The sequence below is a fragment of the Kitasatospora sp. NPDC056446 genome (assembly GCF_042796115.1).
Taxonomy (GTDB): domain Bacteria; phylum Actinomycetota; class Actinomycetes; order Streptomycetales; family Streptomycetaceae; genus Kitasatospora.
Genome location: NZ_JBHTRF010000059.1, coordinates 1 through 51,813, shown reverse-complemented (window position 1 = coordinate 51,813; position 51,813 = coordinate 1). Strand labels below are relative to the sequence as shown.

40 protein-coding genes and 1 pseudogene are annotated in these 51,813 nt (G+C 74.5%); 17 read left to right on the top strand and 24 right to left on the bottom strand.

Going from position 1 to position 51,813, the window contains the following annotated elements; genetic code table 11:
• The first annotated feature begins 680 nt into the window (after nt 1-680).
• Nucleotides 681-1,181 (top strand): thiol peroxidase, encoded by a 501-nt coding sequence (gene tpx / locus ACFQ6N_RS29355; protein WP_380655353.1) that lies wholly within the window; start codon nt 681-683, stop codon nt 1,179-1,181.
• Between the two features lie 396 nt (nt 1,182-1,577).
• Here the strand turns inward: tpx and ACFQ6N_RS29350 are convergent, their stop codons facing one another.
• The 3 genes from ACFQ6N_RS29350 to ACFQ6N_RS29340 are packed head-to-tail and all read right to left on the bottom strand — an operon-like array spanning nt 1,578 to nt 3,606.
• A complete protein-coding gene (locus ACFQ6N_RS29350; RefSeq protein WP_380655351.1) occupies nt 1,578-2,333 on the bottom strand; it encodes an SDR family NAD(P)-dependent oxidoreductase in 756 nt (251 codons plus the stop codon).
• Nucleotides 2,330-3,313 (bottom strand): 3-oxoacyl-ACP synthase III family protein, encoded by a 984-nt coding sequence (locus ACFQ6N_RS29345; RefSeq protein WP_380655348.1) that lies wholly within the window; start codon nt 3,311-3,313, stop codon nt 2,330-2,332. The genes ACFQ6N_RS29350 and ACFQ6N_RS29345 overlap by 4 nt, the downstream gene beginning before the upstream one ends.
• Nucleotides 3,314-3,345: 32 nt before the next feature.
• Nucleotides 3,346-3,606: a hypothetical protein gene (locus tag ACFQ6N_RS29340; protein WP_380655346.1), complete on the bottom strand. Its 261-nt coding sequence runs from the start codon at nt 3,604-3,606 to the stop codon at nt 3,346-3,348.
• Between the two features lie 1,168 nt (nt 3,607-4,774).
• Between ACFQ6N_RS29340 and ACFQ6N_RS29335 the strand changes: the two genes are divergently transcribed.
• The 6 genes from ACFQ6N_RS29335 (at nt 4,775) to ACFQ6N_RS29310 (ending at nt 12,507) form a co-directional block, all read left to right on the top strand.
• Nucleotides 4,775-5,668, top strand: coding sequence for a class I SAM-dependent methyltransferase (locus tag ACFQ6N_RS29335; protein WP_380655343.1), 894 nt, complete (start codon nt 4,775-4,777; stop codon nt 5,666-5,668).
• A 661-nt stretch (nt 5,669-6,329) separates the two neighbouring features.
• Nucleotides 6,330-7,922: a flavin-containing monooxygenase gene (locus ACFQ6N_RS29330; RefSeq protein ID WP_380655341.1), complete on the top strand. Its 1,593-nt coding sequence runs from the start codon at nt 6,330-6,332 to the stop codon at nt 7,920-7,922.
• 514 nt (nt 7,923-8,436) lie between these two features.
• The gene (locus ACFQ6N_RS29325; protein ID WP_380655338.1) at nt 8,437-9,924 is read left to right on the top strand and encodes an FAD-binding protein; all 1,488 of its coding nucleotides are present in this window, start codon (nt 8,437-8,439) and stop codon (nt 9,922-9,924) included.
• Nucleotides 9,925-10,328: 404 nt separating this feature from the next.
• Nucleotides 10,329-10,805, top strand: coding sequence for a hypothetical protein (locus ACFQ6N_RS29320; RefSeq protein ID WP_380655335.1), 477 nt, complete (start codon nt 10,329-10,331; stop codon nt 10,803-10,805).
• A gap of 56 nt (nt 10,806-10,861) precedes the next feature.
• The gene (locus ACFQ6N_RS29315) at nt 10,862-11,758 is read left to right on the top strand and encodes an alpha/beta fold hydrolase (RefSeq protein ID WP_380655333.1); all 897 of its coding nucleotides are present in this window, start codon (nt 10,862-10,864) and stop codon (nt 11,756-11,758) included.
• Between the two features lie 8 nt (nt 11,759-11,766).
• Nucleotides 11,767-12,507, top strand: a complete 741-nt coding sequence (locus ACFQ6N_RS29310) for a 4'-phosphopantetheinyl transferase (protein ID WP_380655330.1) — start codon at nt 11,767-11,769, stop codon at nt 12,505-12,507.
• Nucleotides 12,508-12,573: 66 nt separating this feature from the next.
• Here the strand turns inward: ACFQ6N_RS29310 and ACFQ6N_RS29305 are convergent, their stop codons facing one another.
• The 3 genes from ACFQ6N_RS29305 to ACFQ6N_RS29295 form a co-directional block, all read right to left on the bottom strand.
• A complete protein-coding gene (locus ACFQ6N_RS29305) occupies nt 12,574-13,731 on the bottom strand; it encodes an SGNH/GDSL hydrolase family protein (protein WP_380655327.1) in 1,158 nt (385 codons plus the stop codon).
• A 100-nt stretch (nt 13,732-13,831) separates the two neighbouring features.
• A complete protein-coding gene (locus tag ACFQ6N_RS29300; protein WP_380655324.1) occupies nt 13,832-14,413 on the bottom strand; it encodes a TetR/AcrR family transcriptional regulator in 582 nt (193 codons plus the stop codon).
• Nucleotides 14,414-14,588: 175 nt separating this feature from the next.
• Nucleotides 14,589-15,596 carry an AraC family transcriptional regulator gene (locus ACFQ6N_RS29295; RefSeq protein ID WP_380655321.1) on the bottom strand — a complete coding sequence of 336 codons (1,008 nt, stop codon included), beginning with the start codon at nt 15,594-15,596 and terminating at the stop codon, nt 14,589-14,591.
• Nucleotides 15,597-15,834: 238 nt separating this feature from the next.
• On the opposite strand from ACFQ6N_RS29295, the gene ACFQ6N_RS29290 reads away from it, so the two are divergent.
• Nucleotides 15,835-16,302, top strand: coding sequence for a DUF1772 domain-containing protein (locus ACFQ6N_RS29290; protein WP_380655319.1), 468 nt, complete (start codon nt 15,835-15,837; stop codon nt 16,300-16,302).
• A gap of 132 nt (nt 16,303-16,434) precedes the next feature.
• Here ACFQ6N_RS29290 and ACFQ6N_RS29285 read toward each other — a convergent pair whose 3' ends face one another.
• The 3 genes from ACFQ6N_RS29285 to ACFQ6N_RS29275 all read right to left on the bottom strand — a co-directional run bounded on the left by ACFQ6N_RS29285 (nt 16,435) and on the right by ACFQ6N_RS29275 (nt 19,059).
• The gene (locus ACFQ6N_RS29285) at nt 16,435-17,139 is read right to left on the bottom strand and encodes a polysaccharide deacetylase family protein (protein WP_380655317.1); all 705 of its coding nucleotides are present in this window, start codon (nt 17,137-17,139) and stop codon (nt 16,435-16,437) included.
• A gap of 293 nt (nt 17,140-17,432) precedes the next feature.
• The gene (locus ACFQ6N_RS29280; RefSeq protein ID WP_380655315.1) at nt 17,433-18,032 is read right to left on the bottom strand and encodes a DUF1772 domain-containing protein; all 600 of its coding nucleotides are present in this window, start codon (nt 18,030-18,032) and stop codon (nt 17,433-17,435) included.
• A 190-nt stretch (nt 18,033-18,222) separates the two neighbouring features.
• Nucleotides 18,223-19,059 carry an NmrA family transcriptional regulator gene (locus ACFQ6N_RS29275; protein WP_380655367.1) on the bottom strand — a complete coding sequence of 279 codons (837 nt, stop codon included), beginning with the start codon at nt 19,057-19,059 and terminating at the stop codon, nt 18,223-18,225.
• A gap of 434 nt (nt 19,060-19,493) precedes the next feature.
• Here ACFQ6N_RS29275 and ACFQ6N_RS29270 point away from each other — a divergent pair, with 434 nt between their 5' ends.
• From ACFQ6N_RS29270 to ACFQ6N_RS29260, 3 genes are all read left to right on the top strand, one after another.
• Nucleotides 19,494-20,852 carry a hypothetical protein gene (locus ACFQ6N_RS29270; protein ID WP_380655312.1) on the top strand — a complete coding sequence of 453 codons (1,359 nt, stop codon included), beginning with the start codon at nt 19,494-19,496 and terminating at the stop codon, nt 20,850-20,852.
• 100 nt (nt 20,853-20,952) lie between these two features.
• Nucleotides 20,953-22,254: an AAA family ATPase gene (locus ACFQ6N_RS29265; RefSeq protein WP_380655364.1), complete on the top strand. Its 1,302-nt coding sequence runs from the start codon at nt 20,953-20,955 to the stop codon at nt 22,252-22,254.
• The gene (locus ACFQ6N_RS29260; protein ID WP_380655309.1) at nt 22,251-23,600 is read left to right on the top strand and encodes a VWA-like domain-containing protein; all 1,350 of its coding nucleotides are present in this window, start codon (nt 22,251-22,253) and stop codon (nt 23,598-23,600) included. Before ACFQ6N_RS29265 ends, ACFQ6N_RS29260 begins: the two co-directional genes overlap by 4 nt.
• A 74-nt stretch (nt 23,601-23,674) precedes the next feature.
• On the opposite strand, the gene ACFQ6N_RS29255 is transcribed toward ACFQ6N_RS29260, so the two are convergent.
• From ACFQ6N_RS29255 to ACFQ6N_RS29215, 9 genes are all read right to left on the bottom strand, one after another.
• Nucleotides 23,675-26,593: a condensation domain-containing protein gene (locus ACFQ6N_RS29255; RefSeq protein WP_380655306.1), complete on the bottom strand. Its 2,919-nt coding sequence runs from the start codon at nt 26,591-26,593 to the stop codon at nt 23,675-23,677.
• Nucleotides 26,590-28,419, bottom strand: coding sequence for a non-ribosomal peptide synthetase (locus tag ACFQ6N_RS29250; protein ID WP_380655303.1), 1,830 nt, complete (start codon nt 28,417-28,419; stop codon nt 26,590-26,592). The genes ACFQ6N_RS29255 and ACFQ6N_RS29250 overlap by 4 nt, the downstream gene beginning before the upstream one ends.
• 66 nt (nt 28,420-28,485) lie before the next feature.
• Nucleotides 28,486-30,345 (bottom strand): amino acid adenylation domain-containing protein, encoded by a 1,860-nt coding sequence (locus ACFQ6N_RS29245; protein ID WP_380655300.1) that lies wholly within the window; start codon nt 30,343-30,345, stop codon nt 28,486-28,488.
• A 60-nt stretch (nt 30,346-30,405) separates the two neighbouring features.
• Nucleotides 30,406-31,581, bottom strand: a complete 1,176-nt coding sequence (locus tag ACFQ6N_RS29240; RefSeq protein ID WP_380655297.1) for an acyl-CoA dehydrogenase family protein — start codon at nt 31,579-31,581, stop codon at nt 30,406-30,408.
• A gap of 14 nt (nt 31,582-31,595) precedes the next feature.
• Entirely contained in the window at nt 31,596-34,745 is a 3,150-nt protein-coding gene (locus tag ACFQ6N_RS29235) for an amino acid adenylation domain-containing protein (protein ID WP_380655293.1), read from the bottom strand.
• 372 nt (nt 34,746-35,117) lie between these two features.
• Nucleotides 35,118-36,476: a non-ribosomal peptide synthetase gene (locus tag ACFQ6N_RS29230; RefSeq protein WP_380655290.1), complete on the bottom strand. Its 1,359-nt coding sequence runs from the start codon at nt 36,474-36,476 to the stop codon at nt 35,118-35,120.
• A 45-nt stretch (nt 36,477-36,521) separates the two neighbouring features.
• A complete protein-coding gene (locus ACFQ6N_RS29225; protein ID WP_380655287.1) occupies nt 36,522-37,961 on the bottom strand; it encodes an MFS transporter in 1,440 nt (479 codons plus the stop codon).
• A gap of 410 nt (nt 37,962-38,371) precedes the next feature.
• Complete coding sequence (locus ACFQ6N_RS29220) at nt 38,372-39,472, bottom strand: PP2C family protein-serine/threonine phosphatase (RefSeq protein ID WP_380655284.1); 1,101 nt, start codon at nt 39,470-39,472, stop codon at nt 38,372-38,374.
• A 224-nt stretch (nt 39,473-39,696) separates the two neighbouring features.
• Nucleotides 39,697-40,362: a maleylpyruvate isomerase family mycothiol-dependent enzyme gene (locus ACFQ6N_RS29215; RefSeq protein WP_380655281.1), complete on the bottom strand. Its 666-nt coding sequence runs from the start codon at nt 40,360-40,362 to the stop codon at nt 39,697-39,699.
• 71 nt (nt 40,363-40,433) lie between these two features.
• Here ACFQ6N_RS29215 and ACFQ6N_RS29210 point away from each other — a divergent pair, with 71 nt between their 5' ends.
• Complete coding sequence (locus ACFQ6N_RS29210) at nt 40,434-41,537, top strand: LysR family transcriptional regulator (RefSeq protein WP_380655278.1); 1,104 nt, start codon at nt 40,434-40,436, stop codon at nt 41,535-41,537.
• A gap of 8 nt (nt 41,538-41,545) precedes the next feature.
• Here ACFQ6N_RS29210 and ACFQ6N_RS29205 read toward each other — a convergent pair.
• Nucleotides 41,546-42,649: pseudogene (locus tag ACFQ6N_RS29205) on the bottom strand (erythromycin esterase family protein); the annotation flags it as partial.
• Nucleotides 42,650-42,749: 100 nt separating this feature from the next.
• Between ACFQ6N_RS29205 and ACFQ6N_RS29200 the strand changes: the two are divergent.
• Together ACFQ6N_RS29200 and ACFQ6N_RS29195 are read left to right on the top strand one after the other, a co-directional pair.
• Nucleotides 42,750-43,508: a TioE family transcriptional regulator gene (locus tag ACFQ6N_RS29200; RefSeq protein ID WP_380655275.1), complete on the top strand. Its 759-nt coding sequence runs from the start codon at nt 42,750-42,752 to the stop codon at nt 43,506-43,508.
• Nucleotides 43,509-43,513: 5 nt separating this feature from the next.
• A complete protein-coding gene (locus tag ACFQ6N_RS29195) occupies nt 43,514-43,906 on the top strand; it encodes an SgcJ/EcaC family oxidoreductase (RefSeq protein WP_380655272.1) in 393 nt (130 codons plus the stop codon).
• A 177-nt stretch (nt 43,907-44,083) separates the two neighbouring features.
• Here ACFQ6N_RS29195 and ACFQ6N_RS29190 read toward each other — a convergent pair whose 3' ends face one another.
• Together ACFQ6N_RS29190 and ACFQ6N_RS29185 are read right to left on the bottom strand one after the other, a co-directional pair.
• Nucleotides 44,084-44,938: a BTAD domain-containing putative transcriptional regulator gene (locus ACFQ6N_RS29190; protein WP_380655362.1), complete on the bottom strand. Its 855-nt coding sequence runs from the start codon at nt 44,936-44,938 to the stop codon at nt 44,084-44,086.
• Nucleotides 44,939-45,255: 317 nt separating this feature from the next.
• Entirely contained in the window at nt 45,256-45,969 is a 714-nt protein-coding gene (locus tag ACFQ6N_RS29185) for a ScbR family autoregulator-binding transcription factor (RefSeq protein WP_380655269.1), read from the bottom strand.
• A 462-nt stretch (nt 45,970-46,431) separates the two neighbouring features.
• Between ACFQ6N_RS29185 and ACFQ6N_RS29180 the strand changes: the two genes are divergently transcribed.
• Both ACFQ6N_RS29180 and ACFQ6N_RS29175 read left to right on the top strand, forming a co-directional pair.
• Nucleotides 46,432-47,430, top strand: coding sequence for a ScbA/BarX family gamma-butyrolactone biosynthesis protein (locus ACFQ6N_RS29180; protein ID WP_380655266.1), 999 nt, complete (start codon nt 46,432-46,434; stop codon nt 47,428-47,430).
• Nucleotides 47,431-47,744: 314 nt separating this feature from the next.
• Complete coding sequence (locus ACFQ6N_RS29175) at nt 47,745-48,281, top strand: DUF5959 family protein (protein WP_380655263.1); 537 nt, start codon at nt 47,745-47,747, stop codon at nt 48,279-48,281.
• Between the two features lie 140 nt (nt 48,282-48,421).
• Here ACFQ6N_RS29175 and ACFQ6N_RS29170 read toward each other — a convergent pair whose 3' ends face one another.
• The 3 genes from ACFQ6N_RS29170 to ACFQ6N_RS29160 all read right to left on the bottom strand — a co-directional run bounded on the left by ACFQ6N_RS29170 (nt 48,422) and on the right by ACFQ6N_RS29160 (nt 50,727).
• Nucleotides 48,422-48,745 (bottom strand): hypothetical protein, encoded by a 324-nt coding sequence (locus ACFQ6N_RS29170; RefSeq protein WP_380655260.1) that lies wholly within the window; start codon nt 48,743-48,745, stop codon nt 48,422-48,424.
• A gap of 102 nt (nt 48,746-48,847) precedes the next feature.
• Entirely contained in the window at nt 48,848-50,335 is a 1,488-nt protein-coding gene (locus tag ACFQ6N_RS29165; RefSeq protein ID WP_380655257.1) for an MFS transporter, read from the bottom strand.
• Entirely contained in the window at nt 50,332-50,727 is a 396-nt protein-coding gene (locus ACFQ6N_RS29160; RefSeq protein WP_380655254.1) for a MarR family transcriptional regulator, read from the bottom strand. The genes ACFQ6N_RS29165 and ACFQ6N_RS29160 overlap by 4 nt, the downstream gene beginning before the upstream one ends.
• A gap of 283 nt (nt 50,728-51,010) precedes the next feature.
• Between ACFQ6N_RS29160 and ACFQ6N_RS29155 the strand changes: the two genes are divergently transcribed.
• Entirely contained in the window at nt 51,011-51,679 is a 669-nt protein-coding gene (locus ACFQ6N_RS29155) for a response regulator (protein ID WP_380655252.1), read from the top strand.
• Nucleotides 51,680-51,813: the final 134 nt, after the last annotated feature.

Here is a 51,813-nt window from a genome sequence, read left to right as displayed (position 1 = left end):
GGACCGGCGGTGGCCGCCCGGCGGGGCTGGCGGGGCGGGGTGAACCGGAGCGGACCGCGCCGGGGCGACGAAGCGTCCCGGGCCGGCCGGGGCCGGACGTCCGACCGGTGGTCACCCGGCGAGCCGGGCAGAGCAGGCAGGGTGGACCGCGGCCGCGGCAAGGCGCCGGCCCGCCCGGGACGGGGACCGGAACCGGGACCGGCGGTGGCCGCCCGGCGGGGCTGGCGGGGCGGGGTGAACCGGAGCGGACCGCGCCGGGGCGACGAAGCGTCCCGGGCCGGCCGGGGCCGGGGGCGTCCGACCGGTGGTCACCCGGCGAGCCGGGCAGAGCGGGCAGGGTGAACCGCGGCCGCGGCAAGGCGCCGGCCCGCCCGGAACGAAGGCGGGGACGGGGACCGGCGGTGGCCGCCCGGCGGGCCGGACGGGCCGGGCAGGGACGGCCGGGTGAACCGCGGCAGGCCGGGCAGGGAGCGGAGAGCCGGAGCAGGCCACGCCGGGCCGGGGGCGGACGGGGCGGGGCGGGGGCGGACGGGGCGGGGCGGGGCGTCCCAGGCCCGGGGCCCGCACGGAACCGGGGCGGGGCGTCCCAGCCGGTGGCCGCCCGGCGGGGCGGGCGGGGGCGGGCAGTAGGATCGGCGGCGTTGCACACCCGTACACCCACCGCTGGTAGGAGGCTTTTCATGGCTCAGGTCACCCTGAAGGGGAACCCGGTCGAGGTCGGCGGCGCACTGCCCGCCTCCGGGACCCAGGCCCCCGCGTTCACCCTGGTCGGCGCGGGACTGGCGGACACCTCGCTGAAGGACTTCGCGGGCACCCGCAAGGTCCTCAACATCTTCCCCAGCATCGACACCCCCACCTGCGCGACGTCGGTGCGCACCTTCAACGCCCAGGCCGGCGCCCTCGACAACACCGTCGTGCTGTGCATCTCCGCCGACCTGCCGTTCGCCCAGGCCCGCTTCTGCGGCGCCGAGGGCCTGGACAACGTCAAGACCCTGTCCACCCTGCGCGGACGCGACTTCCACGACACCTACGGCGTGGCCATCAACTCCGGCCCGCTGGCCGGCCTGACCGCCCGCGCCGTCGTCGTCCTCGACGAGAACGACACCGTCCTGCACACCGAGCTCGTCGCGGAGATCGCCGACGAGCCGAACTACGAGGCCGCCCTCGCCGTCCTCGCCTGACCCACCCGCACACGGGACACCCCCACGGGACACACCCCCCACGGGACCCCCGCGCGCACACGGCGGCCCGCCCCCACCCCCCTCACCGGGACCACGGGAACGGGCCGCCGACCCCTTTCCCCGCACCCGCACCCCCCAGGGGGCACCCGCGGGGAACACCCCGGCGAAACGCCCCCGGGAACGCCCGTGCCCCCGGCCCCGGCAGCGGGCCGGGGACGGGGGCACGGACAGCCCCGAGGGGACGGGGACAGTCCCGAGGGACGGGAGCGGGGACAGCCCCGAGGGGACGGGGACACCGGGCCCGGACAGGCCCGGACGGGCACCGGCCGCCGGGGCACCGGCCGCCGGGGGGACGGCCCCGGCCCGCCGAACAGCCCCGGGCGGACCCGGGCGGCCTCAGGTGATCGAGGCCCCGGAGTCGATGCTGATGACCTGCCCGGTCATGCAGTCCTGGTCCAGGAACAGCCCGATCGAACGGGCCACCTCCCGCGGCGTGACGAACCGCGGCACCGGGACCTTCTCCAGCATCCCCGCCACCACGTGCTCGGGCAGCGTGTCCGTCATCCCGGTGATCATGAACCCCGGCGACAGCGCGTTGACCGTCACCCCCCGCCGCCCGCACTCCGCGGCCAGCGTCCGGGTCATCCCGATCAGCCCCGCCTTGGACGCCGAGTACGCGGTCTGCCCCGCCGTGGCGATCAGCGCCGACGGCGACACGATGTTCACCACCCGCCCCCACCGCGCCCGCAGCATCGCCGGCACACACGCCCGCGCGGTGTGGAACGAACCGACCAGGTTCGTGTCGATCACCCGGCGCCAGTCCGCCGGACTCTGCATCGCCATCAGCGCGTCCTTGCGGACCGCGCCGTTGTTCACCAGCACGTCCACCGGACCCAGCGCCTGGCGCACCTGCTCGTACATCGCGGTCACCGCGTCCCAGTGCGCGACGTCGCCCGTCACCACCACGTGGTCGTTGACCAGCTGCGCCGCGGTCTTCTCCGCGCCCTCGCGGGAGCTGTTGTAGTGCACCGCGACCCGGCAGCCCGCCGCGTCCAGCGCCAGCGCCAGCTCGCTGCCCAGACCGCCCGACGCACCCGTGACCAGCGCCACCGGCGCCACCGGACGCGACCCGAACGCCTCCTTGCCGCTCACCGCACGCCTCCCCACGTCAGCAGGATCGAACCCCACGTCATGCCCGCGCCGAAACCCGCCAGCAGGACCGTGTCACCGTCCTTGATCCGGCCGGCGTCCAGCGCCTCCGCCAACGCGATCGGGATCGAGCCCGACGCCGTGTTGCCGTAGCGCTCCAGGTTCGTCACCAGCCGGTCCGCCGGGATCCCCGTGTGCGCCAGCACCGAGTTGATGATCCGGATGTTCGCCTGGTGCGGCACCACGTGGTCCACCTCGGCAGCGGTGATCTTCGCCTGCTCCAGCGTCTCGCGGATCGTACGCACCGTGTACCGCACCGCGTTCAGGTAGATCTCGTTGCCGTTGATCTGCGCGTAGTGCAGCCCCTGCTCCACCGTCCGCGCCGTCGTCGGCATCCGCGAACCGCCCGCCAGGACCTTCAGGCTGTTCTTGCACGAGCCGTCCGCGCCCAGGTTCCACGCCCGGATCCGGTCCACCGGCCCCGGCTGCAGCACCACCGCGCCCGCCCCGTCGCCCACCAGGATCGACAGGTCCCGGTCCGCCGGGTTCGCCGTCAGCGTGTGGGTGTCCGAACCGATCACCAGGATCGGCCGCGGATCCATCCGCAACAGCCCCGCCGCCGTGACCAGCGCGTACACGAACCCCGCACACTCCGAGTTCACGTCGTGCGCGCTGCCCGCGATACCCAGCTCGTCGTGGACGAACGCCGACGTCGCCGGCGAGGGCTGCTCCGGAGTCGCCGTGGCCACGATCAGATGCGCGATGTCCGCACCCGTCAGCCCCGCCCGCTCCAACGCCCGGCGCCCGGCCTCCACGGCCATCGACGCCGTGGTCTGCCCCGGCCCGACCGCCCGCCGCTCACGGATCCCGCACCGCGAGACGATCCAGTGCTCGTCCACACCGAAACGCTCCGCGAGCTGCGCACTGGTCACCACCCGCTCGGGAACCGACATCCCCCAGCCGGTGACGTCGAAACCGCTCATCACCCGACCCCTCTCTCCCCGCGACCGGGGTCTCAGTTGCCCGCGGCCGGAACGAGCGCCAGGATCCGCTCGTGCACCACACGCAGCGTCGTCGTGTCGTCGATGTCCGCGAACAGCGACTCGTCCGCCGGAATGTGCGGGTACTGGTTCTGGAACCCGTACAGCCACTCCATCAGGTCCAGCGAGTCCACATCCGCGATGTGCTGCAACGCGGCGTCCGCGTCGATCTCGTGCGCACCGGACACCGCCTGCAACTGCTGGGCCAGGTCCTCGATGGTGGGGATCTGCGACATCTGTGATCGTTTCCTCTCCTCGCCCCCGCCCCTTTCCTTCCTTCCGGAAAAAAAGGGGGCCGGGCGGCTGTCAACGCGTCGGAAAAGCCATGGGAAAGCACCAGGACGAACCCGGGACAACACCCGGAGACCACCCCCCGGCCCGCCACACCCGCCGGCCGGCCCCGGCCCCAGGGCCCGGACACCGCCCGCCCGTCCCCGGCACACCGCCGCACCCGGACACCGCCCGGACACCACGAGGAGACGAACAGCGCACGACCGCGCACAAGAACCCGGACCACCGCCCCGGACACCCCGAAAGGCACCGGCACGGACCCCGACGGACACCCCCGGCCACACCGGGAGCACGGACACTCTGGGAGACGACCCGGCCGTGGGGGCCGCGTGTCTTGTCGAACCGCATGAAACCCGCCCCCACGCAACCGCCCCGCAACCCCCCGCGCCCGCACCCCCTTGCGCACCGCTTGCGAGACACGCGCTTACCTGACCCACAACACACCGCACCCGCACGCCCGGCCCACCCCACACCGACACCACGACACCAGACGCCGGCGCCACGACGCCGACAGGCCCACACGGCAACGGCCCCACAGCCCGAACCCGAACCCGAACCACCGCGCCAACGGCCAACGGCCAACGGCCAGGCACCGCAACGGCCCTACAGCCGGGAACCGGCACCACCGCGCCAACGGATCCGCACGGCAACGGCCTTACGGTCTGGAACCGGTGCCACCGCGCCAACGGCCCGGCAGCGAAAGGGCCTTACGGCCGAGAGGCGGCGGCACGAGGTCAACGGCCGGGCACCGCAGCGGTCCTACGGTCCGCCGCACGCCACGCACGGCACGGACACGGACTGCGGGACCCGGACCGACCGCACGATCCTCACCACCCGTACGGACCGCCCGGACCACGCGCCGCCGGCGGACCCGCCCGGCCCGCACCACCGCACCACCCGCAAGCCCTGCACGGCCCGTACGGCCACAGCACGTGGCACCGCAAGGCCCGCACGGACCGCAAGGCCCGCAAGCCCTGCAAGGCCCGTACGGACCGTACGGCCACGGCACGCGCCACCGCACCACCCGCAAGGCCCGCGAGACCCGTACGGCCACGGCCCGTACGGCCGCCCGGCCTTCCCCATCCGTCACACCGATTCGAGGGGCCCCATCCCATGACCACCGTCGAAGCCCGCTCCATCAACCCCGACGTCGAGGCCATCCGCCACCACTACGAGGTCCCCAACGAGCTCTACCGCCTCATCCTGGGCCCCACCATGATGTACTCCGGCGGCTACTGGGAGGACGGCGAAGACCTCGTCGCCGTCCTCGACGAAGCCCAGGAACGCAAGCTCGACGCCTTCACCGACCTCGCCCAGGCCGCCGGCACCGCCAAGGTCCTCGACATCGGCTGCGGCTGGGGCACCATGCTCAACCGCCTCACCACCGTCCACGGCGTCAAGCGCGCCGTCGGCGTCACCCTCTCCCGCACCCAGTCCGACTTCGTCCACGCCCTGGGCAACCCCGCCATCGAAGCCCGCGTCGAAAGCTGGGAAGACCACCGCCTCGCCGAAGGCGAGGACCCCTACGACGCCGCGTTCTGCATCAACGCCCTCGAACACTTCGTCCTGTCCTCCCTCACCCCCAAGGAGCGCACCCAGCGCTACCGCGTCTTCTTCAAGCAGGTCCACTCCCTGCTCAAGCCCGGCGCCCGCTTCGTCCTGCACACCATGACCGTCGAGAACCCCCCGCTGCGCCGCCAGCTCCTCGACGACCTCAAGTTCCTCCAGCGCGAGGAGTTCGAAGGCTGCCACATCCCGCGCCTGCCCGAACTCGCCGCCGGCCTCGACGGCCTCTTCGAGGTCACCGAGATCCGCAACGAGCCCGAGTCCTTCGCCCGCGCCTGCCGCGCCTGGCTCCGCCTCCTCGCCGACCGCCGCGACGAAGCCGTCACCATGACCGACGAGACCACCGTCGCCCGCTTCGAGCGCTACCTCGACATCTTCGCCTACACCCTCGAAGACCACATCTTCAACAACTTCCGCGTCACCCTCACCCGCCGCGCCTGACACCCCGCCACACCACGGCACGCCCGGGAACCCGGACCGGACCCGCACCCGCGACCCGGCCGGACTCCCGGGCCCCCACCCCCGACACCCCACCGCACCCGCCGCACCCCGCCCGCCCCCCGACCGGACAGAACCGGACCGGACCACCCGGCCCGGACAGACGGACCCCGGCCCCTGACCGGACCTGACCGGACGGATGGACCGGACGGACGGACGGACCTGACGGACCTGACGGACCTGACGGACGGAACCGAACCGGACGGACGGACCCCGGCCCCGACCGGCCCAGCCCCCTGACCGGACCTGACGGACCTGACGGACGGAACCGGACCCAGGCCCGACCGGCCCTGTCCCCGACCGGACCTGACGGCCCGGACGGACGGAACCGGACGGACGGACAGAGCGGAGCGGAACGGAACGCACAGACCTGCCGGACCAGGCGGACCAGGCGGGCCGGGCCCGCGCGCCACGACGACCCGCACCCGCCACCGCCACCGCCACCGCCACCGCCACCGCACGGCCCCACCGCACACGACGGACCACCCGGCCCCCGGACCACCCGGACCCTACGGAGCCCCCGGAGCCCCCGCCGGCACCGCCACCACCACACCCCCGGCACCCCGCGGCTCCCGCAGCCCCCGGAGAAGAGGACACCGACGCCATGACCACCACACCCGCCCCCGACCGCACCACCACCGCGGCCACACCCGCCACCGCCGGCGGTGACACCACCCCCGCCGCCACCCCCGAACACACCACCACCGGCGACCTCGCCGTACGCCACCTCAAAGTCGCCGTCATCGGCGCCGGCATCTCCGGCCTGGGCACCGCCATCGGCCTCCTCAAAGCAGGCGTCGACGACTTCCTCGTCTTCGAACGCGCCCGCGACCTCGGCGGCACCTGGCGCGACAACACCTACCCCGGCTGCGCCTGCGACGTCCAGGCCCACCTCTACTCCTTCTCCTTCGCCCGCAACCCCGAGTGGAAGTCCACCTTCGCCACCCAGGCCGAAGTCCACGCCTACCTCAAGACCTGCGCCACCCGCTACGGCGTCGACCCCCACCTGCGCTACGACCACGAACTCCTCGAAGCCCGCTGGGACGACACCCACCACCACTGGAACCTGCGCACCAGCCACGGCCGCTACACCGCCCAGGCCCTGGTCACCGGCACCGGCTACCTCTCCGACCCCGCCGTCCCCGACCTGCCCGGCCTCGACACCTTCACCGGCACCGTCTTCCACTCCTCCCGCTGGCGCCACGACCACGACCTCACCGGCCGCAACGTCGCCGTCATCGGCACCGGCGCCTCCGCCATCCAGTTCGTCCCCAAGATCCAGCCCCAGGTCGCCCACCTCGACCTCTACCAGCGCACACCCCCCTGGGTCGCCGCCAAACCCGACAAGCCCAACACCACCCGCCACACCTGGATGCTGCGCCACCTCCCCGGCTACCAGCGCTTCCGCCGCGCCTTCAACAAACACGGCCGCGAAGTCGTCGCGTTCTTCATGTCCCGCCCCTCCCGCACCACCGGCATGAAGAACATGGCCGCCGGCCACCTCAAGAAATCCGTCAAAGACCCCGCCCTGCGCCAGCGCCTCACCCCCGACTACACCGTCGGCTGCAAACGCCTCCTCTTCTCCAACACCTGGTACCCCGCCATCCAGCAGCCCAACGTCGACATCGTCTCCGACACCGTCACCGCCGTCGGCCCCACCCACATCACCACCGCCGACGGACGACGCCGCGACGTCGACACCATCATCCTCGCCACCGGCTTCACCGCCACCGACCGCCCCATCGCCCACCGCATCCACGGCAGGAACGGCACCACCCTCCACACCACCTGGACCACCCACGGCATGACCGCCCACCGCGGCACCACCATCCACGGCTTCCCCAACCTCTTCATGATCCTGGGCCCCAACACCACCCTGGGCCACTCCTCCCAGACCGTCATGATCGAAGCCCAGATCACCTACATCCTCGACGCCCTCCACACCCTCGACAAACACCACCTCACCAGCATCGAAGTCCGCCAGGAAGCCCAGAACACCTACAACAAGACCATCCGCACCCGCCTCGAGAACACCGTCTGGAACAGCGGCGGCTGCAACAGCTGGTACACCGACAACCACGGCAACAACCCCTCGATCTGGCCCACCTACACCTGGCGCTTCCGCCGCCAGACCCGCCACATCGACATCACCAACTACCAGACCGCCACCCACACCGACCACACCACCACCCCCTGACACACCCCGCACACCCGCACCCCCGCACACTCAGGCGCACACCCCCGCACCCCGCACCACCGCACACCCGGCACCACGCACCACCCGGCCCGCCGCCCGACACCGGGCGGCCGGCCCGCCGGACACCACAGACCACGAACCGGGAACACGGGAACGGGAACGCCGCAGACGGCAGACAGCGGGCCTCAGGCGTCAAGTGCCAGGCACCAGGCACCAGGCATCAGGCGTCAGGCGTCAGGCGTCAGGCCTCAACTGCCGGACACCACAACCGACATGCCGCCCCGCCCTACCCCCGCCGGCCCCAGCCGACCGACCCCGCCGACCACCGGCCACCACAACTCCACACCGGCCCACCCCCCACCCCCACCAACCCGACCCACACCCCGGCCGGACCACCCAGGACGCCCGCCCCCGACCCCACGGGACCCGCGGGCCACCCCCACACCCCCACACAACCACACCCGCACACACACCAACACCCACCACACCCACAACCCCGAGGAGACCCCACCCCATGAACCACCCACACCCCACCAGGCGCACCCTGCTCACCGCAGCAGCCGCCACCGTCATCGGCTACAACACCACCACCCGCTCCTGGGCCACCACCAACGACCCCGCCACCAACAGCCGCCACCTCATCCCCATCCCCACCCTCCAAGGCACCCTCACCACCAACCCCACCACCCGCGCCAGCCACGCCCACGACTTCGGCCGCCTCACCACCACCACCCCCTACGCCGTCCTCAACCCCACCGGCCCCCAAGACATCGCCACCATCATCAACTTCGCCCGCCGCCTCCACCTCAAAGTCGCCATGAACGGCCAAAGCGGCACCGGCACCGACCTCGAATCACACTCCAACTACGGCCAAGCCGGCGCCCCCGGCGGCATCAGCATCAACGCCCGCGCCCTCAACCGCATCCACACCATCACCCCCACCAACGCCACCGTCGACACCGGCGTCACCTGGGCCCAACTCACCCAAGCCACCCTCACCCACGGCCTCACCCCCCCATGCCTCACCGACTACCTCCACCTCTCCATCGGCGGCACCATCAGCATCGGCGGCATCGGCTCCACCGTCCACAAACACGGCCTCCAAGCCGACACCGTCGAAGCCATCGAAATCGTCACCGGCAACGGCCGCATCCTCACCGCCACCCCCACCCACAACCCCGACCTCTTCCACACCGCCCTCGCCGGCGCCGGCCAAATCGGCATCATCACCCGCGCCACCCTCAAACTCGTCCCCGCCCCCGAAAACGCCCGCGTCTTCACCCTCTACTACGACAACCTCACCACCTTCCTCACCGACCAACAAACCATCCTCAACGACGGCCGCTTCCCCTCCCAAGTCGGCGAAATCCTCATCCAACCCAACGGACAACCCCCCCGCTACAAAATCGAAGCCGTCGCCCACTACAACGGCCCCACACCCCCCAACCCCACCCCCCTCCTCACCGACCTCAACCCCAACCCCACCCAAACCACCATCACCGACACCACCTACCACGACTACACCTACCGCGCCGACACCTTCGCCGACACCATCAAAAACCTCGGCTACTGGAACGCCCCCAAACCCTGGCTCTCCCTCTTCCTCCCCGCCACCCAAACCCCCACCTTCCTCACCGAAGCCCTCCCCCAACTCACCCCCGACGACATCGGCCAAGGCCTCCTCCTCTGCTACCCCTTCCACACCAACAAACTCACCCACCCCCTCGCCATCACCCCAAACGAACCCACCACCTACCTCTTCGACCTCCTCGCCTTCCCCCACCCCGACACCAACCCCACCCCCGCCCTCACCCGCAACCGCAACCTCTACAACCGCGCCACCCAACTCGGCGCAAAACGCTACCTCGTCGGCGCCATCCCCAACATGACCCCCACCGACTGGCAAACCCACTACGGCCCCCACTGGACCACCCTCACCACCGCCAAAAACCAACACGACCCCACCCACACCCTCACCCCCGGCCAAAACATCTTCCCCTAACCACCACACACAGACACACACCCAGACACCAACCCACCCCAGAAAACCCAGAACAACAACCCCAGAAAACCCCCCGCCAAACCCCTCCCCACCCCCGAAACACCCCCAGAAAACCCAAAACCGGCCCACCACAAACCCCAAGACCGGCACCCCGACACCCACCACAAACCCCAAGGCCGGCACCCGAAAACCCCCCGAAAACACGAAAACCGGAACCCCCCACACACAGGGAACCGGACAACACACACCGAACCGAAACCGCCGGCACACAAAAACCCCGACACCCGACACACCGAAACCCCGACACCGGACACACCGAAAACCGGATACGGGACACCCATAACACATCAAAAACGATAAACGCCAATCACAAACACAAAACCCCAACCCACCAAAGGAACCCCATGCACGCCATCCACCACACCGACCAAACCCTCCTCCCCCACCCCACCCACACCGTCTGGAACGCCATCCTCACCGAACTCAACGGCACCACCACCTGGTGGCACCCCCACAACACCCACCAACCCGGCCCCACCCCACCCCACACCACCAACGGCACCACCCACACCACCATCCACCCCAACACCATCGGAAAACCCGGCCCCAAACTCCACCTCCACTCCACCACCACCCACATCACCCCCCACCACACCCTCACCCAAACCCACACCGGCCACTTCCACGGCACCACCACCTACACCCTCACCCCCCACCACAACAACACCCAAACCCTCCTCACCATCACCTTCACCACCACCCCCCACCACTGGCCCAAACTCCTCCACAAACTCACCAACCTCACCTACAAACACACCACCGCCACCCAACACGCCCTCACCAACCTCCACCACCACCTCACCAACAACAACAACACCTAAAACAAACAGAGCTCGAAAACCGGACGCGCAAAACGAAACACGGAGAAAGGGATCCCATGCAGACCGCCGCCGAATTCCCCGCGCTGCCGGCCGACCAGGCCGTCACCGCCACCGACCACACCGCGACGACTGACGACAACGCGCGTCTGGCGATCACCGTGCACCTTCCGGAGGCGCCCGACCCGAGCCGTCCGCTGGTGGTGCTCGCGCACGGGTGGGCCGCCTCCCGTACCGTCTGGCACGCCACCGCCCAGGAGTTGGCCGCGGCCGGGCACACCGTCGCCACGTACGACCAGCGTGGGCACGGTGCTTCGACGACCGGGCGTGAGCCGATCAGCATCGAGCGGCTCGCCGGGGACCTGGACACCGTCGTCGGTACGTTGACGACGTCGGAGCGGTCGGTCGTGGTGGTCGGGCACTCGGGGGGCGGCTACGCGGCGCTGGCGTGGGCGACTCGGCTCGCGGCGTCCCGGCCGGACGGCGCGGGTGGGCGGCTCGCCGGGCTGGTGCTCGTCTCCACGGCGTCGCACGGGCAGGAGACTCCGGCGAACGAGGTGAAGATGATGGGGTCCGGGCTGTTCAGCCGTGCGCTCCGGACGCCTTGGCTGGGCCGCAAGTTGCTGGGCGGGACGCACGGTCCGCAGGCCACCCTGGCGGCCCGTGAGGCCAACCGCCGGCTGTTCGCCGCCACGCGGCCGCAGGTCCGTGCGGCCTGCTTCGCGTCCTCGCAGGGGATGGACCAGCGCAGCGGGCTCGGTCGGATCGCCGTGCCCGCCGCGGTGATCACCGGCACCGAGGACAAGATCGTCAAGCCGAGCTTCAGCGAGGAGCTCTCCGCCGCGCTCCCGCAGGCCGTGCTGCACCGGATCCCGGGTGTCGGCCACATGGTCCCGCTGGAGAGCCCGGGTCTGATCGCCCGGCACACCCACCAGCTCGTCCTGGCCGACCGCTAGCCACCGCCGTGACCACCGCCGCCTCACCTGCCGAACCCACCGCCGCGCCCGACACCAGGGCCACCAGCGGGGCCACCGCCAGGACCATCGCCAGGGCCACCGCCACCGCGCCGGCCGGCGTCCTGGCTGCCCTGCTCCCGCCCCACGTCCACTGTGCCGAGGCGTTCGGTGCCCCGGTGGCGGGGCCGCTCCACCCGTCGGAGGCGGCCTACATCCGGGACCGTTCCCCGCGCCGGCGGGAGCAGTTCACGACCGCCCGGACGCTGGCCCGTCAGGTCCTCGCCGAGCTGGGGCATCCGCCGGGGCCGCTGTTGCCCGGGCCCGGCGGTGCGCCGCAGTGGCCGGCGGGCGTGGCGGGCAGCATCACGCACACCCACGGCTACACCGCCTGTGCCGTCACCGGCACCGGTCGGTACACCTCGCTGGGCATCGACGCGGAGCCCGCGCGGCCGCTTCCACGGGGGGTGCTGGACCTGGTCGGCACCGAGGGCGAGCGGCGCCGCCTCGCCGCGCTCCCCGAGGGCGCCGCCCCGTGGGACACCGTCCTGTTCAGCGCCAAGGAGGCCGTCTACAAGGCCGTCCACCCGCTCACCCGCGTCTGGACGCCGCTCGCGTCGATCACCGTCACCGTCCGCCCCGACGGCACGTTCACCGCCCGGCATCCGCACCGGCCCGGGGCCCGGACCGGCCGCTGGGGCATCGACCGGGGTGTCCTCCTCACCGTGTTCGCCCTCCCGCCGACGGGCTGACGAGGGCGGCTCGCCACCGGAGCCGGCCACCGGAGCTCGCCACCGGCAGCCCTCGTCCTCGGCGCCTCACGACGGCAGTGGGCCGCCGGGGGTGAGGGCCAGCGCGGCGAAGCGCCCGGCGATGAGGCGGTGGGCTTCCGCGGAGGGGTGGAGGCCGTCGGGGAGCGGGTGGGTGTCGTGGTCGGGGACGCCGTAGAGGGAGAGCCCGTCCAGGTAGTGGAGGTCGTGGTCGCCGTCGGCGCGGCGTTCGTGGACGATGCGGGCCAGCTGCTCGCGGATGACGGTGAGGGTGAGGCGGCCGGCGGCGCGTTCGGCCGGGTCGCCGGTGGCCCGGAAGCGGAGGGTGCCGTCGCCGAAGTCGGGGGCGAGCGGGCCGGGGGTGTCCTCCTGGATGGGGCAGAGCAGCGGGGAGACGACCAGCAGCGGCGTGGTCGGGTGGCCGTCGCGGACGGTGTCCAGGAAGCCGTGGACGGCCGGGGTGAGGGCGCGCAGCCGCATGGCGTCGGCGTTGACCAGGTTGATGCCGAGCTTCAGGCTGATGAGGTCCGCTGGGGTGTCGCGGATCGTGCGCGCGGTGAACTGGTCCAGGAGGGCGCCTCCGCCGAAGCCGAGGTTGGTCAGGTCCAGTCCCGCGCGGTTGGCCACCAGGGCGGGCCATGTGCCGGTCGGGTGGGCCGCGTTGGAGCCGTGGCTGATCGAACTGCCGTGGTGGAGCCAGCGCTTGCGGGTGCCGGCGGGGACGGGTTCCAGCGGGGCGTCCGTGTCGAGGGCGACGAGTTCGGTGGTCTCGGTGTGCGGGAGCCAGATCTCGACGGTCTTGTCCCGGGCCGGCAGGCCGGTGAACCGCGCGGTGCCGGCCGGTCCTTCGGTGAGTTCGAAGCGGCCGGTGGCCAGGTCGACGGTGCGCAGGTTTCCGCCGGGGACGGTGGCCTGCCCGGCGAGGGCGCCGTCGACGAGGAGGTCGTAGACCCCGTCGGGCACGTTCGCCACGCCGGGGTAGGCACGCTTGGTGGGGACGGCGTGCAGGGTGATCGCGGTGGCGCGGGTCCGGAAGGCCAGGCGGACGCCGGAGGGCTGGGACTCGGCCATGGCGAGCTGGTCGTCCGGGACCTGCCGGCGGGCGCGGGCGGGCAGGCGGTGCGGCAGTAGGCCGCGGCGGGTCCGTTCGGCGTCGAGGTGGCCGTGCAGGAGGTCCTCGGTGACGGGGGTGGTGATCGTCGTCATGGTGCGCTTCTTCGGGTCGTCGTACGGGCAGTGGGTCGTCGTACCGGGCGTACCGGGCGTACCGGGCGGCGGGTCGCCGCGGCACCGCCCGTACGGGGGTTCAGGTGGTCGCGCGGGTGGGGCCGCCGGCGCGCAGCAGGGCGTCGAGGGAGTCGATGGTCCACTCCCAGGACTGCTGCGGGTCGACGGCGGTGTGGCTGAAGCCGCCGGCCGCCTCCAGGCTGATGTAGCCGTGGAAGACGCTGCCGAGCATGCGGACCGCGTGGGTCTGCTCCGGCTCGGTGAGGTCGTAGCCGCGCAGGATCGCCCTGGTCATCTGCGCGTGCCGGATGCCCGCGCTGGCGGCGGCGGTCTGGGGGTCGAGGCGCAGGCGGGTGGCGTCGTAGCGGCCGGGGTGGCTCGCGGCGTAGTCGCGGTAGGCGTCGGCGAAGGCGCCGAGTGCGTCGCGGCCGGAGCGGCCGGCGAGGGCGTCGGCGACGAGGTCGGCGAGTTCTTCCAGGGCGAGGAGGGCGATCCGGGTCCTGAGGTCCTGGGAGCTCTTGACGTGGGAGTACAGGCTTGCGGTCTGGACGCCGAGGCGCCGGGCGAGGGCGGCGGCGGTCACCTGGTCGAAGCCGACCTCGTCGGCGAGTTCGGCGCCCGCGACGACCACGCGTTCGACGGTCAGTCCTGCGCGTGCCATCTGCTGTCTCCCCTGCTGTCGACGCCCCAGTGAGCTATGGACAGTATGGGATTGCCTAAAGCCTTTAGGCAAATGGTTTCAGGCGACAGGTTCAGGCGAACGGTGCGGACAAACGGCTGGGCGCGCCCGGATACGGGCGCGCCCAGGAGGAGGCAGCGGAAGAGACGGCGGAGGCTCAGCCGGCCAGGATCACCGTCTCCGCCGGGCCCGAGAAGCCCACCGGCTGCGGCGGGGCGCCGGTCGCGGCGAGCCGGCGGTGCTCCTGCGGGCTGACGCCGCGCACCCGCTTGAACGCCGCCGAGAGGGCGAAGGCGTTGCTGTAGCCGACCTTGCGGGCCGCGAAGGCGACCGTGCACTCGGGCTCGCGCAGCAGGTCGGCGGCGACGGTCAGACGCCAGCCCGCGAGGTACGCCATCGGGGGCTCGCCGACCAGGGCGGTGAAGCGGCGGGCCAGGCCGGCCCGGGAGACCCCGACCCGCTGGGCGAGCTCGGCGACCGTCCAGGCGGTGGCCGGGTCGTCGTGCATCATCCGCAGCACCGGGCCGACCACCTGGTCGTGCTGGGCCCGGTACCAGGCGGGGGCACCGGAGTCGGGGGCGGCGAGCCAGGCGCGCAGGACGGAGACCACCAGCAGGTCGAGGATGCGGTCCAGGACGAGTTCCTGGCCGGGCTCGTTGCGCCCTATCTCGGCGGCCAGCAGGTGCACCAGGGTGTCGTCGGCGCCGGTGCCGGCCGGGCGGACCAGCAGCGCGGGCAGGCAGCCCAGCAGGCGCTGGCCGATCTCGTGCTCGGCCTGGTAGGTGCCGGAGAGGACCACCGAGGAGGCCTGGTCGCCCTCGCGGCCCTGCCCCCAGGTGCGCACGCCGAGCGACATCACCTCGGAGACGTCCACCCCGCCCTTGGTGCAGACCTGGCCGGGGCCGACGATCACGTCGACGGGCGTGTCCGGGTCGTCCGCCACGGTGTACGGCTCCGGACCGCGCACGATCGCCACGTCCCCCGGGTGCAGCAGCAGCGGGGTGCCGCGTTCGGGCAGGATCCAGGCCTCGCCGCGGACCATCGTCACGACCGAGAGCGGGGCCCGGTCCTCGATCCGCAGCGACCACGGCGGGGTGAGGATCGACCGCAGCAGGAACGCGCCGCGGGCCTTGGGGCCGTCGAGGAGTCCTGTCAGAGTGTCCATGCCGCCAAGTGTAGACGGCAGGACATCATTTGACGTCTCGTCATTTGAGAGACTCTTGAGCGATCGAGGTGGCCCGCGGGCCGGAAATGCCGGATGATCTGCCCACGGGGGATCGGACCGGCATGCGCGACGGCCGCACCGCGACGGCCGCGCCGCGGCAGCGGTCCGGCGACACCGACAGCGAGAAGCGAGAAGTGAGGGGCTCACGACGATGGAAACGGCACGCACACTCGTCCTGGTGGCGGCCACTGTCACCTGTGGACTGACCGCCGGACTGTTCTACGCCTACGCGTGCTCGGTCATGCCCGCGCTCGCGCGGGTCGAGGACCGGACCTTCATCGAGGTCATGCAGCGCGTCAACACCGCGATCCTGAACGGCTGGTTCGTCCTCGGCTTCGTCGGCGCGCTCCTGGCCACGGCGGCTGCGGTCGCCCTGCACCTGCCCTCGGACGGCCACGACGTGCTGCCGGCGACCATCGCCGCACTCGTGCTGTACGTGGCGATGATCGGGGTCACCCGCTCGGTCAACATCCCGCTGAACGACGAGCTGGCCTCCGCCGGGACCCCGCAGCGGATCGCCGACCCGGCCGCCGTGCGCGGCCGGTTCGAGGCCCGCTGGGTGCGCTTCAACGTGCTGCGCGCCCTGCTCTCGACCGGCGCCCTCGGCTGCCTCGCCTGGGCGCTGGTCCTCAACGGCCAGAGCTGACAGCGGCACACCACGGTGCCGGGACCCGCGACGGGCGGGGACCGGCACCCGGCGGTTCCGGGCCCGGAACCGGACCCGGCCGGACCCGGCCCGCGCCGTTCGCGCCCCCGCCCGACGCCACCCTGAGCGGACTCAGCCGCACAGGGTGGCGAAGCCGTACCCGCGCGCCTTGAGCGTGGAGATGATCCCCGGCAGCGCGGCCACGGTCTGACTGCGGTCGCCGCCCCCGTCGTGCAGCAGGATCACCGACCCCGGGCGGACGTTGTCCAGCACCCGCGACCGGATGGCCGCCGTCCCCGGCCGGGACCAGTCCGTCGGGTCCACCGACCAGAGCACGACCTGCTTGCCGAGGGCCGCCGCATGCGAGCGCACCGTGCCGTTGACCGCGCCGTACGGCGGGCGCAGGCACGTCGGGGTGCGGCCGGTCCGGGCCCGGATCGCCCGGTCCGTGCTGCCCACCTGGGAGTCGAGCGCGGCGCCGGACAGCTTGCGCAGGTCCGGGTGCGACCAGGAGTGGTTCTGCACGCTGTGCCCCTGGCGGGCGACCTGCGCGGTGAGCGCCGGGTGGGCGGCGACGTTCTGCCCGATCTCGAAGAAGGTCGCCCGCACCCCGTAGCGGGCGAGGGTGGCGAGCACCCTGGGCGTGTAGGCGGGGCTCGGGCCGTCGTCGAAGGTCAGGTAGACGACCTTGCCGGCCTTGGCGGCCCTCGCGCCGGCCGCCTCCGCCGGTGCGGCGGGCAGCGTGACCGCCGCACCCGCCGCGAGGGCCACGGCGAGCGCGCCGATCGCGGTCCGGAGTCCTCCAACTGCCCTGCGCCTGCCGGGTGGTACGGACATGCTTGCTCCCTGCGGTCGGAACTCCGCTGCCACCGGCCAGTCTGCTCCGCCGACCCGGCCGGCGCGACCCGCCGAGGGGCGGGACAGCGCGGAATCGGCCAGCCGGACGGCGGGTTGACCCCGCCCGGTTGCCGGGCGCACCCGCGCGCGACCCGTCGCCCACGACCTCGCAGGACCCGTCGTGCACACCCCGAAAGCCTCGCCTGACACGCCCCCGCAGGCCTCGTCGGGCACGCCGAAGCGCCCCCGACGGGTCCGTCGGGGGCGCCAACCGGCCCGCGGGGCCGCTCCGTTCAGCGCCCGGAGCGTCCGTGCAGCACCAGGGAGCGGGTCAGCGCGGCCAGGCCGCCCGCACAGAGCGCGGTGCGCAGCATGTTGACCGGGACCCAGGTGTCCGCGAACTGGGCGCGGACGGCGGCGAAGTCGTGGATCTGCGACGGGTCACCGGCCGCGGCCAGCTGGTTGTTGAGCGGGATGTTGACACCCATGGTGACCACCAGCGCCACCACGTACAGCGCCGTCGCGACCGCCGCCCACAGCGCCGCCTGCCGCCGGCCCGCCTTGTGCTGCAGCCAGGCGGCGGCACCGGTCGCGACGAAGGCGCCCACGAAGACCAGGCCGAACATGCCGTTCTCGATGGACTTGTTGATGTGCTGCATCGCCGTCACGTACGTCCGGTCGTCGCCGGCCGCGAGGCCCGGCATGACCGCCACGTCGAAGGCGAAGAACAGCCCCGCCATCAGCCCCATCGCGACGGTGGCGCCGACCAGCAGCGGCCCGGCGGCCTTGCTGCGGGTGCCGGGCAGGGCCGCGGCCGAGCCGCCCGGCGCGGAGCCGGGGAAGGAGTGCGAAGCGGTGTAGGAAGCAGGGGTCGCGGTCTGGTTCGAGCGCATAGGTAGTCCTTCGGTTCTCCCCGGTCCCCGCCCAGCGCGGGGACCCTACCGGTGTCCGGCGCACCGGCCTCCTCACCGCTCCCGGCCGCGGCCGGGGTGGACGGTCAGTCGGCCGGCGCCGACCGGCACCGACGATCATCTGAACTGCCGTACGGACGGCAGGCCTTGCTCTTGCGGAGGGAGGGTCGGGTCACGCGTTCCACACGCCCGTGGCCGCTGCGTCCCGGGCGTAGTCCGCGAAGTCCCGAGGCTCCCGCCCCAACGCCCGCCGCACACCATCACCCAACGACGCGTTACGACCGTCCAGGATCACCGAGAACAACTCCGCGAAGTCACCCGGCAGCCCCGCCTCCTCCAACACCCCCCGGTACACCTCCGCCGACACCGCCTCGAACCGCACCCCACGACCCACCGCCCGCGACAACTCCACCGCCACATCCGCGAACGACAGCAACCGCGGCCCCGTCAACTCGTACACCTCACCCGCATGCCCCGCCTCCGTCAGCGAAGCCACCACCACATCCGCGATGTCGTCCGCATCCACGAACGGCTCCACCGCACCCCCCACCGGCAACGCCAACTCCCCCGCCAGCACCGGCTCCAGGAAGAACGACTCACTGAAGTTCTGGTTGAACCACGCGCACCGCACCACCGTCCACGCCGCCCCCGACTCCATCACCGCCTTCTCCCCGGCCTCCGCCGCCTCCTCACCACGCCCCGACAACAGCACCAGACGCCCCACACCCCGCTGCGCCGCCAACCGCGAGAACGCCCCCACCGCCTCCACCGCACCCGGGAACGCCAGATCCGGGTAGTACGTCAGATACGCCGCACTCACCCCCTCCAGCGACGCCTCCCACGTCCCCGGGTCGTTCCAGTCGAACGGCACCGCACCCGACCGCGACCCCACCCGCACCCCGTACCCACGAGACGCCAGCCGCTCCGCCACCCGCCGACCCGTCTTCCCCGTCCCACCGACCACCAGCACGACACCGGCATCGACAGCGAGATCCACCACACCAGCCATCACGATCACCCTCACTCGGAGTAGAAACCAGTCGGATCGGTCGGACGCGGGCCGGATTCCTCGAACCCGCCGTGTCCGTCCTTGTGTCCACCAGTCAATGTCACTCCGGGCCGGCGAACCATAGCCTCCGCACTCAGCTCCATGCGCGAGCGTCTACGCCCCGGTGACGCCCTCGCGATGCCTTCCGCGGCCCCCGCGCATCCGGGCCCGCGTCTCGTCCGCCGTCCACCAGAACACACCCGTGCCGCCCCGGACCACCGGTCTTGACCTGGCCTCCAGCAACCCTTGAGGCGCCGGGGCGCAGGGCCGGCAACTGCCCGGCGGCGGCCTGGAAAACGGCATGGCGGAGGGGCGCGGGGCCGCGCTATGCTCCCCGCGATGACCACTCACCCTGCTCAGGAAATGGGGGTCCCGTCCGCGAAGAGTGAGTGCTGATGCTCACTTCGACCGCGAACGGGAACGACTCCCGCCTCTCCTTCTGGCGGCGCGTACGCGAGTACGCCGTGCCGCCGTCCATGATCGAAACCGCCACCGCCCGCCGCCTGTCCGGTGACTGGGCCGGGGCCTGCGCCGCCGCCCGGATCGAGGTCGACTTCCGCCTCGGAGAGGTCGCCCGGACCCACGGCCGCGGCCTGGCCGACCGGGTGCGCGCCGATCTCCGCTGCCTCGCACCGGACTTGCTGCGCTGGCACCTGCCGAGATCGGCTCCCGACGGACTGCTGCGCCCCGGGCTCACCATGGCCCTGGCGCGGTACCCGGGGGAACGGCCGGTGTCCCTGGTGGTCCGCACCCCGCCCGCCTGGGCGGAGTACGGCCAGCGGATCGCCCTCGCCCTCTGGGACGGCTCCGGGGGCGACGGCGGGCCGCCGCACCCGCATCCGCACCCCAGCCGCCGGTTCCGCTACGACCTGCACCGGCACCTCTGGGACGCCGGGCGCAGCCGGGAGCTCGCCGTACGGGCCGGATCCGGCAGTCCGATCCCGCTGTCCGGTACGGACCCCGGCGGACCGGACGGGCACTGCGCCGTCGACCGGTGGGCCGCCGAAGCCGCGCTGCTGCTGCGCGCCGAGGGGCGCCCGGACGGGCCCGTCCTGGTCCGGGCCGGGCGCCGCAGGCTGGTCCTCGAGCCAGACGGGCGCACCGCGGACGCCGCCGGGGACACCTCGGAGCTGCCACTGCTGCCCGACGCGGCGACCTGGGTGCCGCCCGACCTCGACCTGCTCCGCGGCGGCGCGATCGGGCCGGAGGGCCTGCATCCGCTGGTGGCGGCCGCGTTGGCGCCCGGGCACCCGCCACGGCCGTCGGCGGGCCCGCCCGTTCCGCCGGCGCCCCACCGGCCGGTGGAGTGCCGGGGGGCGCTGCACCGGATCGGCCTGGTCGACGGGGTGGTCGCCCCGCTCGACCACGATCCGGCCGAACTGCGCCGCGAGGAGCTGCTGGCCGCCTTCTCGGGCTCCCCGCTGCCCTGTCTGCGGGCGATCGACCTGGCGCACCGCCGTCCGAACGAACTGGCCGGTGTACACGAGCGGTTGGACCACGGCGACACCGCCGGGGCGCTGGCCGCCGTCGAGGCCCTGCTCGGCCCGGAGGCGGTGCTGCGCGACGGCCCGCTGCGGGACGAGCTGGCGGCGGCCGCCCGGCGCCGGATCGCCTACGGCCTCTACCGGGCGGGCCTGGCCTACCCGGAGCCCGACGCGTACTCGCTTCGCGACCACATCCGCACCCAGGGGCCGCCGCCGCGCCACGCCGTGGGCGGCCGCCCGCGCAGTCGCCCGCGCCTGCGGCGACGCTGAACACCCCCCGCACGAACTCCCTTTCACGCCAGACCCCTTGAGGTGATCACCCCTGCCCGGCACCATGCCCATGCCCGTACCCGTACCCGGCCCCGTGCCCATGCCCGGCGCCGTGCCCGCGCCCGGAGCCGTCCCCGCACACGCCCCCGGAACCGCCCGGCCCGACGCGAGCCGCCTCGACGTCGCCCGCCGACTGCTCGACCTGCTCGGCGACACCGCCACCGAACCGCGCGCCGACACCCAGTTGGAGGCCCTCACCCTGGCCGTCGCCGCCGACCTGCCCGTCCTGCTCTGGGGCGAGCCCGGCATCGGCAAGACCGCCGCGCTCAACCAGCTCGCCGAGGCCCTGGACCTGCCGCTCACCACCGTGATCGCCAGCGTCCACGAGCCCTCCGACTTCGCCGGCCTGCCCATCGTCGGCGACGACCCGGCGCAGCAGGGCGTCCCGATGGCCCCGCCGGACTGGGCGGTGCGGCTGGTCAGGGCCGGGCGCGGGCTGCTGTTCCTGGACGAGCTGTCCACCGCACCGCCCGCCGTCCAGGCCGCGTTGCTCCGGCTGGTCCTGGAACGGCGCATCGGCGCGCTCCGACTGCCGCCCGGCGTACGGATCGTGGCCGCCGCCAACCCGCGCTCCTCGGCGGCCGACGGCTGGGAGCTGAGCCCCCCGCTGGCCAACCGCTTCGTCCACCTCCAGTGGGTGCACGACCACGAGGTGGTGGTGCGCGGTCTCGGCGGGGTGTGGCCGGTGGCCGCCCTGCCCCGGCTCGACGCGGAGGCGCTGCCGTCGGCCGTCGCGCTCGCCCGGCGCGCGGTGTGCGGGCTGCTGACCGCCCGGCCGGAGCTGGTGCACCGGCTGCCCACCACCGAGACGAAGCGCGGCGGCGCCTGGCCGTCCCCGCGCAGCTGGGACATGACGCTGCGGCTGGTCGCCTTCGCGACCGCCGCCGGCTCCTCCCGCGAGGTGCTGTCGCTGCTGGTCCGGGGCACCGTCGGCGACGGCCCGGGCCTGGAGCTGATGGCGAGCATGGACCGGATGGACCTGCCCGACCCGGAGGACCTGCTCGCCGACCCGGCGGGCGCGGTGCTGCCCGAGCGCGGGGACCTGCGCCAGGCCGTGCTGGACGGCGTGGTGGCGGCGGTCCGCAACCGCCCGGACCGGCGGCGCTGGGACGCCGCCTGGGCGCTGCTGGCCCGCGCGCTGGAGACCGGCGCGCCGGACCTGCTGGTCGTCCCGGCCACCACGCTGGCCTCGCTGCGCCGGGAGGACTGGGACGTCCCGGCCGCGATCGAGCGGCTCGCCCCGGCCCTGGCGGTCTCCCGCCGGGCCGACCGGGCCGCCGACCGGGTGGCCGACCGGGTGGCCTCGGGGGCGGGCCGGGTGGCGGCGGGGGCGGGCCGATGAGCGGCACCGCGCCGCCGCCGGCCGCCGACCGGCCCGAGGCCGACCAACCGGAGGCCGACCAAGCGGACGCCGACGGGCCCGGCGCCGATCGGCCCGAGGTCGACCAACCGGACGCCGACGGGCCCGACGCCGACGGGCTGGACGTCGGGAAGCTCTACGCCGCCCGCTTGCAGGCCGCCCGGGCCCGGCCGTACCTGGCGACCGCCCTGTTCGCGCTCCACCTGGTGGGCTCCCGGCAGGTACCGACCATGGCCGTGGACCGCTACTGGCGGTGCTACGCCTCGCCGGCCTTCGTCGACCGCACGCCGGTCGAGGAACTCGCCGGCGTGTGGGTGCACGAGGTCTCGCACCTCCTGCGCGACCACCACGGCCGCAGCGTCCGGATCGCCCGCGCGCTCGGCCTGGAGGGCGCCGCCGCCCAGCTGCGCACCAACATCGCCGCCGACTGCGAGATCAACGACGACGTGTACGGCGACGGGCTGGTCCGCCCCGCCGGGGCCGTCCTCCCCGGCACCCTGCAGCTGCCGTCCGGGCTGCTCATGGAGGAGTACCTGCGCCGGTTCGCCTTTCACCCGCGCGACCTGGACGCGGCCTGGCTGGACTGCGGGAGCGGCGCCGACGGCACCGACCGCCCGTGGGAGCTGGGCCCCGACGGCGCCCACGGGCTGACCGCGCAGGAGCACGACGCCGTCCGCTTCCGGGTCGCCGAGGGGATCCGGGGCCGCCCCGGGACCAGCCCGGCGGGCTGGCAGCGCTGGGCCGAGGAGGCCTTCCACCCGCCGCAGCCGTGGCGGCAGCTGCTGGGCGCGGCGATGCGCTCGGCGCTCTCCGGCGCGGGCGTGGGCGAGGACTACAGCTACGGCCGCCCCGCCCGCCGCTCGGCCGGGGTGCCGGGCGTGCTGATGCCGAGCCTGCGGCGGCGCCCGCCCCGGGTCTCGGTGGTCATCGACACCTCCGGGTCCGTCTCGGACGAGGAGCTGGGCAGCGCGCTGCTGGAGGTCGCGGCCATCGGCCGGGCGGTCGGGGGCCGCCGGGACCAGGTCACCGTGGTCCCGTGCGACGCGGCCGCCCACGGCGTCCACGCGCTGTGCCGGTCGGAGGGCATCCCGCTGCTCGGCGGCGGCGGCACGGACCTGCGCACCGGGTTCCGCGCCGCCCTGCGCACCACCCCCCGGCCGGACGTGGTGGTGGTCCTGACCGACGGCCAGACCAGGTGGCCGTCGGCCGCGCCGTCCTGCCGCACCGTCGTCGGGCTCTTCCCCCGCCCCAGCCGCTACGACGAGGAGGACGAGGACTACCGGCCGGAGTCCCCGCCGGAGTGGGCCCGGGTGGTCACCATCGGGTGAGCGCGGCCGGGGGTGAGCGCGGCCGGGCGGAGGGGTCCGGTGCCGGCCGGCCCCCTCCGCCCGTACCGGCCGGTTCAGCGGACCATGGCCGCCAGCACGCTGCGCCAGTCCTCGCCCGGTTCGGGCGTGAGCGGGCCCGCCAGGGCCTCGGCCCGGTAGCGCCAGGGGCGGCGCAGTTCCTCGTCGGCCTCGGGGCCGACCAGGAGCGGGCTGTCGGAGCCGAGCAGCCGTACCAGCTCGGCGGTGAACTCCGTCCAGGAGACGTGTCCGCTCACCGCGTTGACGACCCGCCCGGCGGCCGGGTGGTCCGCTCCGGCGCAGGCCGAGAGCGAGCGGGCCAGCGCGGCGGCGTGCACCCAGGAGGCGCCGTACCAGTCGTCGGTCACCGGCAGGGCGATCGGGCTGCCGGCCAGCGCCGCCTGGAAGAGGGCGCCGGTGGAGCCCCAGCGGAGCTGGTCGCGCAGCCGGTGGTGCGGGCCCCAGACGATCGGGGCGCGGACGGCGGTGGCCGGGCCCCGGCCGGTGGCGGCGGCCTCGAAGAGGATCCGCTCGCAGTCCAGCTTGGCCTGCCCGTACGGGGTGACCTGCTCGCCGCTCGGGCCGCCCTCGGGGACCTCGGTGCCTGCCGGCCGGCCGTACGCGTCGATGCTGCTGACGAACACGAACGGGCCGCCGCGCCAACCGTCGACCAGGGCGCGCATCGCGGCGAGGTCGGTGGCGTGGTCGGTGAAGGTGCAGGCGGAGTGGATGACGGCGTCCGCGCCCTCGACGGCGCGGCGCAGGCTGTCCGGGTCGCCGAGGTCGCCCTCCGCCACCTCCGCGCCGTTGAGGGCGGGCAGGTGGGTGGACTCGGGCCGGACCAGTACGCGGACCGGCCGGCCCTGGGCGATCAGCTCCTGGAGGACCGCCGCCCCGACTCCGCCGGTGGCGCCGGTGAGCAGGATGGTGCCGGCCCGGGGGCGGGTGCCGGTGCGCGGGCGGGGGCCGGCCAGGGCGAGCGCGGCGCGGCGCTCCTCCTCGCGGGTGGCGAGCAGCGTGGCCAGGGCGCCCGGGGTGCGCTGTTCCAGGATGTCGAGGCCGGTGAGCGGCAGCCCGGTGCGGGTGCGCAGGCGTTCGGCGAGCTGGACGGCGACCAGGGAGTGGCCGCCGAGGGCGAGGAAGTCGCCGTCGGCGGGCGGGGTGGTGCCCAGCAGTTCGCCGAACGCCTCCCGGACGGTGTCCAGCGGGCCCTCCGGCAGCCCCGCACCGGCCCGCGCGTTGTCGGCCTCCGTGCTTCCGGGGTGCGCGGCGGCGCCGGGCAGCCGGTCGTGGTCGGGGGTGCCGTCCGGGTGCCGGGGGATCCGGTCCACCAGCGTGACCGCGAGCGGGAGTTCGGCGACCGGGAGGCGCGCGCGCAGAGCGGCCCGGAGCTGGGCGCCGGTCGGGGCGACGGGCCCGCGCACCACCGCGTAGGCGAGCGGCGGCCCGTCGGCGCGGGTGACCACGGCCGCCTCGACGACCCGGGGATCGGCCGACAGGCCTGCCACCACCGGGTGTTCGGCCGCGACCAGAAGAGTCCCCGGCAGCTCCGACAGCTGCCGGTCCGCCTCCCCCGCCACGGCCGTGAGCACGGCCGCGAAGGCCTCCAGCAGCCGGCCGGCCGTGGTCGCGTCCAGCGCGTCCCGGTCGTGCTGGACCAGGCAGCGCGGCGCCGGACCGTCCTCCAGCAGCAGTGCCAGGCCGAACTTGGCGAGCCCCAGGTCGAGTTCGACGCTCTCGGCCGCCAGGCCCGGCAACGTGAGCGGCGCACCGGGCCGGACCACATCGCAGGTGACCGACAGCAGCGGGGTGCCGTCCGCGCGGCGCGCCGCCGCGCCGAGCCGCTCGACCACCAGGTCGAAGGGCACGTCGTGGTGCTGCTGCGCGGCGAGCAGCTCGGCGCGGACCGCCGCCAGCAGCTCGCCGAAGGACCCGCCGCCGGACGGCTCACCGTCCGGGGTTGCGGAGCGGTCGACCCGCACCGCGAGGGTGTTGACGCCGAGGCCGACGGTGCGCCGCAGCTCGGGCCGGGCCCGGTGGCCGCTGGCGCAGCCGAGGACGAGGTCGTCCTGCCCGGCGGCCGTGCGCAGCGTGGCGAACGCGGCGGCCAGCACAACGGTGAACAGCGTCGCGCCGTGCCGGGCGCCGAGCCGGCGCAGCCCGTCCACCACGCCGGGCTCCAGCGGGGCGGTGTGCAGGGCGGCCCGGCGCTCCCGGGCGCCGGGCGGGACGGCCCGCAGCAGCGCCGGCGGGCGGGCGCCGGCCAGGCGGGCGGCGATGGTGTCGGCGGCGGCCGTCAGTTCGGCGTCCCGGGCCCGCTCCTGGCGGGCGTACTCGGCGTACGAGGGGCCGGCCGGCTGGAGTCGGGGCACCGTGCCGGCGCACTCGGCGGCGTAGAGCGCGGCGAGGTCGGCGGCGAGCACGGGCAGGGAACCACCGTCGACGGCGATGTGGTGGATCGTCAGCAGCAGGGTGTGGTCCTCGGGCCCGTGCCGCAGCAGCAGGGCGCGCAGGACCGGGCCCGCGGCCAGGTCGAACGGGCGGGCGGCCTCGGCGGCGAGCCGCTGCGCGCCGCCGGCGTCCGTCCCGACGACACCTTCCCCGTCGGCGGCGTCGAGCACCGGCAGCGGGACCGGGGAGGCCGGGTCGATCCGCTGGTACGGCTGCTCGTCGTCCCGGCGCGGGTAGCGGGTGCGCAGGACGGCGTGCCGCTCGGTGAGCGCGGTGAGCGCGGCGGCGAGGGCGGCCCGGTCGAGCGGGCCGCGCAGCCGGGTGGCGATCGGGACGTTGTAGAGGGCGCCGCCCTGGCCGAGGTGGTCCATCAGCCACATCCGCTGCTGGGCGTGCGAGAGCGGCGCCGGGCCGGTTTCGCCTGCCTGGCCTTCCTGGCCGGTGGGGCCGGTGGGGGCGACGGGGGTCTCGGTGCGGCGGCTGCGGGCGCGGCGCAGCAGGTCGGACTGGTCCACGGCGGTCACCGCTCCCCTCCGGTGGTCTCGGCCGAGCCGTCGGCTCCGGCCGTTCCGTCGGCACCGTCGGCGCCGTCGGCGCCGTCGGCGGCCCGCAGGGCGCGTTCGAGCAGCGCCGCCTGTGCGGCGACGGTCGGGTGGTCGAGGAAGTCGGCGAGCGAGAGTTCGACGCCGAGGTCCTCGCGCAGGTCGTCGACGACCCACATGGCGAGCAGGGAGTGCCCGCCCTCGGCGAGGAAGTCGGCGGCCGAATCGGTGATCGGGCGTTCCAGGGCCCGGCTCCAGGCCTCGGCGACGACCTGCTGGATCGGGGTGAGGTCGCCGCCCCGGGACGGGCGCCGCTCGGCCGCGTCGTCGGCGGCCAGGGCCCGCCGGTCCACCTTCCCGGCGCCGGTCAGCGGCAGTGCGGCGAGCACGGTCCAGGCGGTGGGCACCAGGTGGGCGGGCAGTCGCTCGGCGATCCGGGCGCGCACCGTCTCGACCGCGTGGGCGGCTCCTTCGGCGAGGACGAGGCAGGCGGTGAGGGCGGCGTCGGCCTGCCCGGCCCGGCGGACCACGACCGCGGCCTCGGCGACCTCGGGGAGCTGGAGCAGCGCGTGCTCGACCTCGCCCGGTTCGATCCGGAAGCCGCGCAGCTTGACCTGCTCGTCCGTCCGGCCGTGGAACTCCATGACGCCGTCGGGCCGTTCGCGGACCAGGTCGCCGCTGCGGTAGGCGCGGCCGAGGCCGGGCAGTTCGCGGAAGCGCTCGGCGGTCAGCTCGGGCCGGTCGAGGTAGCCGAGGGCGAGGCGGTCCCCGCCGATCCAGAGTTCGCCGACCGTGCCCGGGGGCACCGGCGCGAGCCGCTCGTCCAGGACGAGGGCCCGGGCGCCGCCGTAGGTCCGGCCGATCGGGATCGGGCCGGCGCAGTCCGCCGGGGTGACCCGGTGCAGGGTGGTGAAGGTGGTGGCCTCGGTCGGACCGTAGACGTTGACCAGTTCCAGCCAGGGGAAGGCCCGCAGCACCGAGCCCGCGTGCTCGGGCGACAGCACCTCGCCGCCGACGGCCACGGTGCGCAGCACCCCGAAGACCCGGGACTGGCGGGCGGCGAGGTGGTGGAAGAGCGCGCTGGTGAGCAGCAGGGTGGTGACGCCGAACCGTTCGACGTCGCGGCCGAGTTCCTCGGCGGTGGGCCGGTCGGCCGGGGAGACGGCGATGGCGGCGCCCCGGGCGAGCGGCGCCCACAGCTCGAAGGTGGAGGCGTCGAAGGTGACGGCGGAGTGGAAGAGCACCCGGTCGCGGGGGCCCACGGCGATCGCGCCCGGGGCGGTGACCAGGTCGGCGATCGCGCCGTGCGGGACGAGGACGCCCTTGGCCCGTCCGGTGGAGCCGGAGGTGTAGAAGACCAGGGCGGGCGCGGCCGGGTCGGCGGCGGCGGGCGCCGCCGCGGGGGTGTCGGTGTCGTCGGTGCCGTGCTCGGTCAGGACGAGGGTCCGGTCCTCGGCCAGTCCGGACTCGGCGAGCAGCGCCTTGTCGCCGAGGACGAGGCGCGCTCCGGCGTCCGTGGTCATCTCGGCGATGCGCGGGCGCGGGTAGGCCGGGTCGAGCGGCAGGACGTGGCCGCCGGCCCGCCAGACCGCGAGCTGGGCGACGACGAGGCGGGTGGAGCGGGCGCAGAGCAGGCCGACGGCACTGCCGGGGCCGATCCCCCGGGCGGCCAGGACGGTGGCCAACCGGTCGGCGGCGTCCAGGAGTTCGCTGTAGGTGAGGATGGTGGTGCCGTCGGTCACGGCGAGCGCGTCGGGCTGCTGCCGGGCCTGTCGGGCGATCAGCGCGGGCAGGGTCGCGGTGGTCATGGTGGTTCCTTTCCGGGCGCCCCGGCGGTCCGGGCCGGGGCGCCCTGCGGGGGAGGTGCGGGCGGGTCAGGCGGTCGGGGCCAGGGCCGCGACCCGTTCCTCGACCAGCCGGGCGACGGCCCGCAGGTCGGGCTGGCGCAGCACCAGGGGCGCGCGCAGCCGGATCCCGTACTCGCCTTCGAGGGCCTCCAGCAGTCGTGCGGCGGCGAGCGAATTGCCGCCCGAGGCCAGGAAGTTGTCGGCCGGGCCGAGGTCGGCGCGGCCGATCAGCTCGCGGCAGAGCTTCAGCACGGTGCGCTCGACCGGGGTGGCGCCGTCCTCCCCGAGGGGCTGCGGCGGCTCGGCGGCGAGCAGTGCGGCGCGGTCGACCTTGCCGTTGGCGTCCAGCGGGTAGCGGTCCACCAGTCGGACGTCGGCGGGCACCGCCTGCTCCGGCAGCCAGGGCCGGACGGCGTCGAGCAGCCGCGCCGGGTCGGCACCGGCCGTCGCGCCAGCCGTGGCCCCGCCCGTCGCACCGGCCGTGGCGCCGTCCGTGGCACCGTCCCCGGCGCGGTCTTCGAGCTGGACGAAGGCGAGCAGCCGCACGCCGGTCGGCGCCTGCTCGGCGGCGACCACCGCCCGGCGCACCAGCGGGTCGCGCTCGAACGCGGCCTCGACCTCGGCGGGCTCGATCCGCACGCCGCTGACCTTGACCTGGTCGTCCAGGCGGCCGTGGAACTCCAGCACCCCGTCGGGGCGCATGACGACCCGGTCGCCGGTGCGGTAGACCCGGTCGGTGCCCTCGATGCCCTCCGGCGCGCCGACGAAGCGGCGGGCGGTCAGCTCGGGGTCGAGGTAGCCGGCGGCCAGGCCCCGGCCGCCGATCCGCAGCTCGCCCGCCGTGCCGCGCGGCACCGGCCGGCCGGCCTCGTCGGTGACCAGCACGATCGCGCCCGGGACCGGCAGCCCGATGGGCGGGGCTCCGGCGCCGTGGTCGCCGCCGGGGGCCATGGTGTGCACGGTGGTGGTGATGGTGGCCTCGGCGGGGCCGTAGGCGTTGTGGACGGTCGCGGTCACCTCGGGCCCGGGGGCGCGGCGCAGCCGGTCGCCGCCGACGGTGAGGTGGCGCAGGGCCGATCCGGCGGGCCAGGGGCGGGCCAGGAGGGGTTCGGCGAGCGGGGTGGGGAGCACGGCCACGGTGATGCCGGCCTCCTGCCACCAGTCGGTGAGCGCGCCGGAGTCCCAGCGGACGGCCTCGGGGGCGAGGACCAGGGCGGCGCCGGAGGTGAGGCCGGCCCACAGCTCCATGACGTGCGGGTCGAAGGAGACCCCGATCAGCAGGCTGTGCCGATCGCCGGGGCCGAGCCCGGTCAGCTCGCGGTACCAGTGGAGCAGCGCGCCGAACGAGGGCTCGGTGACGGCGACGGCCTTGGGGGTGCCGGTGGAGCCGGAGGTGAGCACCGCGTAGTGGGTGCCGGCCGGGACGGTCACCTGTGCGCCGGGCGTCAGGGCGGCCACCACGCCTTCGGTGGGCAGGTCCAGCGCGAGCCGCTCGCCGCCGGCCGGCAGCAGGGCCGGCTCGCCGACCAGGCAGACCGGGCGCAGCTGTTCGGCGACGGCCCGCAGCCGGTGCTCGCCGGGGCGCGGGCCGAGCGGCAGGTGGACGGCGCCGAGCTTGGCGGCGGCCAGGGTGACGGCGGCCAGCGACACCGAGTGGCCGAGGCAGACGCCGAGCAGGTCGCCGGGGCCGACCCGGCCGCGCAGGGCCTCGGCCGTTCTGTCGGCGAGGCGGTCGAGTTCGGCGTAGCTCCAGGTCCGCTCGCCGTCGACCAGGGCGGGGGCGTCCGGGGTGCGGTGCGCCCAGGTGGTGAACAGGTCGAGGACCGCGCCGTCCTGGTGCGGCCGGCCGTACCCGGTGCTGGGGGTCTCCGTGGTCAGGGGTTCCATCGTGCTCTCCGCTTTCACGAGGTGATTCATGACGTGATTCATGTGGTTCATGACGATCCGTCAGTTCAGGCCCATGGAGCGGGCGATGATCACCTTCTGGACCTCGGAGGTCCCCTCGATGATCGTGGTCATCCGCACGTAGCGGTACAGGAACTCCAGCGGGTGGCCGCGCACCCAGCCGGTGGCGCCGTGCACCTGGAGCGAGCGGTCGACCGCCCGGACGGCGGTCTCGGAGGCGGTGAGCTTGGCGAGCGCGGCGTTCTCCGGCGACTCGGTGCCCTCGTCGACCAGCCGGGCGCAGGCGAGGGTCAGCAGCTTGGAGCACTCGACCTCGGCCCGGGTGGTGACCAGGTGCTCCTGGACGTGCTGGTACTCGCCGATCACCCGGCCGAAGGCGCGCCGCTCCTTGGCGTACTCGACGCCGGCCCGCAGCGCGTACTCGGCGATCCCGTTGCACATCGCGGCGACCACCAGGCGCCCGCGCGACAGGCTGTCGATGGCGAGGGCGGTGGCCGCGCCGACGCCCTCCTCACCACCGATCACGGCCTCCGGGCCGACGCTGACCCCGTCCAGCAGCAGCTCGAACAGCGGCTCGCCGGACATGCCCTCGTAGCGCTGGCCGATCCGCAGTCCGGGCTGGTCCATCGGCAGCACGAACGCGGTGGCCCCGGCCGCCGGGCCGGCGCCGTCGCCGAGGTCGGTGGCGGCGACGACCAGTGCGAGACCGGCGTGCTCGGCGTTGCTGACGAAGGTCTTGCGCCCGTTCAGCACCCAGCCGTCGCCGGTGCGCACGGCGGTGGTGGTGAGGCGGAAGGCGTCGGAGCCGGCGTGCGGCTCGGTGAGGGCCAGGCAGCGGGTCTGCTCGCCGCGCACCAGCGGGACGAGGTGGCGCTCGACCTGGGCGGGAGTGCCGTTGCGCAGCAGCGGGCTGGGGCCGTCGGAGCCGGCCAGCGCGTAGGGCGCGAGGACGCAGCCGCTGCGCCCGGCGGCGTGGTGCAGCAGCACGACGGCGGTGAAGGGCATGTCGGAGCCGCCGAGCTCCTCGGGGTAGTCGCCGGCGTAGAAGCCGAGGGCGGCGGAGCGCTTGCGGACGTAACCGCGCAGGTCGCCGGGCACCTGGTCGGCGGTCTCGGGCAACTCGGCGGCCAGCGGGACGAGTTCGCGGCGGATGAAGCTCTCGAAGGCGTCGACGATCTCGCGGTGGCCGTCTTCCAGGACGGCGGAGGGGGCGGTCATTGCGACTCTGCCTTTCACTTCTGGCCGGTGAGGGCGCGGGCCTGGTCGGCCAGCACGGCGTGGCGGAACAGGGTACGCAGCGGCGGCCGGCTGCCGAGGTGCGGTTCCAGGTGGGCGGCGAGCTGGGCGGCGAGCAGCGAGTGGCCGCCGACCTCGAAGAAGTGCGAGTCCGCGGTGAAGCGGTCGTGGCCGAGCACCTCGCGCCAGGCGGCGGCGATCAGCTCCTGGCCGGGGTCGGCGAAGGCGCTCGGGGCGTCCGGACGGTCGGCCGGCTCCTCGGCGGCCTGGTCCGCGAGCCGGGCGAGGGCCACCCGGTCGGGCTTGCCGCCGGGCAGGGTCGGCATCGCGGCGACGGCGGTCCAGGTCGCCGGGACGAGTCCACCGGGCAGCCGGCGGGCCAGCGCCTCGTGCAGCGCGGCCTGGTCGGGGCGGTCGGCGCCCTCCAGGAAGCCGACCAGGCGGGGGCCGGTGCGCGGGTCGTCGTGCAGCACCACCGCGCAGGAGCGGCCGCCGAGTTCGGCGGAGGCGGCGGCCTCGATCTCCTCCAGCTCGATCCGGTGGCCGCGCAGCTTGACCTGGTTGTCGGCGCGGCCGAGGAAGCACAGCCGGCCGTCCAGGTCGCGGTAGCCGCGGTCACCGGTGCGGTAGACGCGGGCGCCGCCGAGCGCGGGGACGGTGACGAAGCGGGCGGCGGTCGGTTCCGGCAGGCCGGGGTAGCCGTCGGCCAGCATCGTTCCGCCGACGACGAGTTCGCCGACGCAGCCGGCCGGGAGCGGGCGCAGCGTCTCGTCCAGGACGTGCATGAGCACGCCGTCGAGCTCGGTGCCGAGCGGGATCTCGCCGTCCCGGGCGACGTCGGCGGCGGTCACCTCGTACACGGTGGAGGTGACGGTCGCCTCGGTCACGCCGTACGCGTTCAGGACGGTGGTGGCACCGGTCAGGTCGGCGAGTGCGCGGGCGGGCAGGCGCTCGCCGCCGAGGACGAGCAGCCGGGGCGTCCAGCGGCCGTCCCGCAGCGCCTCGCGCAGGTCCTCGCGGACGGCGAGCAGGTAGCTGGTCGGCAGGTTGGCGACGGTGACCCCGCGCGCGGCCAGGACGGCGACCAGCTCGGGCCCGGTCGGCACCTCGCGCTGCGGGACGACCAGCGTGGCTCCGGCGGCGAGGGCGGGCAGCACCTCCTCCAGCGCCACGTCGAAGGACGGCCGGGCGAACAGCAGCACCCGGTCGGCGGAGGTGAGCCGGTAGCGGTCGGCGATCGCGGCGACGTACCCGGCGAGCGCCTCGCGGCCGACCAGGACCGGCTTGGGCACGCCGGTCGAGCCGGAGGTGTGGATCAGGTAGGCGGCGCCGTCCAGGACGGCGGCGGGCTCGGCCTTCGGGAAGGCCGGGCCGTCCAGCAGCGCCGGGGTGACGCCCTCGGCGGGCAGCGCGAGCGCGCTCTGCCGGGTGGCCAGGACGAGCGCCGGGTTCAGCCGCGCCAGCAGCAGGCCGAGCCGGGCCGCCGGGTCCTCGGTGGACAGCGGGGCGTACACGGCGCCGTGGCGCAGGCAGGCGAGCAGGGCGACGACATTGTCGGCGCCGCGCGGCAGGACGGTGGCCACCGGCTGGCCGGGGGCGACCCCGGCGGCGCGCAGCCGCTCGGCCAACTCGGTGACGCGGCGGTCGAGTTCGCCGTAGGTGACGCGCTCGTTGCCGGCCAGCAGGGCGAGCGCGGCGGGGTCGTGGGCGGCGGCCGGGTCGAGCAGGCCGGGCGCGGCGGCTTCGGGGGTCGCGGCTTCCGGCTTCGCGGTGGCGGCGGGGGTGGCCGCCTCGGGGTTCACAGCGGCGGGCTCGGACGCGGCGGCGGGGGCCAGCTCGGCGATCGGCGCCTCCGGGCGGTCGAGGTAGCAGCGCAGCAGCTCCAGCAGCCGCTCGGAGAGCAGCACCGCGTCGGACTCCCGGAAGAGGTCCGCGTCGTAGTCCCAGACCAGGGTCATCCCGGCGGCGCCGTGCTTCTCGCCGACCACCCGGCGGTCGTCGGGCAGCAGCACCAGGTCGAGGTCGAAGCGGGTGGTGCCGGTGTTGAAGCCCTCGTACAGCGACACCTCCAGCCCGGGCGCCTGGACGTCGGGCAGCGCCGCGTCGTGCGCGCTGAACATCACGTTGAACAGCGGGTTGTCGGCACCGTTGGTGTGCAGGCCCAGGCGCCGGGTCAACTCCTGCACCGGCAGGTCCTGGTACGGCAGCGCGCGCATCAGGACGTCGGTGACCTCGTCCACGGCCTCGGTGCCGGGCGCCGCCGGGTCGAGCCGCAGTCGCAGCGGCACGGTGTTCACGAACATGCCGACGGTCGCCTCGAAGCCCTCCGGGCGGTTGCCGACGGCGGTGCCGACCACCAGCTCGCGGTGCCCGCTGTGCCGGCGCAGCAGCTCCGCGAACAGCGCGAGCAGGGTGCTGAACGGGGTGTGGCCGTCGGCCTTGCTGCGCACGCGCAGCCGCTCGGCCAGGTCGGCGCCGACGGACTGGCGCAGCTGCCCGCCGCGGTGGCGGCGTTCGGCGCCCGCCCGGGCCAGACCGGGCAGCGTGACCTCGCGCGGCGCGTCGGTCAACTCCCTGGTCCAGTAGTCGAGTGCGCGGTCGCGGGGGACGTCGGCGGCGGCGCGCGCGTGGTCCTCGTAGGACGGGGCGGCGGGCAGCTCGTACGGCTCGCCGAGGACCCGGGCGCGGTAGACGGTGAACAGGTCGCGCAGCAGGATCGCGAAGGAGTGGCCGTCGTGGACGAGGTGGTGCTCGACGTGGATCAGCCGGTGGTGGCCGTCGGCGATCCGGACCAGGTGCCAGCGCAGCACCGGCGCCCGCTCGGTGTCCACCGGCTCCTCGGCCTCGGCGGCCAGTAACCGGCGGAAGGCCGCCTCCGGGTCGGCCTCGGCGCTGAAGTCGCTGTCGCGCAGCTCCGGTCGACAGCCCTCGGCGACCCGCTGGCCGGGCAGGCCCTCGGCGCTGGGCACCAACTCCAGGCGCAGGCCCGGGTGGTGGTCCAGGACGGCGGACAGGCCGGCGTGCAGCGCGTCGCGGTCGAGGGTGCCCCAGAGGTCGAGGACGGCGGTGAAGTTGTACGCGCGACTGCCCGGCAGCATCTGTTCGTGCAGCCAGACGATCTCCTGCGACGGAGAGAGTGCGAACATGGGCGGTTCCCTTGTGTGGTGGGCTTGTGTCGGCACTGCGGTGGCCGGCGGCGGGCGTGGGGTGGTCCCGTTCCGGCCGGTGGCCCGGGCCGCACCGGGGTGAGCGTGCGGCCCGGGCCCGGGTACCTGTGCGGGCGGGCCCGTTTCGGGCCCGCGCGGTCAGGCGCGTCCAGGCGCGGCGGTTCCGCGAGGGCGGATCCGGCGTGGGGTGGTCAGGCGTGAAGTGGTCAGGCGGGGACGGCCGGGCGTGGGACGGCCGGGGCGCGGGGTGGGCGCGGGGTTCGGGCCGGGCCGGCCCGGGGCCGTCCGGAGCGGTCAGGGGTGGTCAGCGGGCGGTCAGGGTGGCGCAATCCCCGGTCGGGGCGGGCGCGTTCAGACGTGGGAGTCCAGGCGGTGCCGGGCGTGCAGGTGGTGCCGCAGCACGGCGAGCAGGCCGTCGAAGGCGGCGTGGGCGTCGGCCTCGGGGAAGCGGTCGCGGTCCCAGGCGAACCGGACCAGCAGGTCGTCGCCGTGCGAGGCGGAGACGGCGAGCGGAGCGGCGAGCGGCCGTCCGGCCAGGTGGGTCTCCCGGCCGGGGACGCCGCCGAGCACCAGCGGCGGGCGGCGGTGCAGGTCCTCCAGGGTGAGCATGGCGTCCAGGGCGCCCGACCACGGCGACCCGGCGGTCCGGGCCGCCCGGACCACCTCGTCGAACGGGGTGTCGGCGTGGTCGAGGTCATCCCACCACGCGTCGGCGAGGTCGTCCAGGCCGGTGTCGGCCCGGTCGGCGACCGCCGGGCCAGGGGCGGCCGGGTGGACCAGGGTGTTGAGGAAGCAGCCGAGCGCGGCGGGTGCGCCGGGCGGGCGGCCGCCCCACGGGTAGCCGAGCGCGAGCGCCCCTCCCCCGGCCCCCGGCCGGAGGGCACCCGATGCCCGGTGCAGCCGGTGGGCGGCGGTTCCGACGGCGTCCAGCAGCGCCGGGAACACCGCTCTGCGGGCAGCGCCGTCGGCGGCCGGCAGCCGTTCGGTGAGCATCCCGGTGGAGGTGGCCGCTCCGCCGCCCGCCCCGGTCAGGCCGCCGAGCCGACGGCCCCAGTGGGCCTGCGCGGCGGGGCCGCCCGCGGCGTTCTCGGCGGCCAGCTGGAGCTCCACGGCCTGCCGGTAGTCGGCCAGGGCCTGCGGACCGGGCCCCGCCGACGACGACCCGTCCGGCCCGTCCGACCCGTCCGTCCCGTCCTGTTCGTACGCCGCACCGATCTCGGCGGAGAGCGCCCCGAGGGACTGCTCGTCGCAGGCCGCGTGGTCCAGCGCGAGTGCGAGCAACTCCTCGTCCCCGTCCGGCTCCTGGGCGACCAGCAGGCGCAGCGCGGGCCCGTCCGCGGGCCAGTCCAGCAGCGCCTCGCGCAGCGCCTCGCGGGCCGTGCCGCCGGGGGCGACGACGATCCGGGCGGCCTCGACGGAGGGGCCGCCGACCCGCAGGACGGGCGTGCCGCGCACGGTCGCGAAGCCGCCGCAGAGCGCCGGGTGGCGGGCGGCGACCCGGGCGGCGGCGCGGGCCAGCCGCTCCTGGTCGACGGTGCCGCGCGGGTAGGCGAAGAACAGCGGGACGACGTCGGAGCGGCTCTGCGGCGCGAGTCGGCGGGTGATCAGGAACCGTCGTTGGGCGCCGGTCAGCGGGAGCAGCTCCACCGGGGCGTCGGCGGCGGCTGAGCGGTACCGGGCGAGGTAGGCGGCGGTGATGCTGGCGTGCACGGGAACAGTCTCCGGTTTCCGGTCGCGGCTCGGGTCGGGGCTCGGTCAGGGGGCGGGGGGACTCGTGGCGGGACTCGTCGCGGGACTCGTGGCAGGGCTCGTGGCGGGCTGCTCGGCGGTGGCGGTTCCGGCACTCGCGGCCTCGGCGGTCGCGAACTCGGCGGTCCCGGTCCCGGTCCCGCTCTCCGTCCCGTCGGCCCCGGCCCCGGCGGCGTCCGGGGTGCCATCCTCCGGCAGCCGGCCGTCCGGCAGGTCCCGCATCCGGCGCAGCGGCGACAGCAGCAGCGGCACCGGGACGAGCAGGAACCCCGCCGCGCACAGCCAGAGCGCGGCGCGCGGCCCGGCCGCGTCGGCGACGATCCCGCCGCCCAGCGCGCCGATCGGCAGCGTGCCCCACACCAGGAAGCGCATGGTGGCGTTCATCCGGCCGAGCAGTTCGGGCGGGCAGACGCTCTGCCGGAAGCTGACCTGGGCGACGTTGTAGGCGACCGCGCCGAACAGCACCACGCCGGAGGCGAGGCCGAACAGCACCACGCCCGCGCCGCCGCCGGACAGCGGCCACAGCACCGCGAACGGCGCCGTCACCACCGTGGAGAGCCAGATCAGCCGGGCCTGGCCGACCCACCGCGCCAGGTACCCCGCGCACAGGGCGCCCGCCAGCCCGCCGAGGGCGGAGGCCGACAGCAGCACGCCGATGGCCCCCGGCGGCAGGTCGAGCACCCGGACCCAGAAGACCGTCTGGACGGCCATCAGCACGGCGGCGAACAGGTTGGACACGGCGGTCGCGGTCGCGATCGCCCTCAGCAGCGGGTGTCCGAGCACGAACCGGACGCCCTCCCCGACCTCGGCGCGCAGCGAGCGCCCCGGCGCGGGCTCCGGCAGGGTCTCGTCGACCCGGATCCGGGCGAGGAGCAGCGCGGAGGCCAGGTAGCCGAAGGCGTCGGCCACGATGGCGAGCGGCGCGCCGAGCAGCTGGACCAGTCCGCCGCCGAGGCCCGGCCCGGCGATCTGCGCCGAGGAGCGGACCGTCTCCAACGCCCCGTTGCCGCCGACCAGTTGCTCGCGCGGCAGGACGGCGGGCAGGAAGGACTGGTGGGCGACGTCGAAGAACACCGTCGCCACCCCGGTGACCAGCGCCACCAGGTAGAGCTGCGCCATGGTGAGCGCCCCGAGCGCCGCGGCCGGCGGGATCGACCCGACGGCCAGGCAGCGCACCACGTCGGCGCGGATCAGCACCGGCAGCTTGCGCATCCGGTCCAGCCAGGCGCCTGCGGGCAGGCCGACCAGCAGGAACGCGGCGGTCTCAGCGGCGGTCAGCAGGCCGACCTCGAACGGTGTGGCTTCCAGCACGATCACCGCCACCAACGGCAGCGCGACCAGAGTGACCTGACTGCCCGTCTGGGCCGCGGCGGCTCCGGTCAACAGGAGCCGGAATTCGCGGTGGTCGAGCAGACGGGCCTGACGGGGGCGGGGCTTCTCGTTCATCGGTGCGACTCTCGGTCACCTCTTCGATACGGGGCAAGCACCGTGTCCGTTTCCGGACGAACCGCGCGTCGGCCTGATCCCGCCACTCCCCCGACGGCCGCTTGCGCGTCTCTTACGGCCCCTTATGGACCGGCCGCGACCTCCGCACCGCCGGTGCGCCAAGGGGACGCGGCCCGCCGGCCGCCCGGGGAGCAGCCCGGTCCGTCCGTCCATTTCGCCGTCCGATATTCGGACCCGGACTTTCCGGCCACCGGACGGAGCCCCTCAACTTGGCCTGATTACACGGAGCGCTACAGTCCCGTCACCCCATCGTGATATCCGCGTGACCGACGGCAACCGTCGTACAGGGCATCCGGCGCCGCTGCCCGGCCGTCCGGTACCGCCGCTCAGCCATCCGCCCGCCGGGTCGCTCAGCCATCCGCCCGCCGGGTGATCGCGAGCACCGCCATGTCGTCGTCCCTCGGCCCGCCCGTCCACCGCTCGACATCCGCCACCAACGCGTCCAGCACCTCGCCCGGCCCGGCGAACGGCCCCAGCGGGGCCAGCCCGGGCACCGGGTCGTAGAACTCCCCGGCCGCGTCCCGGGCCTCGGTCACCCCGTCGGTCACCAGCAGCAGCGTGCACCCGGGCGGGAACGCCCGGTTCTCCGTCGCGGGCCGCGCCACGCCCAGCGCGCCCATCCCGAGCGGCAGCCCCGGATCGGCCGCGTCCAGCCGGCGCACCACCGCACCGGCCGTGGGGCCGGGGCTCAGCAGGTACGGCCCGGGGTGGCCGCAGTCCAGCGTGCGCACCGTCCCCTCCCCCGGCGGGAACTCCACCAGCAGCGCCGTGATGAAGCCCTCCAGCCGCAGCTCCTCACTGAGCTGGTCGGCCTCCCGGAGCAGCGCGTCCTCCAGCGCGTCCGCGAGCGCCGCCAGGTCCGGGATCCGGTGCGAACCCTCGCGGAAGGCCCCGAGCAGCACCGACACCGCCCCGACCGCGTGCAGCCCCTTGCCCCGCACGTCCGCGATCAGTGCGCGCACACCGTACGGGGTGGCCTGCAGCGCGTATGCGTCCCCGCCGATCAGCGCCTCGTCCTGCGCCGCCCGGTAGCAGGCCGCGACCGACAGCTCCCCCACCCGTCCCGGCGGCTCCGGCAGCACCGCGCGCTGCGCCGCCTCCGCCACCGACCGCACCCGCTCCAACCGCCGCCCGTGCCGGGCCACGACGCGGTTCACCCCGATCCCGAGCAGCGCGGCGAAGGCCGTGTTCACCAGCTCCAGGTAGCCGTCCTGTGTCCCGATCGACCCGTCCCGGACGGACAGCACCAGGATCCCGGTGACGTTGGCCACCCCGACCGCGACGGTGTTCCGCAGCGACAGCAGCGCGCCCGCGAGCACGGCGGCGGCGGCCAGCATCGGGTCGCCCCAGTAGTCGGCCGGGTCCAGCGAGTTCCAGACCAGCCCGCCGACGATCAGCAACCACGGCGTGACCAGCACGTACGGCGGCCACTGCACGGACCTCGGGGGCATCGGCGACCTGGCTTCCGTCTCACCACCATCCGGAAGGGCTTCTTCCGATCGTAGTCGCGGCCTCCCGAAACTCGCATGACGGCCGCCCCGCCCGCTCCCTACGCCGCGACGGCCGGTCCCGCCGACGACGACCCGCGCGGCGGCCGGCTGGAGCTCGGCGCGATCCCCGACCACTGCCACCCCGACGCCCGGGCCTCTCTTCCGGATCCCGGCCGGCGCTCCCCTCACCCGTCCCAGGCGAACCGCCCCGCGCCCGGCCCCGCCAGCAGCCCCGCCGGCACCCGGCGCCCGTACGCGACCAGCAGCAGGTGCTCCGCCCGCCCCTCCACGAGGAGCGGGCCCTGCCCGTACTCCCAGGCGGTGTCCGTCGCCCGCAGCCGCACTCCGTCCACCCGCGCGCCGAAGAACCGCAGCGAGCGGGGGCCGACCCCGGCCAGCAGGGCGGCGGCGCGCGCCACCGGGAGCCGGCTGGGCAGGCCGAGCGCGACGGTGATGTCGAGGCCGTGGACGGCGTCGTGGGCGAGGGCCGCGATCCGGCCGCCGACCGGGGGCCGCCAGGGGTGCTCGGCGTGCTCGGACAGGGCGGCGGCGAGTTCGCGCTCGGTGAGGGCTGCGGCGTCGCGACGGGCGACCCGGTCGGCCATCCGGTGGATGTGACCGCCGGAGCGGGCGAGTTCGAGCACCGTTCGCGCCGTCGAGTACCGGAAGCCGGTGCTCATGTGCGCGGCGACCTCGCGGGCCCGCCAGCCCCCGCACAGTGACGGCGAGTTCCACTGCTCCGGGGTGAAGTCGGCGAACGCCTCGGCGAGTTCACGGCGCTCCGCCGCGATCTGCGTCCGGATCCAGTGGATCCGCTCGGCTTTCCCCCGGTCCTGCGGCACGGTTTCCATGCGTCCAGCCTGCGGCCGGAACCGTACGGCCGTCCAAGACCGACTGGTTCTGCCACCTATGATCAGGAGTCATGGAACTGCGGCAGCTCCAGTACTTCGTCACCGTCGCCCAGCACGGCAGCTTCACCCGGGCCGCGGAGCTGCTGCACCTGACCCAGCCCGGCGTGAGCTCCCAGATCCGCCGGCTGGAACGGGAACTGGGGCACCCGCTGCTCGACCGCTCGGGCCGCACCGTACGGCTCACCCCGGCCGGCGAGGCGGTGCTGCCGCACGCCCGGGCGGCACTCGCCTCGGCCGCGGCGGCCCGGCGGACGGCGCGGGAGTTCGACGGCCTGCGGCAGGGGCACGTACGGCTGGGCATGGTCGCCGGAGCGGCCTTCAGCCCGCCGTCCGAACTGGGCACCCTGCCCGGACTCGCCACCACGCTCGCCGCGTTCCGCCAGGAGCACCCCGGGATCGACTTCTCGCTGGCCGAGGACACCACCGCGGGCATGCTCGCCGCCCTGCGCGACGGACGCCTGGACCTGGCCGTGATCGGCCTGCCCGTCACCGCGAGCGGGCGCGAGGACGACGACGGCTGGACGGCGCTGGCCGGGCTCGCCCTGCACACCGTGCTGGAGGTGCCGCTGGTCGCGGCCTGCCCCGAACGGCACCCGCTCGCCGGGCACCTCCCCACCGCGTTGCCGGTCGCCGAACTCGCCGGGCACTCACTGGTGAGCACCCCGCGCGGCACCGGCATGCGCACCGCGCTGGAACTGGCCCTGGCCCGGGCCGGGGCGAGCCCGGTCATCGGCGTCGAGGCGGCCGCGCCACCGCAGTTGGCCGAACTCGCCGCGCACGGCCTGGGCGTGGCCGTCCTGCCGGACCCGGGCGCGGTGCCCGGGCTGCGGGTCCGCCCGCTGGCCGACCCCGTCCCGCTGGTGCGGATCGCCCTGGCCTGGCCCAGCGCACGGCCCGCCGCGCCGCCGACCGCCGCCCTGGTCGCCCACCTGCGGACGGCCTACCCGGGCCCGGCGGCCCCTTCCGCCCCGGACGCCTCGCCTGCCCCGGAAACCCCGGACGGCGCCGACACGGCCGTTTCCGCAGCCGTCACCGCGCCCGTCACCACCGCCCCGTCACCGATGTGCAGGAGCGCCGCCGCACCGTCGAGGAGTTCCCGGTCGAGCGGGAAGTAGCCCTGCCGCGGCACCGTGTCGGTGCGCGTACGGCCCTCGGCGGGCAGCACCGCAGCCGTCAACTCCCACGACATGTCCGGTTGTTGTTGAAGGAACGCCTCGTAGGTGTCCGGCGCCGGTGCGCCCAACCCGATCGCCGCACTGCGGCCGAGGCTCCCCGCCACGAACGCGTACCGCTCCCCCAGCAGCGCGCCGACGATGCGCCCCGCGCCGTTCCACCGGCAGTCCAGTTCCCCCAGCGCCCAGGCGCTCGGGCTCCGCTGCAGGTGCCGGTTGTGCGAGAAGACCAGGGTCGGCCCGCGCCGGGCCTCGATGTCACGGATGTCGAGGAGGTTCTGCGCCATGAGCGCGTCCCGCAGACCGAGCAGGCCGCTCAGCCGGCGGCTCGGGTCGAGGCCCCGGACGGCCGACCGCGCGTGGTAGCGCAGCAGGCCGATGCCGGCGGTCAGCCGCGTCCTGGCGCCGAGCCAGGCGGCCGGGGACGTCGCCGCGATCAACTCCGGTGCCCGCTCGTGGAGTCGGACGAGCAGGTCGTCGGCGACGTACCTCAGCCGGGCCGCGTCGGCGGTGGCCCCCGGCGACTGCGCCGGGTCCAGCACCGCCTCGGCCCGGCTCCAGCGCTCGTCCTCACCCGCCGGCCCGGCGATGTCGACGTCGAAGCCGAGTCCGGTGTCGGCGTCGGCGTCGGCGCCGCTGTCGAGCCGCAGGTAGTCGCGGGCGTGTTCCAGGTAGCCGCGCGGGCTGGGGGCGCTGTAGGTCTCGGTCGGGGCGTCGAAGCCGTGGAAGGCCAGCCGCTCCCCCGGCGGCCTCTCCCGGTTGAACTCGCGCATCCGGACGAGGAGTCGGCGGTTGGCGTCGAGCTGCCCGAAGCCGTGCGAGAAGCCCTCGGCCAGCACCCCGTCCAGGGTGCCCACGCCCTCCCGCACGTAGGCGTCCACGGCGAGCGCGGCCACCCGGTCCGTCTCGTAGGCGATCGACCGGAACCCCCGGTCAGCCAGCCGGAGGAACAGTTCGTTGCGGACCAGGCCGAAGGCCGGTTCCTGGTGCGTCGGCTCGCCGAATCCCAGCAGCTCGCACGACGGGGTGACGAAGTCGTGAATGTCCTGGCTCATGGACCTCAAGCGTATCCTTGACAGCTCGGTTGAGACTTTGCGCCGACCCAAGGCTCCGCCATCACCGAAAGTCTCCAACCGACCCGAACGGAAGACGAGCATGCGCCCCTCCGACCTCGCACGCGAGCACGGCATCTCGACCCAAGCGGTCCGCAACTACGAACGCGACGGCTTCCTCCCGCCCGCCGACCGCACGCCCACCGGCTACCGGATCTACACCGGACGGCACGCCGCCGCCCTGCGCGCCTTCCTCGCCCTCGTCCCGGCGTACGGGCACGCGCCCGCCGGACCCGTCATGACCGCCGTCCACGCCGGCCGCCTCGACGAGGCGCTCGCCACCCTCGACCGAGGCCACGCCCGGCTGCTGCGCGACCGCGAAACCCTCGCCGCCGTCCGCGACGCCGTCGGCCACCTCACCGGACCCGCCGGGCGCGCCGGACCGGCCACCGCACCCGACCGTCCGGCACCCTCAGGCCCGCTCGCCGTCGGCGACCTCGCACACCGGCTCGGCGTCACCCCCGCGACCCTGCGCGCCTGGGAGGCCACCGGCATCCTCACCCCCGCCCGCGACCCCGCCACCGGCCACCGCGTCTACCGCCCGGCCGACGTCCGCGACGCCGAACTCGCCCACCTGCTCCGGCGGGGCGGCTACCCGCTGGAGCACATCGCCACCGTGGTCCGGCAGATCCGCTCGGCGGGCGGCACCGAGGAGCTCGCCGCCGCCCTCGACGACTGGCAGCGGCGCCTCACCGTCCGGGGCCTCGCCATGCTCACCGCCGCCGCCCGCCTCGACGACTACCTGACGCTGCCCCCGTCCCCGATCGGCTTGACCTCAAGGGAACTTGAGGTACCAGAGTGATCCCCATGAGCACCGAAGCCGAGGACATCACCGCCATCGAACAGGTCGTGGCCGCCGTCGAGCGCACCCAACGCGCCAAGGACCCGGACGCCTTCCTCGCCCTGTTCCACCCCCAGGCCCTCTGGACCACCGCGCACGGCAAGGTCCTGATCGGCCTCGACGCGATCGCCGCCTTCACCCGCGTCGTCCTCCCCACCACCACCTGGGACGGCCAAGTCACCTACGAGCCGACGCACATCCGGTTCCTGCGCCCCGACGTGGCCGCCGTCAAGGTCCGCCAGACCTACCACTCGGCGGAGGGCGACTCGGAGGGCGCCCCGCTCTACATCATGACCCGGCAGGACGACGGACGCTGGCTCCTCCACGCCTGCCAGAACACCGAGGTAAAGGCCGCCTGAGGACCGTCCCGTGACCGGCCTGCGGATCGACGGGCAACCGGCGGACGACGGAACCGGTGGCGGCTTCCCCTACGGCTGGAGCACCGGATGGACTCCGGTCAACAGTCCTCGGCTGGGGTCCCGCCGTTCGCAGGGGGTCCCGGGGTCGCCCCCCGGGACCCCCTGATGCGAGTCCGGTCAGCCGACCCGGGTGAGGCGGGCGGGGCGGGGGGCGGATCCGTCGGCGGGGGCGAGCGGCTGCTCCTGCTCCGCCCGCTCGGGGCCGGCGAGCAGGATGGAGCGTTGCAGGCGGCGCAGCGCGGCGGACGGTTCCATGCCCAACTCCCTTACCAGGGTGTTCCGTAGCCGCTGGAAGGCCTCCAGGGCTTCGCCTCGTCGGCCGGAACGGTGCAGGGCGACCATGTACTGGCCGTGCAGGCTCTCGTGGGTGCGGTAGCGGTCGACCAGGACGGTGAGTTCGGCGAGCAGCACCCGGTGGCGGCCCAGCCGCAGGTCGGCCTCGATCCGCTGGTCGAGCGCGCAGAGCCGGGTCTCTTCCAACCGTTTGGCCTCGACGGCGAGTTGGCCGCCGACGGGGACGTCGGCGAAGGCCGGTCCGCGCCACAGGGCGAGCGCTTCGCCGAGTTGGCGGGCGGCGACCGGGAAGTCTCCGGCGTCCATGGCGCGGTAGCCGTGCCCGGCGAGGCGGTCGAACTCCTGGCGGTCGACGAGTCCGCCTCCGCTGTTCAGCATGTAGCCGCCGGCCGAGGTGACCAGGACGTCCTTGGCGCAGGAGGTTCCGGGAGCGCCCTCCCCTTGGGCGAGGGCGCGGTCGATGAGGTCGCGCAGTTGGAGGACGTAGGTCTGCACGGTGGTGCGCGCGCTGCGCGGCGGGCGACCGGACCACAGTTCCTCGGCGAGGACTCCGGCCGGGACGACCTGGTCGGCACGTAAGGCGAGCAGGGCCAGTACCTGCCGCGGTTTCGGGGCGGTCGGCACCACCGACGCCCCGCACAGTCGGACCCCCAAGGCCCCCAGCACCCGGATTTCCACGACGACCACCCCAAATCCAGACGGGTCGGCGACCCCGACGGCCACCGGCCGGGCGGGTGCTCCGCTGCTCCTGGCCCGCAGACCCGCACGGAGAGACCGGTCGAGCACCCGATGCCTATCCAAAAACAGGACGGACGGTTTGTCAATACAAAACCGAACGCGCTGTTTGTTTTTAGGCAGAGCAATCGCCACTGGAGCGGGACAGCGGGCAGACCGGTACCCCGCCGGGACGTCCGGGAGCAACCGGAACCGGTCGGCACGGGAGGCGATCCGGAGGCGATCCGGAGCCGGTCGGCGACGAGCCGGCCCCGGCGGGGTCAGGCCCGGCCGGCCCCGCCGACGCCCGCCGCGGCCGCGCCCTCCGCGCCCGCTCCCCCCTCGGCCGCGGCGTCCCGGGCGGCCGCCAGCTCGGCCACCACCCGGGCGCCCCGGTCGGCCGCGAGGTCGAGCGTGGCCAGCACCCCGGGAATCGCGATGCTCGGCATCAGGTGCTGGTACAGCACCGCCACCCGGCGCTCCAAGTCCGCCCGGCCGGACATCTTCTGGGACTGGATCTGCACGCCCGTCCAGGCCCCGGTCACCAGCCACGCCGTCTCGGCGGGCACCACCTGCGGCAGCAGTTCGCCGCGCCGGCCGGCCGCCGTGAGCACGCCCTCGGCGCGCTCGATCCACCCGGGCGCGGCGCCGCCGCTGAAGTCGCCGAACACGTCCTGGCCGAGGGAGAGCCGCGCGCCCGCGCTCAACAGCGGGTCGCGCGGCATGAGATGGGCGACCACCATCCCGAGGTCCACGAACTCCTGGAGCTTGCACTGCCGTTCGGGGATCTCGTCACTACCGAACTGCTCCTCCACGACGCCCTGGGCGAGCTCCCGCTTCGAAGCGAAGTGGAAGTACACCGCGCCGCGGGTCACTCCCGCACGGGCGACGACCTCACCGATCGTCGCGCCCTCGTACCCGTACTCGTCGAAGACCGACGCCGCCGCCTCAAGGATCAGCCGACGCGTCCGGACCGCCCGTTCCTGCCGCACCACCGCAACCACCCCGCCCGAAACGCTCGGCAAACAAAACCAAACACCCCGTATCTTACCCGCCGGACCCTGCGGTGATCCCTGCGTCCCAGGTCACATGAGGCGGTCTTTGAGCGAGGGAAAACCGCGTAGACGGTATGAGTCGGCCAGATGGCCGAGACCCCCACGACAGGCCTCAAATCCGGAATGGCGACTCTCACTTGTAGCCGCCCTCCCCACCCGGAGGCCCCTTGTGATAATGAACTCGTCAAGTCCTGGTCATGAAATCACCGCAGGTCAGCGGAGCCACCGCGGCCCGACCCGGGCTATGGCGGGGTTCGACCGGCCACCGGGTGCGCCCGAACGGCCACGCTCGGCCGCCGACGAACCTTCGTTCGGGCTCCTTGAAAAGCAAACCGGTAGGTACGTATCTTACGAGCCCTGAGCAGCCCACCCCGCCCGTCACGGCCTTTCGGAGCGCTCCCCATGACTCTGCTTGCCTCCCGCACGCCTGCCCTCGCCCTCGCCGCCGCCGGGGACACCGGGACCATCCCCGGCCCGGCCCTGGCAACCGGACTGGCACCTCGTCTGACCAGCACCGTCGCCAAGGAGTACGTCCACCGCGCCTGCCATGCCGAGGTCTTCCTCACCGGCAGCGAGCAGCTGAACGAGACCACCTTCTCGGTCTCCGCGCAATGGCCCCGGGCACACACGTTCTTCAGCACCCCTGACGGCACCCGGCACGACCCGATGCAGGCTGCCGAAACGATCCGCCAGGCCGGGCTCTACCTCGCCCACACCCGGTTCGGCGTCCCGCTCGACCACAAGTTCATGATGTGGAACCTCGACTACACCACCCGGCCGCGCCAGCTGCTGATCGGCGCGAAGCCCACCGACCTCACCATCGAGGCCGCCCTCGTCGCCCAGCCGCGCCGCACCCGCAGCACGGTCGACTTCACCCTCCGCACCGTCGTCCGCCGGGGCCCGCACCTCGCCGCGACCGGGTACGCCCGCTTCACCACCGTCCCCGACTCGACCTACCAGCGGCTGCGCAAGGGCCGTCACGGCCTCGACCTGCCGCCGGTGCCCGCAACGACCACCGAGCCGATGGCACCGGCCGGGGTCGGCCGGCTTCGCCCCTGCGACGTCGTCCTCAGCCCGGCGGGCACTCCGGGCACCTGGCACCTCACCCCCGACTTCCGGCACCCGATCCTCTTCGACCACGCCAACGACCACATCCCCGGCATGGTGCTGCTGGAGGCCGCCCGCCAGGCCACCAACGCGCTGTCCAGCCCGGTCACCGTCGCGCCCACCGCTGCGGCCACCACCTTCCACCGCTACGCGGAGCACGACGCGCCCACCACCATCACCGCCCGGCACACCCCCGGCGAGGACCAGGACTCGCTCACCACCACGGTGACCGGCCACCAGCACGGCGAGCCGATCTTCACCACCGTGCTCTCCGGGCAGCCGGACCACCGCTGACCCGAGGCCCGCCCTCCACCGCACCGAGCGGGCAGCCGGTACGGCCAGGGCGGCCGCGACGACCGGACCGGCACCACCCGCACGGCCCGCGGCAACCCGTACGGACCACACGGCCCGCCCGACCCTTCCGGTCCGGCGGGCCGTCGGGCGTCCCGCCCTCCCCCCAAGCCCACCGGCCCACCAGCCCACCCCGGCGGGAACGGCCGGCAGCGGAACGAACCCTGGCCTGAACGCGCCGCTCCCCGGGGTGGCACCGGACCGAACACCTGCGCGAGGATGTCAGCCCTTGAGTACGCTGCCACCGGGAGCACGCAGTGAGTGAAGTCGCTTCGCACCAATACGAGTTGGTCAGACTGACGGATCGCCCCGGCACCGACGACGCCTCCGGCCGGGACGGGCGCACCGGCGGCCGGAACGTCCGGGTCCGGGTCCTCGGGCGGCACGCCCCGGGCTCACTGCTCGGGCACGACTGGCTGGACTGCGAGATCACGGTCACCGCCGACTCCGTGCGCGGACACTTCGTCACCCTGGTGACCGACCGCCATCTCCAACGGTGGGAAACGGCACTGGACCGGCTCGCCCAGGGCTTCGCCGTCCGCTGGCTGGACGAAGAACACGGCCCGGAGCTGCGGATCGAGCCCGGCCGGCCCGGCGGGCTCTGGGTGACCGTCTCGGACGCGGAGGACTCGGGCGTCACGCTCCGGGTCGTCCTCTCCCCCGCCCCTGGCTGGCTGGAGGAGCAGCGCGCACTGCTCGCACTCGTCCGGGAGGCCTACCCGCCCGAGGTGGTCGAGACCGCCCCCGGTGTCCACGCCTGGCGCGGCACACCGGGGGTCGCGGCAACGAACTGACGTCTCGTCAATATGCGTTCGTTGACGGACTGTCCCGTAGTCGATCTCCGACGTCCGGGGGCTCGACCGGCGGATCGCCGGCCGCGCCCGGCGTCACGACACGGAAGGGCGTACAGGCGGGCACCCTTCGAGCGGCTGCCTCATACGCCCTTCGCCAGGAGCGCGGCTTTCAGCCGCCGCACCTCGGCGACCAGGCGCGGCATGTCCTCGCGGGCGGAGGCCACGAAGTCGAGATCGGCATCCGCCTGCCGGTCCGGGCCGAGAACCTCCCGCCCGCCGGTGAACCTTCTGAGATAGATCTCGTCGTCCTGCTCGGCGGCGTCCGGAGCGACCTGGATGAAGCTTCCCCCGCCGGTGGCGGAGCGGGTCTCCAGCAGCGGGACCCAAGGGCCCGGCGTGGCGCCCGAGATGCGCCTCTCCATCGCATCGAGGTCTGCTTCCGTCAGCGACTCGTTCATGGGCATGGCGGGATCATCCACCAGATCCCGCCCACAATCCACTCACCCCCAGCCCGCCGGTCGGGATCGGCGCAGCCCTCTGGCAGAGGTCGAGGCCGACGACTACGACTACGACAGCGCGGCCAGTCGGCCGAGGGAGCGGTCCGGCGCGGTGAGCAGGAACAGCAGGGTCGCGCCGCCGAGCATGAACAGCGCGAGGCGGTGCAGCCCGCCCGTGGTGGCGCCGTGCGGGAAGAAGGCGGCGTTCGCGGCGGAGGCGCCCATCGCACCGAGGTACATGAAGGTGCGGAGCAGCCCGGCCGCCGCGGCGATGCCGGCCGGGTCGGCCTGGTGGTAGAGGGAGGTCTGGGTACCGAGACCGATCAGCCCCTGCGGGATGCCCGCCAGTACGCCCACCCCGATCAGCAGGACCGTCGGACTGCTCGCGTGCACCGACAACAGCGCGGCACAGGCCGCCGCCTGGCACCCCGCACCGATCAGGAGCTTGCCGCGTACGGCCGGGTCGCGGCCGGTGAGCCCAGAGACGCCGAGGGCGGTGAGCGAGAGCGGCAGCAGGACCAGCCCGGCGGCGGCCGCCGACAGGCCGCGCCCTTCCTCCAGCCACTGGGTGTAGCCGTAGAGGAAGGCGTAGACGGCGGTGTAGCCGAGGAGTTGGCGCAGATAGGTGGCGATCAGCGGCCGGTTTCCGCCGAGCGCCCGCAGGTCGATGAACGGGGTCCGGGCCCGCGCCTCGCGGACGGCGAAGCCGACGGCGGCCGACCCGGCCAGCACCGGCAGGTACCAACGCCCACGACCGGGGTGCATCAGGAACAGCATCAGCGCCAGCAGCAGGACGGCGAACAGCGCGATCCCCGCGTAGTCCAGGCGGTCGCGCTGGTCGCGGTGGTCGGTCCGGCCGGTCTGGCCGGCCTGGCCGTTCCGGTCCGTCCCGTCGGTCCGGTCGGGGCCGTCAGGCGGGGAAGAGCGCGGCGCCGCGACGGGCAGTCGGGCCGACCCGAGCAGGAGGCAGGCCAGCGAGAGCGGGACGTTGACGGCGAACACCGTCCGCCAGCCGCCCGCGCCGATCAGCAGGCCCCCGAGGGTGGGACCGATCACGGCGACGGTCTGGTTGGCGGCCGCGAGCACGGTCAGCACCCCGGTGGGGCTGGACCGGCCGGTCCGCTCGGCCTCGCCGCGGGTGAGGTGCATCGCGGCGGGATAGGCCGCCGAGGTACCCAGCCCGAGCAGCACCCGGGCGACGACCAGCAGCCCGAGCGAAGGGGCGAACGCCCCCAGCAGACCGGCCGCGCCGACCAGGGCCGTCCCGGCGAGGTAGAGCCGGCGCGGACCGTAGGAGTCCACCAGCCGCCCGATCACCGGCTGGCCGACGGCGGTGGCGAGGTAGAGCCCGGTGACCAGCCAGGCGGTCTCGGCGGGCGGCGCACCGAAGGCCGCGCCCACCGGCACCAGGGCGACCGCGATCATCGAGGAGTTGACCGGGTTGAGCACCGAGCCGAGCACCATCGGGGCGATCAGCCGTCGGTCGAAACCGTCGTCCGGCCCGGGCTGTCGACGGGTGAGCCGACGGCGGACCGACCGGGAGGCCGGGCCGGTCATCGCCGGTTCAAGCGGTCGAGCAGGGCGAGCGCGGCCAGCACGGTGGCGCGTTCGGCCTCGGTGTACCGCTCCTCCATCTCCCGGGCCAGCCACTCCTCGCGCGCCTGACGACTGTCGGCGATCAGGCCCAGACCGGCCTCGGTGAGGTCCACCAACCGACGGCGCCCGTCCTCCGGGTCGGGGCGGCGCCCGACCAGCCCGTGCTGTTCGAGCACGGCGAGGGTGGCGGCCATGGACTGCGGGCGGACCCGCTCGGCGGCGGCCAGCGCACTGGCCGAGGCCGGGCCGTCATTGATCAGCCGACTGAGCACGGCGGTCTGGGAGGGGGTGAGGTCGCTGGTGCCGCTCGTCTCCCGGAGAGTCCGGCGCAGCCGGCTGACGACGGCGCGCAACTCACGGGCGGCCAGGGCCGCGGAGGCACCCGGGTCGGTGACGCCGATGGATTCGGTGGGCCCAGTGGGTCCAGTGGGTCCAGTGGGCCCAGTGGGGTCAATCGGGTCGGTGGGGTCAATCGGGTCGGTGGGGTCAATCGGGTCGGTGCCGGGGCCCGGGTGGGCGGTTCGCTTCGGGGGCATGGTTCCACGGTAATTTCATCAGTCTGGACTGTCCAGTCTGGACTGAAGAATTTCCCGGAGGGCGGGTCGGCCTCCCCCGGAAGCCCGGGATAATGGCGCCATGACCGACAAGCAGCTCCGTGTCGTCCTCGCCGAGGACTCGGTGATCCTCCGGGACGGAATGGTCGAACTCCTCACCGCGCGCGGCTGCGCCGTGGTCGCGACCGCCGGCACCGCGCCCGAGCTGATCGCCGCCGTCACCGCGCACCGGCCCGATGTCGCCGTCGTGGACATTCGCATGCCGCCCACCCACACCGACGAGGGCATCCGGGCGGCCGTCGAGATCCGGGCCGCACTGCCCGAAACCGGGATCCTGGTCTTCTCCCAGCACGTCGAGACCGCGTGGGCGGCCCGGCTGCTGGCCGACGGCGCCTCCGGCATCGGCTACCTGCTCAAGGAACGGGTCGCCCGCACCTCCCAGTTCGTGGACGCGCTGCACCGGGTCGCCGCGGGCGGCACGGCGCTGGACCCGGAGATCGTCAACGGGCTGTTCCGCGGCCCGCGGCGCAACCGGGTGGACGACCTCACCCCGCGCGAGCGGGAGGTGCTGGAGCTGATGGCGCAGGGCCATTCCAACCGCTCGATCGCCACGCGGCTCGTGGTGTCGGAACGGGCTGTCGAGAAGCACGTGGCCGCCGTGTTCGCCAAGTTCGACCTGCCCGCGACCGACACCGACAACCGCCGGGTCAAGGCCGTGCTCACCTACCTCGCGGAGAGCGGCACTTCCTGAGGCCGACCGCCGCCGGGGGGGGCGCGGAGACGGGAACAAGAGGTCGCCGCGGGGGGCCAGAACTATAAAAAAAAAAACAACCAAAAAAAAAGCAAGTTATTATTAAAAAAAAAAAAACCCACCACAAAAAAAAA

Bases quoted from the DNA above. Each gene is read 5' to 3' on its own strand.
- ACFQ6N_RS29220 (WP_380655284.1), bottom strand. From the start codon at position 39,472: ATGCCCCCGAGGTCCGTGCAGTGGCCGCCGTACGTGCTGGTCACGCCG.
- ACFQ6N_RS29300 (WP_380655324.1), bottom strand. From the start codon at position 14,413: ATGGCACGCGCAGGACTGACCGTCGAACGCGTGGTCGTCGCGGGCGCC.
- ACFQ6N_RS29335 (WP_380655343.1), top strand. From the start codon at position 4,775: ATGACCACCGTCGAAGCCCGCTCCATCAACCCCGACGTCGAGGCCATC.
- ACFQ6N_RS29305 (WP_380655327.1), bottom strand. From the start codon at position 13,731: ATGACGACGATCACCACCCCCGTCACCGAGGACCTCCTGCACGGCCAC.
- ACFQ6N_RS29270 (WP_380655312.1), top strand. From the start codon at position 19,494: ATGCTCACTTCGACCGCGAACGGGAACGACTCCCGCCTCTCCTTCTGG.
- ACFQ6N_RS29285 (WP_380655317.1), bottom strand. From the start codon at position 17,139: ATGTCCGTACCACCCGGCAGGCGCAGGGCAGTTGGAGGACTCCGGACC.
- ACFQ6N_RS29240 (WP_380655297.1), bottom strand. From the start codon at position 31,581: ATGACCGCCCCCTCCGCCGTCCTGGAAGACGGCCACCGCGAGATCGTC.
- ACFQ6N_RS29165 (WP_380655257.1), bottom strand. From the start codon at position 50,335: ATGACCGGCCCGGCCTCCCGGTCGGTCCGCCGTCGGCTCACCCGTCGA.
- ACFQ6N_RS29155 (WP_380655252.1), top strand. From the start codon at position 51,011: ATGACCGACAAGCAGCTCCGTGTCGTCCTCGCCGAGGACTCGGTGATC.
- ACFQ6N_RS29345 (WP_380655348.1), bottom strand. From the start codon at position 3,313: ATGAGCGGTTTCGACGTCACCGGCTGGGGGATGTCGGTTCCCGAGCGG.
- ACFQ6N_RS29180 (WP_380655266.1), top strand. From the start codon at position 46,432: ATGACTCTGCTTGCCTCCCGCACGCCTGCCCTCGCCCTCGCCGCCGCC.
- ACFQ6N_RS29200 (WP_380655275.1), top strand. From the start codon at position 42,750: ATGCGCCCCTCCGACCTCGCACGCGAGCACGGCATCTCGACCCAAGCG.
- ACFQ6N_RS29275 (WP_380655367.1), bottom strand. From the start codon at position 19,059: ATGGCTGGTGTGGTGGATCTCGCTGTCGATGCCGGTGTCGTGCTGGTG.
- ACFQ6N_RS29225 (WP_380655287.1), bottom strand. From the start codon at position 37,961: ATGAACGAGAAGCCCCGCCCCCGTCAGGCCCGTCTGCTCGACCACCGC.
- ACFQ6N_RS29195 (WP_380655272.1), top strand. From the start codon at position 43,514: ATGAGCACCGAAGCCGAGGACATCACCGCCATCGAACAGGTCGTGGCC.
- ACFQ6N_RS29235 (WP_380655293.1), bottom strand. From the start codon at position 34,745: ATGTTCGCACTCTCTCCGTCGCAGGAGATCGTCTGGCTGCACGAACAG.
- tpx (WP_380655353.1), top strand. From the start codon at position 681: ATGGCTCAGGTCACCCTGAAGGGGAACCCGGTCGAGGTCGGCGGCGCA.
- ACFQ6N_RS29340 (WP_380655346.1), bottom strand. From the start codon at position 3,606: ATGTCGCAGATCCCCACCATCGAGGACCTGGCCCAGCAGTTGCAGGCG.
- ACFQ6N_RS29245 (WP_380655300.1), bottom strand. From the start codon at position 30,345: ATGGAACCCCTGACCACGGAGACCCCCAGCACCGGGTACGGCCGGCCG.
- ACFQ6N_RS29215 (WP_380655281.1), bottom strand. From the start codon at position 40,362: ATGGAAACCGTGCCGCAGGACCGGGGGAAAGCCGAGCGGATCCACTGG.
- ACFQ6N_RS29330 (WP_380655341.1), top strand. From the start codon at position 6,330: ATGACCACCACACCCGCCCCCGACCGCACCACCACCGCGGCCACACCC.
- ACFQ6N_RS29260 (WP_380655309.1), top strand. From the start codon at position 22,251: ATGAGCGGCACCGCGCCGCCGCCGGCCGCCGACCGGCCCGAGGCCGAC.
- ACFQ6N_RS29325 (WP_380655338.1), top strand. From the start codon at position 8,437: ATGAACCACCCACACCCCACCAGGCGCACCCTGCTCACCGCAGCAGCC.
- ACFQ6N_RS29295 (WP_380655321.1), bottom strand. From the start codon at position 15,596: ATGGACACTCTGACAGGACTCCTCGACGGCCCCAAGGCCCGCGGCGCG.
- ACFQ6N_RS29280 (WP_380655315.1), bottom strand. From the start codon at position 18,032: ATGCGCTCGAACCAGACCGCGACCCCTGCTTCCTACACCGCTTCGCAC.
- ACFQ6N_RS29265 (WP_380655364.1), top strand. From the start codon at position 20,953: ATGCCCGGCGCCGTGCCCGCGCCCGGAGCCGTCCCCGCACACGCCCCC.
- ACFQ6N_RS29315 (WP_380655333.1), top strand. From the start codon at position 10,862: ATGCAGACCGCCGCCGAATTCCCCGCGCTGCCGGCCGACCAGGCCGTC.
- ACFQ6N_RS29250 (WP_380655303.1), bottom strand. From the start codon at position 28,419: ATGACCACCGCGACCCTGCCCGCGCTGATCGCCCGACAGGCCCGGCAG.
- ACFQ6N_RS29170 (WP_380655260.1), bottom strand. From the start codon at position 48,745: ATGCCCATGAACGAGTCGCTGACGGAAGCAGACCTCGATGCGATGGAG.
- ACFQ6N_RS29320 (WP_380655335.1), top strand. From the start codon at position 10,329: ATGCACGCCATCCACCACACCGACCAAACCCTCCTCCCCCACCCCACC.
- ACFQ6N_RS29210 (WP_380655278.1), top strand. From the start codon at position 40,434: ATGGAACTGCGGCAGCTCCAGTACTTCGTCACCGTCGCCCAGCACGGC.